We start from the raw sequence: 54,260 nt of genomic DNA, 5'->3' as shown, positions 1-54,260 counted from the left end.
GTTGGCGTCGTCTTTGGGCCGTTCGGGGGCTTGCTGTTGGGCGGCCTCGTGCTCGGCTTCGCTGCGGCCTGAAAACATGGTCCACCACACGATCAAGACCAAGATGCATCCGGCGCCCAAGGCTTCGAGCAAAATCAACAGCATGAAACAACTCCTGTGGCGTGTGGCATCGGCACTGATTGTAGGAAGCCTGGCCGCCTGTGGCTCTGGCCCGCGTGTGCGTGCCTTGCCCGATGACGTCGCGCGCCCTGCCGTCGTCGCACCGGCGCCTGTGGTGCGCCCGCCTGAGGCGCCGCGGGCCAGCGGCGCCTTGGCCGGATTGCCTGGCACCCCCAGCCCCCAGCAGTCCTACCGCAGCCGTTGGGTGGCGGTGTCGTGGGACGACTTGCCGGGATGGCAAGACGACAGCTTGCAAGACGCATGGAATGCCTGGTTGCAAAACTGCGAACGCCCCGGCCCCTTGTTTGGCCCCTTGTGCCCAGGCGTGCGCCAATTGCTGTTGGCCAGCGATGACGAGCGCCGTGTCTGGATGATGGCCCATTTGCAGCCCTACCGGGTGGAGTCGCTCGATGGCGCCATCGAGGGTTTGCTCACCAGTTACTACGAACCTGTGTTCGAGGCGTCATCGCAGCGCCGCCCGGGGTTTGAGGTGCCGTTGTACGCGCCGCCCGATGGCTTGTCCGATCTGCGGCGCAGTGGGCGCATGTGGTTCACACGCCAAGAGATCGACACCCAGCCTCAAGTTCAAGAGGCCTTGCGTGGACGCGAAGTGGCGTGGTTGGCCGACCCGATCGATGCCTTGGTGTTGCACATCCAAGGCTCGGGCCGTGTGCGCATCACCGAGGCGGATGGCCAAGTGCGCGTGGTGCGCTTGGCGTTTGCGGCTTCCAACGAACAGCCCTACCAAAGTGTGGGCCGTTGGTTGCTTGATCGGGGTTTGGTGCGTGATGCCTCGTGGCCTGGCATCAAAGCATGGATCCGCACCACCCAACAAAGCAACCCACGGCTGGTGCAAGACATGCTGTGGAGCAATCCACGCTATGTGTTTTTCAGCCCAGAACAGCGCAGCGGCGTCGACGCTGAAGCCGGCCCGCGTGGCGCGCAGGGTGTGCCGCTCACGCCCGGACGCTCGATTGCCGTGGACAAAGACTCGGTGCCCTACGCGACGCCCCTGTGGATGTTCTCCAGTGGCAGCGGTGCGAATTTGCAGCGGGTGGTGTTCGCGCAAGACACGGGCAGCGCCATCGTGGGTGCGGTTCGCGCAGACTACTTTGCCGGCACGGGCCCACAAGCCGGTGAGCTGGCGGGGCGTATGAAACAAAATTTGCGCCTGTGGGTGCTTTGGCCGAGGTGAAGATGGGTATCAAGCAATTCAATGGTGAGTGGGTGGCGCAAGAAGACCGTGTCATGTTTCGCTTCAACACCCACGAGAACGAAGAATTCAGCCTGTGGCTGACGCGTCGCATGGTGCAAGGTGTGCTGCAAGGCACGCAGCATTTGGCGGTGAAAAATTTGGAAAAACACCATCCGCCCCAGGTGGCGCAAGCGGTGCAAGCTTTTCAGCAGCAAGCGGTGGCCCAGCAGGTGAAATTCGAAGACAGTTACCAATCTGCCGCGCAAAAACCGTTGGGGGAGGCGCCCATCTTGGTCATCGGTTTGGTGATGAACCAAATGGAAGACCAGACGGCCATTGAGTTTCAAATGAACAACGGGCAAAGCGTCAACTTGAAACTGCCCTTGCCGGTGCTTCAACTGATGGTGACCTTGCTCAACAAATTACAAGACACCGCCGGTTGGGGCGTTGGCTTGAGCGAGGCAGACCCCGGCGCGCCATCGCTGGTCACGCCCCCGCCGCACCACGTGCATTGAACACGTCCCTCCAGCGCAGGCGACGTGGCGCACATGCGCTGGGCGGCTTGCAGGTCTACACTTTGTGTTGGTCCTCAGAACTTTAGGAGCATGCGATGAACGCCCCCCTGCCCGAGCACATTCGCCGTGCCCTCGCCGATGTCACCCTGGACGACAAGTACAGCCTCGATGTGGGACGCGCCTTCATGAGTGGCGTGCAAGCCTTGGTGAAGTTGCCCATGCTGCAACGCCAGCGCGATGCCCTGCAAGGCAAAAACACGGCGGGCTTCATCAGCGGCTACCGTGGTTCGCCCTTGGGCGGCTATGACCAAGCTTTGTGGAAGGCCAAGGCGTATTTGCAGGCGCAGCAGATCGTCTTTCAACCTGGGGTGAACGAAGAGTTGGCCGCCACCGCCTTGTGGGGCACCCAACAGCTGGGCTTTGCGCCTGCGGGCAGCAACAAGTTCGACGGCGTGTTTGGCATTTGGTATGGCAAAGGCCCTGGTGTGGACCGTTGTTCCGATGTGTTCAAGCACGCCAACATGGCGGGCACCACCCCCTGGGGCGGCGTGCTGGCCGTGGCGGGTGACGACCATGTGTCCAAAAGCTCGACCGCTGCGCACCAGAGCGACCATATTTTCAAAGCCTGCGGCACGCCGGTGTTCTTCCCGTCCAGCGTGCAAGAGATCTTGGATTTGGGGCTGCACGCCATTGCCATGAGCCGTTTCTCGGGTCTGTGGGCGGGCATGAAGACGATTCAAGAAATTGTCGAGTCCAGCGCCTCTGCTGTGATCGACCCCGCGCGGGTCAACATTGTGTTGCCTGAGTTTGAGATGCCGCGCGGCGGTTTGCACATCCGCTGGCCCGACGACGCGCTGAGCCAAGAAGCCCGCTTGTTTGACTACAAGTGGTACGCCGCCCTGGCCTATGTGCGCGCCAACCGTTTGAACCACAACGTGATCCAGGGTCCGAACGACCGCTTTGGTTTGATCGCCAGTGGCAAGGCCTACAACGACACCCGTCAGGCCTTGCTCGACTTGGGGCTGGACGACGCCACCTGCCAGCGCGTGGGCATTCGCTTGCACAAGGTCAGCGTGGTGTGGCCGCTGGACGCACAGCTCACGCGCGAGTTCGCCACCGGCTTGCAAGAAATTTTGGTGGTGGAAGAAAAACGCCAAGTCATCGAATACCAACTCAAAGAAGAGCTTTACAACTGGCGTGCCGATGTGCGGCCCAACGTCTTGGGCAAGTTCAACGAGGTGGCGGGCGATTTTTCGGGCGGCGAATGGTCGCAGCCCAACCCCAGCGCCAACACCTTGTTGCGCGCCAATGCCGATCTCAATCCCGCACTGATTGCCAAGGCCATTGCCCAGCGCCTGAAAAAACTCGGGCTCGATGCCGACACCCAAGCACGGGTGGACGCTCAGTTGGCCATCATCACCGCCAAAGAACGCGCCATGCAGGTGGTGGAACTCAAGGCTGACCGCCAGCCCTGGTTTTGCTCGGGCTGTCCGCACAACACCTCCACCCGCGTGCCCGAGGGTTCACGCGCCATGGCTGGCATTGGTTGCCACTTCATGGTGTTGTGGATGGACCGCAGCACCAGCGGCTTCACCCAAATGGGCGGCGAAGGCACGCCCTGGGTGGGGCAGCAACCGTTCGTCAACGACACCCACATCTTTGCCAACATGGGGGACGGCACTTACTTTCACAGCGGCATCTTGGCCATTCGCCAAAGCATTGCCGCAGGCGTGAACATCACCTACAAAATTTTGTACAACGACGCCGTGGCCATGACCGGTGGTCAGCCGGTGGGTGAACGACCCGAGGGTCACAGCGTGCTGCAAATTGCGCACAGCATGAAGGCCGAAGGCGCACAGCGCATCGTGGTGGTGACCGACGAGCCGGACAAATACGAAGGCGTTGATTTGGCTCAGGGTGTGGCGGTGTTCCACCGCGACGAACTTGACCGCGTCCAGCGCGAGATGCGCGAGATCACAGGCTGCACCGTCATCATCTACGACCAAACCTGCGCCACCGAAAAACGCCGCCGCCGCAAACGCGGCACGATGGTGGACCCTGCCGTGCGCGTGGTGATCAACGACTTGGTGTGCGAGGGTTGTGGCGACTGCGGTGTGCAAAGCAACTGCCTGAGCGTGGAGCCCTTAGAGACCGAGTGGGGCCGCAAGCGCACCGTCAACCAAAGCACCTGCAACAAAGACACCAGCTGCTTGAAAGGCTTTTGCCCCAGCTTTGTGACAGTGGAAGGCGGCCAGCTGAAAAAGAAGGCCAAGGGCGTGGCCGCCTTGGCCTACCCCACCCCCGACTTGCCTGAGCCCACCCTGCCGTCTCTCGACCAGGGCTGGGGCTTGGTGGTGGCGGGTGTGGGTGGCACCGGCGTGATCACCATTGGCCAGTTGCTGGGCATGGCGGCGCACCTGGAGGGCAAAGGCATCGTCACCCAAGACGCGGCAGGTTTGGCGCAAAAAGGCGGCGCCACCTGGAGCCATGTGCTGATGGCCCATGACCAAGACGCGATCCGCACCACGCGTGTGAGCTTGGCTTCGGCCGACTTGATTTTGGGCTGCGACCCGATCGTCACCGCAGGCAAAGAAACCTTGCAACGCATGCGCGCCGGGCGCACCCATGTGGCGCTCAATGCCCACAGCGCGCCCACGGCGGCGTTTGTCAAAAACACCGACTGGCAAAACCCAGCCGATCAGTGCGTCGCAGAAATTGCGCAAGCCGTTGGGGCGGATGGCTTGGGGCTGTTTGACGCCAACCGCGTGGCCGTGCAGACCTTGGGCGACAGCATCTTTGTCAACCCCATGATCTTGGGCTACGCCTGGCAAAAAGGTTGGGTGCCGCTGGGCTACGAGGCCTTGATGCGGGCCATGGAACTCAACGATGTGGCGGTGGCTCAGAACCAAGCGGCGTTTGAGTGGGGCCGTCAATGTGCGCACGACTGGGCGGCGGTGCAAGCGGCGTTGGCACCTTCCCAAACCGTGCACTTTCACAAGCCCGTGGGTGTGGAGGACGTGATTGCGCGGCGTGTGGCGTTTTTGACCGACTACCAAAACGCCGCCTATGCCGCGAGCTACCTCAGCACGGTAGAGCGTGTGCGCGCGGCCGAGGCCGCGCTGCGCACAACCTCGCTCACCGAAGCTGTGGCGCGCAACCTCTTCAAGCTGATGGCGTACAAAGACGAGTACGAGGTGGCGCGTCTGCACACAGACAAAACGTTCTTGCAAAGCATTGAGAAAACGTTCGAGGGTGACTACACACTGAACTACCACTTGGCACCGCCCCTGATCGCCAAGACCAACGCCAAAGGCGAGTTGCAAAAGCAAAAGTTTGGCCCGGCCATGTTGACAGGGTTCAAGCTGCTTCAGCACCTCAAGGGCTTGCGGGGCACGCCCTTGGACATCTTTGGTTACAGCGAGGAGCGTCGCACCGAGCGGGCCTTGATCGGCGAGTACCGCGCCACGCTGGACGCGGTGCTGGCCAAGCTCACGGCGGACAACCACGCACTGGCGCTTGAGCTGGCCCGTTTGCCCGAGCAGATCAAGGGCTTTGGCCATGTGAAGGCGCGCAACTTGGCGGCGGCGCGCGGCAAGTGGGAAAGGTTGCTGGCGCAGTGGCACGCACAGGCCCTGGTGTAACCAGGGTCGCCAAAGGGCGGAGCCCCCGCCGCATACAATCCCCGGCTGGCCTACTGGGGTGCGTTTTGCGCCTTGGTGGGAGCCCTTCTATTTGGAGTTCCACCGTGTTCATTTCTTCTGCTTTTGCCCAAACCGCACCCGCTGCCGCTGCAGGTGGCGACATCATGTCTTCGCTCACCGGCATGTTGCCCTTGGTGTTGATGTTCGTGGTCTTGTACTTCGTGATGATTCGTCCCCAGATGAAACGTCAAAAAGAGCACAAGGCCATGATTGACGCGCTCGCCAAAGGCGACGAAGTGGCCACCGCTGGCGGCCTGTTGGGCAAAGTCAGCAAGATCGGCGACACCACGTTGGGTCTGGAGATTGCCACCGGCGTCGAAGTGCAACTGCAGCGCAGTGCGGTGGTGCAAGTGTTGCCCAAAGGCACGGTCAAGTAACCTCACTTCAAAGCGATCATGAACCGTTACCCGTTCTGGAAATACGCGATCATTTGCATCGCTTTGTTGGTGGGCTGTGTCTACACACTGCCCAACTTTTTTGGTGAAGCACCGGCGGTGCAGGTCTCGTCCGGCAAGGCCAGTGTCAAGGTCGATCAGGCGGTGCAAGAGCGTGTGCAAGAGGCGCTCAAGGCCGCAAGCATCACACCCGATGTGTTGACGCTGGAGAACGGTTCGCTCAAGGTGCGCTTTGACAACACCGACACACAGCTCAAGGCCAAAGACGCCATCCAGCATGCGTTGGTGCCCGACGCCAATGACCCCACCTATGTGGTGGCGCTCAACCTGTTGTCGCGTTCACCTGCCTGGTTGTCTGCTTTGAATGCAGCGCCCATGTACTTGGGGCTTGATTTGCGCGGGGGCGTTCACTTCATGCTGCAAGTGGACATGCCTGCTGCGCTGACCAAAAAAACCGAATCGCTGGCGGGCGACATCCGCACCACCTTGCGTGAAAAAAATGTGCGCCACAGCGGCATCGGCCGCAACGGCCAGACCATTGAGGTGCGCTTTCGTGAGATGGCCACCCTGGAGTCTGCCCAGCGCGTGATCCAAGACCAGTTTGCCGATTTGCAAACCAGCAGCGCCCCAGACGGTGCCGACTTCAAACTCAGCGCCACCATCAACCCGGTGGCGGCACGCCGCGTGCAAGAGCAGGCGATCAAACAAAACATCACCACCTTGCACAACCGCATCAACGAACTCGGTGTGGCCGAGCCGGTGATTCAGCAGCAAGGCACCGACCGCATCGTGGTGCAACTGCCTGGCGTGCAAGACACGGCCAAGGCCAAAGACATTTTGGGCCGTACCGCCACGCTGGAAATCCGCATGGTGGATGAAAGCGCCGAAGCCCGTGCGGCCGAGCTGAGCAATTCGCCCGTGCCCTTTGGCACCGAGCGTTTCTTGGAGCGCAACGGCCAAGCGGTGATCGTGAAGAAGCAGGTCATCCTGACGGGCGAGAACTTGACCGACGCGCAGCCTGGCTTTGACAGCCAGAGCCAAGAGGCGGCGGTGCACCTCACGCTCGACGCCAAGGGCGCGCGCATCTTCAAAGATGTGACCCGCGAGAGCGTGGGCAAGCGCATGGCCATCTTGCTGTTTGAAAAAGGCAAGGGCGAGGTCGTGACAGCCCCCGTGATCCGCAGCGAAATTGGCGGCGGTCGGGTGCAAATTTCGGGTCGCATGAGCACGGTCGAAGCCAACGACACCGCGCTGCTGTTGCGCGCGGGCTCGCTGGCCGCACCCATGGAGATCATCGAAGAACGCACCATTGGCCCGAGCTTGGGTGCAGAAAACATCGCCAAGGGCTTTGATTCGGTGACCTGGGGCTTTGTGGCCGTGACCGCGTTCATGTGCGTGTATTACATGTTGTTTGGCGTGATCTCCAGTGTGTCGCTGGCGGTCAACCTGTTGCTGCTGGTGGCGGTGTTGTCCATGTTGCAAGCCACCCTGACACTGCCGGGCATGGCCGCCATGGCCTTGGTGCTGGGCATGGCGATTGACGCCAACGTGCTGATCAACGAACGCGTGCGCGAAGAACTGCGCAACGGGGCGGCGCCCCAGTCGGCCATTCACGCGGGCTATGACCGCGCTTGGGCCACCATCTTGGACTCCAACGTCACCACCTTGATCGCAGGCCTGGCCTTGTTGGCTTTTGGCTCTGGCCCGGTGCGTGGGTTCGCGGTGGTGCATTGCTTGGGCATTTTGACCAGCATGTTCTCGGCGGTTTTTTTCTCACGCGGTTTGGTCAACCTTTGGTATGGCCGCCAAAAGAAATTGCAAACCGTGTCCATTGGCACGGTGTGGCGCGCATAAAAAGGAATTCAGGTGGAATTTTTCAAGATTCGCAAAGACATCCCGTTCATGAAGAACGCGATTGCGTTCAACGCGATCTCCTTCATCACCTTCCTCGCGGCGGTGTTCTTTTTGTTCAGCCGTGGCTTGCACTTGTCGGTCGAGTTCACCGGCGGCACGCTGATGGAGGTGAGCTACAGCCAAGCCGCTGACCTGAATGTGGTGCGCGACCAAATTGCCAAGCTCGGCTTGAACGATGTGCAAGTGCAAAACTTTGGCACCGCACGCGATGTGATGATCCGCATGCCCGCGGTGAAAGGCCAAAGCTCAGCCCAACAAAGCGAGCAGGTCTTGACCGCTTTGAAGGCGAGCGACGCCAATATTCAGCTGCGCCGCACCGAGTTTGTCGGTCCCCAAGTGGGCGACGAGTTGGCCATCGACGGCTTGAAAGCCCTGGCCTTCGTGGTGGTGGGCATCATGATTTATTTGGCCATGCGCTTTGAGTGGAAGTTTGCGGTGGCCGCCATCGTGGCCAACTTGCATGACGTGGTCATCATCTTGGGCTTTTTCGCCTTCTTCCAGTGGGAGTTTTCACTCCCCGTGTTGGCGGCGGTGTTGGCCGTGCTCGGTTACTCGGTCAACGAGTCGGTGGTGATTTTTGACCGGATCCGCGAGAACTTTCGCCGCTACCGCAAGATGGACACCGTGGGGGTCATTGACAACGCCATCACCTCCACCATCAGCCGCACCATCATCACCCACGGCTGCACCCAGCTGATGGTGTTGTCGATGCTGCTGTTTGGGGGCGCCACACTGCACTACTTTGCGCTGGCGCTCACGATCGGCATTTTGTTTGGCATTTACTCGTCGGTGTTTGTGGCCGCGGCCATTGCCATGTGGCTGGGCATTCGCCGTGAGGATTTGATCAAGCCCACGGGCACCAAATCGCCAGGGGACCCCGACGACGAAAACGCAGGCGCGGTGGTTTAACGCCAGCGCTCAGTGCGCCACCCGGTCGTGGTCGTCGCACAGCTCATCGAGCACCAAGGCATCGGGCTCTAGCCCGACGCTCCAATACACCATCAGCACGATGATCTTGAGGTCATCCAAAGACACAGGTTGTCCGGGCACCGCCATGGCGCGGTCCATCACGATCTCGCGCATGTGGGCCGAGAGCACGCCCGCAGACTCTAAAAAGTTGACGAACCCCAAGCACTCAGCGCCCAGGTGGTCTTGTTCGGCCACGGAATAGATGCGCAGGCTGTGGGCCGATTCGGTGTGGGCTTCGGGTGCGCTTTGGCTGATGTCGATCAGCTCGGTGTTGTGCGATGCGAGGTTCAACCCGGCCAGCCAATGCAGGGCTTGTTGGATGTCGTCTGACTCAAACCCAACGGCGCTCAGTTTGCGGCCCAGTTGTTGCAACTCAGGGCACGCATCGCCTCGCCAGTAGTTTTCATAGACGAATACGAGCACTTCAAACATGGCTTCAATATACATGGTTTTAGGGACTCGGCCATGTCAAAAGGGGGGGTGTTTGTCCGTGTCAACCGCTGGCCAGTTGCTGGAACAAGCCACCCGGCAAACGTGCCACGCGCCCTTGCAGCTCCAGGGTCAGCAGCTGCGCTTGCAGGCTGGCGGTGTCTAAGCCGCAACGTGCCTGCAGGGCGTCCAGACCGACAGGTGCAAAGCCCAGGTGTGCCAGCAAGGGTGACGCCTGTGTGTCGGCGGGTGGGGCGAGCACCCCCGACGATGGATCGTCTGCTGCACCAAGCCCCAGGCTGAGTTGGGGTGATGACAGTTGCAACTCTTCGATCACGTCTTGCGCGGTTTCCACCAGCTTGGCGCCTTGCCGAATCAAAGCATGGCAGCCGTGTGACTGCGGGGAATGGATGGAGCCCGGAATGGCCAGCACATCACGTCCTAAGTCCAAGGCCATGCGCGCGGTGATCAAGGAGCCCGACTGCAACGCCGCTTCCACCACCAAGGTGCCCAAGCCCAGGGCGGCAATGAGTCGGTTGCGTTTGGGAAAGTTGGCCGCCAAAGGGGGTGTGCCCAGCGGGTATTCGCTCAGCAAGATGCCCTGTTGGGCGATGTTGGCCGCCAGTCCTTGGTGCTGGCGCGGGTAGACCCGGTCCAGGCCTGTGCCCACCACCGCCACGGTGCGCCAGTGCGCTGGACAGCTTGTGGCTGCGCCCCGCAATGCGCCTCGGTGCGCGGCACCGTCCACCCCCAAGGCCAAACCCGACACCACGCCCAAGCCAGCCTCGCTCAGGGCCTGGCCAAATTGCTCGGCCGTTTGAGCGCCTTGCGGTGTGGGGTTGCGACTGCCCACCACCGCCACTGCGTTGCCCAGCGACGCTTCGAGTTGTCCTTGCGCGTACAGCATCAAAGGAGGGTCGGCCAGTTGCAGCAAAGCCTCTGGGTAGTGGCGGTCTCCCAAGGCCCACACGGCGTGGCCGACGCCCGGCGCGGCATGGGCCAGCCACTGCTGCGTGCGCACGCATTGCAAGGCCACGTCATGGGGCTCTTGCAACAGGGCCTGGGCTTGCTTGGGCGTGACCACGTTCGCCAGGGCCGCTGGTGGTTGCGCAAAGATGGCGTGTGGGCTGCCAAAGCAGGCCAGCAAACGCCGGGCTGCGTCGTTGCCCACGCCGTCGGTCAAGCTCAAACGCAGCCAAGCGCGCAGTTCGTGGTGGTCCATGGGTGTCTTCCAAAGTGATGGCGGCCATTCTGTGGATGTCACGCGCGGGGGTGTGTGGCTGCGGGTAGATATTTTCAAAACCGGGGACAATAGCGGCATGGCAAAACTCGACATTCTTCGATTCCCCGACCCCAAACTCCACACCGTGGCCAAGCCGGTGCAGGCGGTGGATGCACGCATCCGTACGCTGATCGCCGACATGCTCGAAACCATGTACGACGCCAATGGCATCGGCCTGGCTGCCACCCAAGTCAACGTGCATGAGCGCTTGGTGGTGATGGACGTGTCGGAAGACCGCAACCAACCGATGGTGCTGATCAACCCGCGCATCACCTGGGCCAGCGACGAACGCGTCAAAGGCGAAGAAGGCTGCTTGTCGGTGCCCGGCATTTACGACGGCGTGGAGCGTTCGACCTCGGTGAAAGTGGTGGCCCAGGACGCCGAAGGCCAGGAGCGTGAGATTGCCGCCGAAGGCTTGTTGGCCGTGTGCATCCAACACGAGATGGACCACCTGATGGGCAAGGTGTTTGTGGAATACCTCTCGCCTTTGAAGCGCAACCGCATCAAAACCAAGTTGCTCAAAGCCCTGCGCGACGACGACTGAAGGGCTCCCCATGCGCGTTATTTTTGCGGGCACGCCCGAATTTGCGGCAGTGGCATTGGCCCGCATTCAGGCGGCTGGCCACACCGTGACCTTGGTGCTGACCCAGCCCGACCGCCCGGCTGGGCGCGGCATGAAGTTGCAAGCCTCGGCGGTCAAGCAACTGGCCTTGCAACACGGTATCGCCGTGGCACAGCCACGCAGCTTGCGCTTGGATGGCAAATACCCTGACGATTCCTTGGCAGCCCAACAGGCCATTCACAGCGCCCAGGCCGACGTGATGGTGGTCGTTGCCTATGGTTTGATCTTGCCGCAGTGGGTGTTGGATGCGCCACGTCTGGGCTGCCTCAACATCCATGCTTCGCTGTTGCCGCGTTGGCGTGGCGCGGCACCGATTCACCGTGCCATTGAAGCAGGGGACACCCAGACGGGGGTGACCATCATGCAAATGGACGCGGGCTTGGACACGGGGGCGATGTTGCACATTGGCACGCTGCCCATTGCACCCGACGACACCACCGCCAGCTTGCACGACCGCTTGGCTGACCTGGGGGGCGGGCTGATTTTGCAAGTCTTGGTGCAAGCCCAAGCTGGACTACTCACGCCTTTGGCGCAACCTGAGGTGGGCGTGACCTACGCCCACAAGATCGACAAGGCCGAGGCCGCCGTGGATTGGTCGCAAGCCGCTGAGGTGGTGGCGCGGCGCGTGCGTGCGTTCAACCCGTTTCCCGGAGCCACGGGCAGCCTGGCCGGTGAAGTGGTCAAGCTGTGGCAGGCCCATGTGCAGACCCAAGTCCATGACGCCCAACCCGGCACGGTGTTGAGTGCCGATGCGCAGGGTGTGCGCATTGCCTGTGGTCAACATGTGTTGTGTGTCACCCAGCTCCAGCGTGCCGGGGGTAAGCGCTTGGACGCAGCGGATTTTTTACGTGGCTTTCCCCTCAAGCCCGGTCAATGTTTGGATGCGGTGGTGACCTGATGTTTTGGCGCAAGACGGTGCGAGAGCACCCCGAATTCAAAATTGGCATGGCCGACTTTGGGCCACAGGCTTTGGGCATCGTGGCCTGGGGCTTGATGATTGGGGTGGCCATGGTCAACTCCGGCATGGGCACTTTGCCCGCTGTGGCGATGGCGTTGCTGGTGTTTGCAGGCAGCTCGCAGCTGGCTGCTATTCCCCTCATCGTGGCGGGCGCCCCGGCTTGGGTGATTTTTGCAACGGCGTTTTGCGTCAACCTGCGCTTTGTGGTGTTCAGCTTGCACATGCGTTCGCATGTGATTCACTTGCCACGTTGGACCCGTTTGGCGGTGGGCTACTTCATCACCGACAACGGCTATGTGCTGTTCACCAAACGCTACCATGCGCCCGGTCGCAACGACGAAGAACGCTTGGCCCAGGTGGCTTATTTGGCGGGCGCCAATTCCTTGAACTGGGCCAGCTGGATGCTTTCAAGTCTGGCGGGCATTGCGCTCGCGCACAGCATTCCACCGGCGTGGGGCCTGGGTTTTGCAGGCATTTTGTGTTTGCTGGGGGTTCTGTGCTCGTTGGCCAGTTCGCGCCTGCGCATGCTCGCTGCGTTGGTGGCAGGCGTTACCGCGGTGTGTGTGTACCACTTGCCGCTGCGCCTGAACATCGTCACCGCCATCGCGGTGGCGGTGCTGGTGTGCATGACCGCCGAGCGGTTCAAACCCTTGCCAACGACAGGAGCTCAGGCATGAGTGGCGCAGACATGTGGACCTTGGCTGTGATCGTCGGCTTGGCCGTGGTGACCGTGGTGGCGCGCAGTTTTTTCTTCATTTCTGACACCGCTTGGCAGTTGCCGCGCTGGGCCCAGCGCGGCTTGCAGTTCGCGCCCATCGCCGCCCTGTCTGCCGTGGTGGTGCCAGAGGTGGTGATGAGCCATGGCGCCTTGATCACCACCTGGCAAGACGCCCGTTTGTTTGCCGCCGCAGCGGGCGTGGCGGTCTATGTTGCCAAGCGCAATGTGCTGTTGACCATCGTGCTGGGCATGGCGGTGTACCTGCCCATGCACCTGGGATTGGGCTGGTAAAGACCTGCTGCACACGGGCGTGCAGCGCTTTCTCAGTGGGCCTTCAAGCCTTTGAGCGCCTCTGCGGCGTTGGGGCCGGTTTGTGCATCGGCAATGTATTGCCGAATGATGTCTTCAAAGTTCTTCTCTGCCACCAGTCCCAGGGCGTTGGCGCGTTTGGCCGTGGTGGCTTTGGCCCAGCGCGAGACGATGCCGATGATGGCCTCGTCGGGCTGAAAACGCACCCGCGCGCGCACCTCGGGGCCGGCCACCGCTTCCAGGGCGTCGAGCATTTGCTGCACGCTCACATTCAGGCCGGGCAGGTTCAGGGCGGTGCGGCCGCCATAGGCCTCGCGGCTGCACTCAAACACTGCGATCAAACCTTCGACCGTGGCGCGGGGCGACGAGACCGAATGTGTGAGGGTGGGCGGTACCGGGCAGATGGCCTCAAGGCCCGCCAGCGGTTCGCGGATGATGCCGCTGAAAAACGACGAGGCGGCCCCATTGGGTTTGCCCGGTCGCGTGGTGACGGTCATCAGGCGTGCGCTGCGGCCATCGATGAAGCCTTTGCGGGTGTAGTCGGCCACCAGGTGTTCGCAGATGTGTTTGTGGATGCCATAGGAGGTTTGTGGTGTGCACAAGGTGTCGTCGTGCACCACGTCGGGCAGCGGCACAGCGTCGTCGGGCCCAAACACGGCGATGGAGCTAGAGAACACCAAGCGGGTGGGTGCTGCGCCGGCTTGTTGCACCCGTGCGCGCAAGGCGTCGAGCAGGGCGCGGGTGCTGTCGAGGTTGGAGCGCAGGCCGAGGTCAAAGTCGGTTTCGCATTCGCCCGAGACGGCTGAGGCGAGGTGAAAAACACCGTCGACCGGCTCATGGTGCAGCGCTTGGCAATGGTCGAGCAAGGGGCCTGTTTTCACCCGCACGCGGGGGTCGGCCACCAAGTCGGCCGGGGGGACAACTTGGTCGGCCAACACCAGTTCAGTGATGGGCTGAAGGGCCAGTTGACCGCGAGCCAGCAAGGTGCGGGCAAGTCGGGCGCCCAAGAATCCGGCGCCGCCGGTGATGAGTAAACGCATGGGGTGTCTCCAGAAATTCGGGTGTTGTCGATCAGCCGCGCACAAACAGCGTGACCAGTTCATCGGCGCCGACCTGGCGGCTCCAGTGGCCATGCACGGCAGGGTCAAAGGTGGCGCCTGCGGGCAGCACATCGGCCGAATAAAAGTGCTGGCCTGGGCCAAAAAGGCGCGAGCTGCCGTCTTGCAAGCCGATCTCCATTTGGCCTTCCAATACAAACAACCACTGGGGGTTTTCGGTGCAGTGAAATTCACTGCGAAAGCCCACCGGACTGCGGCGCAGTTGATAGCCGCCGCTGGTCATCAACGGTGACAAGCGGGCCTGGGGCTTGCCTTCGCTCAGGCTGAGGGTTTCGGTGCGAAAGCGGGCGCGGCCGTCGCTGTCGGTGAAAAGAATGGTTTTTTCAAAAGTGCTCATGACGCCACTTTAGCGTGAGTGACAGCTGGGCCTGGGCGCTCGCGAGACAATGGCGTTTTTCACACAAGGAAGAACACACCATGCGCAAAGTTGCCGTCGTCACAGGAGCGAGTTCTGGCATTGGAAAGGCCTGTGCCTTGGCCTTGCTGAGCGAAGGTTGGGATGTGGTGCTGGTGGGCCGTCGCGCTGACGCCTTGCAGGCCACCGTGCAAGAAGCAGGCGCCAACGCTGCGCGTGCACATGCCGTGCCAGCCGATGTCGGACAAGAAGACTCGGTGGCCGCCTTGTTTGACACCGTGCGTGAGCGCTTTGGCCGCATCGATTTGCTGTTCAACAACGCGGGCATCTTTTTGCCCAGCACCTTGCCAGGGGACATCTCGGCATCCGATTGGCGCCGTGCGGTGGACATCAACTTCAACGGTGCGTTCTTTTGCTTGTCACAGGCGTTCAAGCTCATGCAAACCCAAACCCCACAGGGTGGGCGCATCATCAACAACGGCTCGATTTCGTCGCACGCGCCGCGTCCGGGCTCGATCCCCTACACCGCCACCAAGCACGCCATCACCGGCTTGACCAAAGCGGCTGCGCTGGATGGCCGTGCCTTTGACATTGCCGTGGGCCAAATTGACATTGGCAACGTGGCCACCGACATGACCGAGCGCATGGCCAGCGGCGTGCTGCAAGCCGACGGCAGTGTGCGACCCGAAGCGCGCATGGACATGTCGGCCGTGGTCGACACCTTCATGGCCATGGCGCGTTTGCCACTCACCGCCAATGTGCTGTTCATGACGGTGATGGCCACCAAGATGCCGTTTGTGGGTCGCGGGTGAAACCTGGCTGCAAGCCTGCACTTTTAAAATGGATTGTTACCTTCAACCTATTGCTTTCCCATGAACGTCATTCGCTTTTCTGATTTGTGCGCCAGCGGCCAAGCCCGTGGCCAACGTGTCTTCATCCGCGCCGACCTCAACGTGCCGCAAGACGCGCACGGTGCCATCACCGAAGACACCCGCATCCGCGCGTCGGTGCCGTGCATTCAGATGGCCCTGGACGCTGGCGCCGCCGTGATGGTGACCAGCCATTTGGGCCGACCCACCGAGGGCGAGTTCAAACCCGCCGATTCGCTGGCCCCTGTGGCCCAGCGTCTGGGTGAGTTGATGGGTCGCGAGGTGCCCCTGGTCTCCAACTGGGTCGATGGCGTGTCCGTGGCCCCGGGCCAGTTGGTGATGCTGGAGAACTGCCGCGTCAACACAGGCGAGAAAAAGAACGCCCCTGAGTTGGCCCACAAACTCGCTGCCTTGTGCGACATTTTTGTGCACGACGCGTTTGGCACCGCCCACCGCGCCGAAGGCTCCACCTACGGCATTGCCCAGTTTGCACCCATCGCCTGTGCGGGGCCCTTGTTGGCGGCAGAGATGGACGCCATCAGCCAAGCCTTGGCCAACCCCAAGCGTCCTTTGGCGGCCATCGTGGCGGGTAGCAAGGTGTCTACCAAACTCACCATTTTGAAGAGCCTCGCCAACAACGTGGACCAACTCATTGTGGGTGGCGGTATTGCCAACACCTTCATGTTGGCGGCGGGTTTGAAGATTGGCAAAAGCTTGGCAGAGCCCGATTTGTTGGCCGAGGCCCAAGCCGTGATCGAGATCATGAAAGCCCGTGGCGCCGAAGTGCCCATCCCCACCGACGTGGTGTGCGCCAAAACCTTTGCCGCCGACGCGGTGGCCACCGTGAAGAAAGCCACCGAGGTGGCCGATGACGATTTGATTTTGGACATCGGCCCCGAGACGGCAGCCAAATTGGCCACGCAGCTCAAGGCCGCTGGCACCATCGTCTGGAACGGCCCGGTGGGCGTGTTTGAGTTTGCCGCGTTTGAGAACGGCACCAAGGTGATTGCCCAGGCCATTGCCGAGTCCAGCGCCTTCAGCATTGCGGGCGGTGGCGACACCTTGGCCGCCATTGCCAAATACGGCATCGAAAAACAAGTGGGCTACATCTCCACCGGGGGCGGCGCTTTCTTGGAAGTGCTCGAAGGCAAGACCTTGCCTGCGTTTGAAATATTGACCCGTCGCGCGGCGGGGTGAGTCCTTTTCACCAAGCGCAAGCAAACCCAAACAACTGCCGACTCATCTTGTCTTGGCTGACCGACATCCAGCCAGCGGCCGTGGGCAGTGACTTGATGGCAGGGCCATTGCCCATTTTGTTGGGATGGCTGGTGGCGCTGAGGGTTTTGTATTTGCCCTCGGCGCAGTCGTACTCGATGTAAGACTTGACCGATTGCTGCCCGGTGGTGTCGGGACTTTTCAAGTCGTAGACCACCCAGATGCGGCGGTTTTGGTTGATGCGGGCAATGGACGACGAGTCCACATACACCGTGGCCACTTCGTTTTGTGTGACGGTGACCCACATGGCGTGCGAGGCTGCACAGGCCAGCACACTTAAAAACACAACAAGACGTTTCATGGGGGTCAAGCGAACAAGAAAAAGCCCCGCAAATTCTGGTGAGCTTGCGGGGCTGTTGGTGTTGGGTGCTTAAGCTGCCTTCATGGCGCGAGGGCTGGTGGCTTTGCCGGCGTAGTCGGTCCAGCTGTCTTGCTTGAAGTCATACAGCTTGCAGTCGCGCGCGGTTTGGAAGTACCAACCCCACGAGAAGGGCTGAACGATGATGCGCTCGGGCAGCAACTCTTCCAGCTTGCTCTGTGCTTGTTTGAGCTTGTACAGAGGAATGCTCATGTCCAAGTGGTGGGCTGTGTGCTCCATGATGTGGTGCATCAAGGCGCCAATGTTCAATGGGAAGGTCAAGTGCACGGTGGTGGACACAAAGGGTGACGCCTTGGACCAACCCGTGCGCTCTTCGTGCCAAGACACGTCCACATGGGTGTGATGGACGTACACCACAAAGCCGATCATGCTGACCCAGAAGAAGAAGGGGACGACAACGCCCATCAGCAAAATGAAGCCGACCGACTGGTCGGTCGCCAGTGCGGCACCCACCATGGCCGCCACCCAAGCCAAGCCAAACGCGGTGATCAGCAGGCAGTCTTTCATGAAAATGGGGCGACGCGTGGGCATGTTCTTTTCGTTGGGGAACACCATCTTGTTCCACCAAATCTCGATCATGTAGTACAGGCCGGGTGCCCAACCGCTGCGATACACCCGGTCTTTGAGCTGTTCCCACTTGCTCAGGGCCGCGAATTCTTCAGGGGTGCAAGGCGCCCACACGAAGTCGAAGTTCTTGAGGTTGGTGTAGCCGTGGTGCACCACGTTGTGGCCGATGTCCCACAGGCTGTAAGCGGTCAACGAGGGCAAGAAAGCCATACGCCCCAGCCATTTGTTGAGGCTGCGGTGCGGTGTCAGGCTTTGGTGGCAAGCGTCATGCCCAATGATGAACAGGCGGCCAATCACAAACCCGGCTGCGCATCCGCTCAGAAGTTTGGCCCACCAAGACGCCAGCAGCACCGTGCCGGCCAGCAGGGCGCCCCACAGCGCATAGTCGACCACCAACAGCACGATCGCCAGCAAGGTGGTGCGCTCGGCCAAAGGAATGAGCCACTCGCGCATGACTTTGCGGTGTGGCATGGGCTCGTGGGGAAGAATGGGTTTTTGCGTCAGGTTCATGGTCAACAGTCAAACGAGGCGACCCACAATGGGCGGCTCATGAAAGATCTTAGGTTGGCAGAGCGATCAAGCACTGATGTGTATCAAATCGCGGTCAATTATCCCTTTTTGCGACCCGAAGTTTGTAATGGCTGTTTTAGCCTCAGTTGCCACAGGGAGAACAGCCGCGCCTGGCCACCAGTTCGACTACTTTGGGGGGCTTTCAAGATGCCATTCGCAGGGTCAACAGAAAGGGTGTGGCGCATTCAATACATGTGAGAATTGCCGAAATATTCTTCAGGAGACTTTGCATGATGACCCGCGCCACCAAAATCGTCGCCACCCTAGGCCCGGCCTCCAGCGACCCTGATTTGTTGGAGCGAATGATCCGCGCCGGTGTCGACGTGGTCCGCTTGAACTTCAGCCACGGCAAAGCCCAAGACCACATCGAGCGTGCGCGGCTGGTGCGTGAAGCGGCGCACCGCGCCGGCCGTGAAGTGGCGATCATGGCGGATTTGCAAGGTCCCAAAATCCGCGTTGGCAAGTTTGCCGAGGGCAAAGTGATGCTGGAAAACGGCACCAAGTTCGTCCTCGACGCGTCACGCACCGAGCCGGGTGACCTGCAAGGCGTGGGTTTGGACTACAAAGAACTGCCGCGCGATGTCAAACCAGGCGACCTGCTCTTGCTCAACGACGGCTTGATCGTCTTGACCGTAGATGCCGTCAAAGGAGAACAAGTACACACCACCGTCAAGTTGGGTGGTGAGCTGTCCAACAACAAAGGCATCAACAAACAAGGCGGCGGCTTGACCGCACCCGCCTTGACCGCCAAGGACATGGACGACATCAAGACCGCCATGAGCTTTCAGGCCGACTACATCGCGGTCAGTTTCCCGAAAAACGCCACCGACATGGAAATGGCCCGTCAACTGGCCAACGTGGCAGGTGCTGAATACAAACACAAGCCCGGCTTGATTGCCAAGATTGAGCGTGCCGAAGCGATTCCACATTTGGAAGAAATTTTGCGTGCCAGTGACGGCATCATGGTGGCCCGTGGCGATTTGGCCGTGGAAGTGGGCAACGCCATCGTCCCAGCCCTGCAAAAACGCATGATTAAGTTGGCTCGCGAACATGACAAGGTGGTGATCACGGCCACCCAGATGATGGAGAGCATGATCACCAACCCCGTGCCCACGCGCGCCGAGGTGAGCGATGTGGCCAACGCGGTGCTCGACGGCACCGATGCGGTGATGCTCAGCGCCGAGACCGCTGCTGGCAAATTCCCCCTTGAGACCGTGCAGGAGATGGCCAAAATTTGCAGTGCGGCCGAAGGGGCCGAAGAGGTTGAGCTTGACGCCGACTTCACCGGGCAGACTTTCACCCGCATCGACTACAGCATCGCCATGGGTGCCATGTTCACGGCGCATCACATGGGCGCCAAGGCCATCGTGGCCTTGACCGAGTCTGGCTCCACCGCGCTGTGGATGAGCCGCCACCGCATCCACATTCCCATCTATGCGCTCACCACCAAAGTGGCCGCGCAACGCAAGATGGCCTTGTTTCGCAACGTCAGCGCCTTGTTGATGGACACCAGCGCCGACCGCGACACCGCCCTGCTGCAAGCCGAGGCTCACCTCAAGTCGCGTGGCGACGTGGCCACGGGCGATGTATACGCCATCACCTGCGGCGAACCGATGGGCACACCGGGCGGCACCAACATGCTCAAAATTTGCAAAGTCAGCTGACCCCCGTTGTCAGGCTGGCGCCAAACCGGGGCCTCTAAAATTCGCCCCAGCGATACAGATTTAACTTCAAGGACTTTTTGATATGGCACTCGTTTCGATGCGCGAACTTTTGGACCACGCTGCAGAGCAGGGTTATGGCATTCCAGCTTTCAACGTCAACAACTTGGAACAAGTCCAAGCCGTGATGGAGGCCGCCCAAGAAACCGGCTCGCCCGTGATCTTGCAGGCCAGTGCGGGTGCGCGCAAATACGCGGGTGAGTCGTTCATCAAGCATTTGATCCAAGCCGCCACCGAAGCCTACCCCCACATTCCTTTGGTCATGCACCAAGACCACGGCACCTCGCCCAAGATTTGCCAAGGCGCGCTCGACCTGGGCTTTGGTTCGGTCATGATGGACGGCTCTTTGCGCGAAGACGGCAAAACCCCGGCTGACTTTGATTACAACGTGTCGGTGACCCAGCAGGTGGTGGCCATGGCCCACAAGATTGGCGCCACGGTGGAGGGCGAACTCGGCTGCTTGGGCTCGCTCGAAACCGGCGAAGCGGGCGAAGAAGACGGTGTGGGCGCGGTGGGCAAACTGGACCACAGCCAAATGCTGACCGACCCTGAAGAAGCGGCGCAATTTGTCAAAGCCACGCAACTGGACGCCTTGGCCATCGCCATTGGCACCAGCCACGGCGCTTACAAATTCACCCGCCCACCCACAGGCGATGTGTTGGCCATCAGCCGCGTCAAAGCCATCCATGCCCGCATTCCCAACACCCACTTGGTGATGCATGGCTCAAGCAGCGTGCCGCAAGACCTGCTGGCGTTGATCAACCAGTTCGGCGGCAAGATGAAAGAAACCTACGGTGTGCCGGTGGCAGAAATTCAAGAAGCCATCAAGCACGGCGTGCGCAAAATCAACATCGACACCGACATCCGTTTGGCCATGACCGGTGCTGTGCGCAAGTTCCAAGCTGAAAACCCCGACAAATTCGACATGCGCGAGTGGATGAAGCCTGCCCGCGAAGCTGCCAAGGCGATTTGCAAGCAGCGCTACATCGAGTTCGGTTGCGAAGGCCAAGGCAGCAAAATCAAGGGCATCACACTGGCCATCATGGCTGCCAAGTACACCCAAGGCGAGTTGGCGCAACTGGTCAAATGAGTATCGCGCTCCACACCACTGCCTTGACCTCACTGCCCTTGCTGGCGCGCGGCAAGGTGCGCGACAACTACGCTGTGGGCGATGACCGCATTTTGATGGTGGCGTCCGACCGCATCAGCGCTTTTGACGTCATCATGGGCGAGCCCATTCCGGGCAAAGGCGTGTTGTTGACCCAAATGGCCTTGTTCTGGTTTGGCAAGCTGGGCCACATTTGCCCCAACCACCTGACCGGCGAAGCCCCTGAAAGCGTCGTGACCCCTGACGAGGTGGACCAAGTGCAAGGCCGCTCCATGCTGGTCAAGCGCTTGAGGCCTATCCCTGTGGAAGCCGTGGTGCGCGGTTACTTGGCGGGCAGCGGCTGGCAAGAGTACCAACAGAGCCAGTCGGTGTGCGGCGTGCCCCTGCCCAAGGGCCTGAAGAACGCCAGCCAACTGCCCGAGCCGATCTTCACCCCAGCCGCCAAAGCGGCGGTGGGCGAGCACGACGAGAACATCACGTTTGACCAAGTGGTCGACATCGTGGGCAGTGCGTTGGCCGAAAAAATCCGCACCGTGAGCATCGCCTTGTACGAGACCGCACGCGATGTGGCGGCGGCCAAGGGCATCATCATTGCCGACACCAAGTTTGAATTTGGCTTGGACGCCAATGGCAACTTGGTGCTCATGGACGAGGTGCTCACGCCCGACTCGTCACGCTACTGGCCGGCGGACAGCTACCAAGCAGGCATCAACCCCCCGAGCTACGACAAGCAGTTTTTGCGCGACTGGCTGGAGACTGCCCAAGTGCAGGGCAAGCCTTGGAGCAAGTCCCCCCCGGCACCGCACTTGCCGCAAGAGGTGATTGCCCAAACCGCCGCCAAATACCAAGAGGCTTGGGAGCGGTTGAAAGACTGACCCTGGCTCCCTAAGGAGCCAAGGGTTTCAGTTCAACGCCATGCTGAGCTTGCGGCGGTAACGCGACACCAACTCGGCCTGCGGGTCTTCTTGCACCGCGCCTTTGCCCGTGAGCTCAATGCCGCCTGCGGTTTTGCCGAAAGCCGCGTCGTCTGCTTTGGCTTTGGGCGGCGTCATCAGCTCCAAAATGGCCACATAGGTCTTGCGTGCCACATCCTCGTTCCAGGTTTTGTCGCGCATGATGATCTCGAGCAACTCTTCCATCGCCGCTTCCATCTGGCCCGCAGCCACCAGCACGCGGGCTTTGGCCAAACGGGTGTCGAAGTCCCGTTTGTTTTGCGCAATCTGGGCATCGAACTGTTCTAAGGTCCAGCCACCGCGCGCGTCGGTGCTGACAAACTGCAAGGCTTTCAACCAGTAATTCAGGGCGTCAAAGCGCAGTTGCAGCGGGATCTGCACCAGCATGGGTGCCAGCGCGGCTTGCGCCTCCTCCAAATCGCCCACAGCGATCAGCAGCTTGGCAAAGTTGTAGCGCGCTTCGTCGTCAGCCGGGTTGAGCGCCAAGGCTTCTTGCAGTTTGGCCAGCGCCGCGTCGGTATCACCGGCTTGCATCAGTTCTTCGGCAGCTTGGGTGTCGGCCTCTGCCGCTAAGGCGCCTTCCGAGGGCAGGTGCTTGTCCAGAAATTCGCGCACCTTGCCCTCGGGCAACGCGCCCATGAAGCCGTCCACAGGCCTGCCGCCCATCAGCAAAATGCAGGTCGGTAGGCTCTTGACGCCAAAAGCGCCAGCGAGTTGCTGCTCGGTGTCGGCATTGACCTTGACCAGCTTGAAACGCCCGTTGTAGGCGGTTTCTAGCTTTTCCAGCACGGGGCCGAGGGACTTGCAGGGGCCGCACCAGTCGGCCCAAAAATCCACCAACACCGGCGTGGTCTGTGAAGCCGCAATCACATCGGCTTCGAAATTCTCTATGGTCACATCGATCATGGGGGTCCCGTCTTAAAATTCGTCTTTCGCTCACACCAAGCCACATCATGACCCAGTGCCAAGTTGGCGTCGTCATGGGTTCCAATTCCGATTGGGACACCATGCAACACGCAGCCCAGATTCTCCAAGAATTTGGCATCCCCTTTGAAACCCGCGTGGTTTCGGCGCATCGCATGCCCGACGACATGTTTGCCTATGCCGAAAGCGCCCAGGGCCGAGGCTTGCGCGCCATCATCGCGGGGGCCGGTGGTGCTGCCCATTTACCGGGCATGCTGGCGGCCAAAACCATCGTGCCCGTGTTGGGTGTGCCGGTGGCGAGCAAACATTTGCAAGGCGTGGATTCGTTGCACAGCATCGTGCAAATGCCCAAGGGCATTCCGGTGGCCACCTTTGCCATTGGCAACGCGGGTGCGGCCAACGCGGCTTTGTTTGCCGTGGCCTTGCTGGCGTCGGGCGACGCGGCCTTGACAGCCAAGTTGCAGGCTTTTCGCGTGGCGCAGACCGAAGTTGCCCGCCACATGACCTTGCCTTCCCACGTATGAGCACACGGCTCAAGCCTTTGTTGCCCGGTGCCACGCTGGGGGTGTTGGGCGGTGGCCAGCTCGGGCGGATGTTTGTCCATGTGGCCCAACGCATGGGCTACCACACGGCCGTGCTGGACCCCGATGCCCAAAGCCCCGCGGGTTGTGTGAGCCACCACCACATCTGCACCGACTACCTCGACCCCCAGGGCCTGGCGCAACTGGCGAGCCTGTGTCAGGCGGTGACCACCGAGTTTGAAAACGTCCCCGCCGATGCGCTGGCGCAACTCGCGGTCACGTTGCCCGTGTCACCCAGCGCGCACGCCGTGGCCATTGCGCAAGACCGGGCGCGTGAGAAAGCCCACTTTGTGCAATGCGGCGTGCCAGTGGCCCCGTATGCGGTGATCGACAACGCAGCGCAATTGGCGGCGGTGCCCGACAGTTTGTTGCCCGGCATTTTGAAAACCTCCCGCATGGGCTACGACGGCAAAGGCCAACTGCGCGTGACCACCCGCGACGAGTTGAATGCGGGCTGGGCCAGTTTGGGCCATGTGCCCTGCGTGCTGGAAAAAATGTTGCCCCTCGCTGCCGAGTGCTCGGTCATCGTGGCGCGTGGCCGTGATGGTTCTTGTGTCCACTTGCCGATCCAGCGCAACCTGCACCGCGGCGGCATTTTGGCCGTCACCGAGGTGTGGGCGGGCAACGTCTCTGAAGCACTGGCGCAACAGACCGTGGCCGCTGCGCAGGCTGTGGCCCAAGAGCTCAATTACGTGGGCGTGTTGTGTGTTGAGTTTTTTGTGCTGGCCGACGGCGCCTTGGTGGTCAACGAAATTGCGCCGCGCCCCCACAACAGCGGGCATTACAGCCAAGACGCGTGTGATGTGTCGCAGTTTGAATTGCAAGTGCGTTGCATGGCCGACTTGCCCCTGACCCAGCCGCGCCAACACAGCCCGGCCATCATGCTCAACCTCTTGGGGGACCTGTGGTTCCCTCAACAATTGGGTTCTGACCCCCATTGTTCTGACGCAACCGAGCCACCCTGGGCTGACGTGCTGGCCTTGCCGGGCACGCACCTGCATTTGTATGGCAAGCGCGAGGCCCGCATGGGCCGCAAGATGGGCCACCTCAACATCACGGCTGCCACGCCACAGGCCGCACGTGCGGTGGCTTTGCAAGCGGCTGCCATGTTGGGCATTGCCGCCTTTTAAGCGCTGACCGTCGACGGATTGTTCTTCACACCTTATTTCCCATGATTCTTGACGGTCAGTCCCCTCAGTCCATCGCTGCCGCGGCCCAAGCCTTGCAGCGCGGCGAATTGTTGGGTTTGCCCACCGAGACGGTGTACGGCTTGGCTGCCGATGCCTGCCATGAGGCGGCCGTGGCCAAAATCTTTGCCGCCAAGGGACGCCCCAGCGACCATCCGCTCATCGTGCATGTGGCCAGTGCCGAGGGCGTGGCCCACTTTGCCCGCGAGCTGCCTGACTTTGCGGCCCGCTTGATCCAAGCCTTCTGGCCTGGGCCTTTGACCTTGATCTTGCCGCGCCGCTCAGGGGTGGCAGCGGCGGCGGCCGGCGGACAAGATTCGGTGGGCCTGCGCTGCCCTTCTCATCCTGTGGCGCAGGCGGTGCTGCGCCAAGCCGAACGCTTGGGCGTGTACGGCGTTGCAGCACCCAGCGCCAATGTGTTTGGCCGCGTCAGCCCCACCACAGCGGCGCATGTGGCCAGTGAATTCGGTGCTGATGTGTTGGTTTTGGATGGCGGCGCGTGTGAGGTGGGCATTGAGTCGACCATCGTCGACTGCACCCGTGGTGAGCCCGTGGTGCTGCGCCCTGGCATTTTGACGCCACAACAGCTGGGCCTGGCTTGCGGGCGCAGCGTGCAAACCACGGCCGACTTGCTTGGGGCCAAGGATTCTCAGGCCCCACGGGCTTCGGGCACCATGGCCTCGCACTACGCCCCACGTGCGCACGTTCGGCTCATCGATGCGCTCAACTTTGCAGCCGAACTCCATGGCTGGGCGCAACTCAGCCCGGCCAAGGCCACCTTGGCGCTGTGGATCGGCCAGCCGATGGCGCTGCCCGAGTCCTGCAGGCACCGCGTACAGCAGCAGGTGATGCCGCAGGATGCAGCGGCTTGTGCCCACGACTTGTTTGCCCAGCTGCGTGTGTTTGATGCGCAGGCCGTGTCCGAAATTTGGATCCAAAACCCACCCGCCGATCCTGCATGGGACGGTGTGCGTGACCGGCTGACGCGCGCTGCCACGCCGGTTCGTTAAACTCGCAAAATACTCAACGAGAGCCTTTGATGATTCACTTTTCTGTCCAACGTCTGATCGGCGTCTGTGCCCTGGCCCTGGCGGGTCTGCTGGCGGGTTGCGGCGGTGCCAGCAGCACGGTCAATCCTTTGCAGGCCTCGCGTGTGGTGGCCTTTGGTGATGCGCTCAGTGACGTGGGCAATGGCAGTTTGACCAGCTTGAATGGGCGCTACACCATCAATGGGGGCGTCAGCGGCGATGTCAGCAGCTTGGTGACGCCCACCACCGTGGCAGAATCCTTGGCCAGTGTGTATGGCTTGTGGTCCACGGCCCCCGTGAAGGCGCTCATCACTGGCGCCAACCAAAACATTCCCAGCTCCGGCAAATTGGTGAGTTATGCCGTGGGCAACTCCATGATCAATCCCAGTGCCAGTGTGCTGTCGGGTGACGCAGCGGGCACCTACCGGGATGGCTTGGGCGGAACCGACGCCACCTTGAGCCAACAAGTTCAGCAGTTCATCACCTATGACGGAGGCCCCAAAGAAAACGACTTGATCGTCGTCACCGCAGGCACCCGTGATTTGTTGTCATTGGCGGTGCGGTATTTGGGCAGCACGGGAACCACCAAATTGGCCGACGAAACCACGTCTTGGACGCCCACCACCAACTTGGTCGCGAAATTGGGCGGCGCCTTGACCAAAGAGCAGGTTTTTACCCGATTGGACGCCACCACCGCCGAGTTGGTGGCGCAAGTGGACAAACTCATTGCAGCGGGCGCCAAGCATGTGGTGGTGCTCGAACCCATGAACTTGTCTCGCACGCCCTGGGGCTTGTCTTTAGACACCGCGTCCGTGTCTTTTTTGCGCTCACTGAGCTACGACACAGACACCAGTTGCATCAAAGGTAACAACCAGAACTCCCTGCATTGCAAGCTCACCATTGCGCTGAGCAGCAAATACCCGCCGACGGTCTATGGCCAGAAAATTTTGGCGGTTGACTTGTCGCAATTCATCAACCTGATCTCTGGCACGACACTCACTGGCAATGCCAACACCTACGTGTCGTATTTCAGCCAATGGCCGGCGAACCCCGCGTGCTTGGTGGTGCCACCCATCGCGACGCCTTTGACCACCCGCACTTGGGACGTCTCCAGCTTGGCCTCCTCCTACACCAGCGGCTGTGACGCCACCACCAACGGATGGGTTGATACCAGCTTCACCGGCTTCATGTTTGCCGACAACCTGAACCTCAGCCCCCAAGGCAATTTGCTGCTGGGCAGCTACATCTACAACAGCAACATGTACCGCGCGGCCTGGCGCTGACGCGTTCCGGTGCTTGGGGCTAAGGGCCAAACCGCCAGCGCATCCACAAAATGCTCGCGGCCAAGCCCAAGGTGATGGCGTTGGCCATCACCACGGGCCAAGCCTGAATCAACACGCCGTACACAAGCCACAGCGCCACGCCCAGCGTGAACGTGCTGTACATCCCCAAAGAAATGCCGCTGACATCGCGCGTTTTAAAAGTCAACCAAGCTTGCGGCACAAAACTCGCGGTGGTCAAAAAAGCGGCCACATAGCCCATCCAATCTATCCAAGTCATGGCAGGTCCTCAAGGGGTTTGTGCCGCCCACTCGACCAAGGCGTCTAAGGCCGGTCGAGCCGCATGGGCATTGGGGTGGTTGAGGATGGCCACCAGCACCCAGCGTTTGCCACTGGCGGTGTCCACATAACCTGCCATGCCGGCCACATCGCGCAGGCTACCGGTTTTCAAATGCGCCACCGCTTGCGCTTTGCTGCGTTTCAAGGTGCCGTCCAAGCCGGTGATGGGCAATGAGCTCATGAGCTCAGACATGCCAGGCGAGGCCCAGGCCACTTGCAGCAAGCGCCCCAAGCTGTGCGCCGTGATGCGCTCTTCGCGGCTCAGGCCCGAGCCGTTGTCCAGCACCGGCGCTTCGCCGCCCACACGGTCGCGCCACCAGCTTTGCACCACATCACGCGAGGCGTCCAAGCTGCCCACACCACGCTGCTGCTGACTCAAGGTCAGAAACAGCTGCTGGGCCATCACGTTGTTGCTGAACTTGTTGATGTCGCGGATGGTTTCCGACAGGGCCGCCGACTCCACGCTGAAAGCGGGCTGCAGCTTGGCCGGCACCACACCGTCACGCACTGTGCCCATGAGCTGTCCGCCCAGGTGCTGCCACATGCCCAACACCGCGCGGGCGGCAAATTGCGTCGGCGCGCTGTAGGCCACAGGCCATATTTTTTCGCCGCAGGCCGCTGGGAAATTGCCCCCAAATTGGATGCGCGAAGGGTCGGACCAATCGGCTTTGAGGCTGGCACGGTAATCGGTGCAGGCCTCGCCAGACAATGGCACGCTGGCGGGCAGTTGCACCCCGGCCAGCGGCGGCTCCATGTGGACACGCGCCACCTGGGCCGCGCGGTCTGGCACAAACTGAATCAGCAGGGATTTGAAGTTGAGCAGCAGCGCGTCCGGTGCCGCGTTGTAGGGTCGCAGTGGTTCGCCATCAAAGCCGCCGGCGTCGCGCGGTGCAAGGTCAAACGCGCTGTGGTCAAGCACGATGTCGCCCTGAATTCTTTGAATCCCCAAGCTTTGCACCCGGCGCAGCAACAACCACAAACGCTCCACCACCAAGCGGGGGTCGCCGCTGCCGCGCAAGTACACATGGCCTTGCAAGGTGCCATCGCGCACCACGCCGTCCACATACACCGGCGTGCGCCAGACAAACGCTGGGCTCAGCAAGTCCAGCGCCGCGGTGGTGGTGACCAGTTTCATCAGCGAGGCTGGGTTGACCTGGGTGTGGGCCGACCAACTCAAGCGTGCAGGCGAACCCAAGGCGGTGTCGAGCACCACCACATGCAAGGCTTCCCGGGGCACCTTGGCGCGCAACAAGGCCGCCAGCACGTCGGGTGGCAATTGGCCCACGTCTGCTGAAGGCGATTCAGGCTTGGCGGCCGTTGGTGCGGGGGGGTGTTTGGATGCTTTTTTCGCGGCTTGGGGCTGTGCCCACGCCACACCCCAAGGCGCGGCCAAGCACGTGGCCAACACCACAGCCAGCACAGAGTCGCGTGAACAGGTCATGGGCAAATTATGTCTGCCCGGATAATCACCCCCATGCCTCGCCAACCACCACCTACGCACAACTGGCTCGCCATAGAGACCAGCACCGACAGCCTGTCGCTGGCATTGGCATGCGGCGCCCCGCTGTGGTCGCACACCAGTGCAGGAGGAGCCCAAGCCTCGGTGCAAGCCTTGCCCCAAATTCAAGCTTTGATGGCGCAAGCCGGCCTGCACTATGCCGATCTGGATGCGGTGGTTTTTGGCCGTGGTCCGGGCGCTTTCACGGGCTTGCGTACCGCCTGTTCGGTGGCGCAAGGCCTGGCTTTTGGTGCCGATGTGCCCGTGTTGCCCATCGACACCTTGCTGGCGCTGGCGGAAGAGGCGCGCCACACGGTGTCGTTGGCAGACACCTCAGATGTGCCAACTACCCACGAGGGCGTGCGCGTGTTGTCGGTGCTGGATGCGCGCATGGACCAGGTGTACGTGGCGGCTTACGAGCACGCGCAAGGCGCATGGCGTTGCGTGCAGGAAGCCGCCTTGCAAAGCCCCGAAGGCTTGGCATGGCCCTCACATTGGTGCGAGGGTGTGCCCTTCATCGCGGCCGGCAACGCGTGGGCCACGTATGCCGGGCGTTGGCCCACTGCGTTAAGGGCCCTGCAGGTGCAGGCCGTGCCCACGGCCTTGGCTTTGTTGCGCTTGGCTCCGCTGGCCTGGGCTGCGGGTTTGGCGGTGCCTGCTGAGCAAGCCTTGCCGCTGTACATCCGAGACAAAGTGGCGCAAACCACCCAAGAGCGCGAACAGGCCAAGCAGCTGGCGCTGGCCACCGACGTTCCCTTGGCGCGCGCGCCGTGATCGACAATGCATTCCTCCTCACCGACCCCTTGACCATGAGCGCCGTGCTGCAACCCCAAGCCCGACTCGAGCCGCTGACCGAAGCGCTGCTCGATGCCGTGCTGCGCGTCGAGCAGTCCGCTTACAGCCACCCCTGGACGCGGGGCAATTTTTTGGACTCGATCCAAACCGGCTACCAACTCCAGGCACTGATGGGCGAAGACACCTTGCTGGGCTACTTTGTGGCCATGGAAGGGGTGCAAGAGGCTCACCTGCTCAACATCACGGTGGCACCCGAGTACCAAGGCCAAGGCTGGGCCCGTGTGATGCTGGATGCTCTGTCGCTGTGGGCGCGTGGCCGAGGCGCTCACTGGCTGTGGTTGGAAGTGCGCGTGAGCAACGCTCGTGCCATGCAGGTGTACCAAGCTTATGGCTTTCGCCGCGTGGGTGAGCGCAAAAACTATTACCCCGCAGACCACCTCCGGCGGGAAGACGCGATCGTCATGTCGTTCAAGTTGTGAGCACCCACGCATGGCACTGAACCTCGACACCCGCCAACGCGCCATGCTGGCCGAGATGCATGTGCGCGTGTGGTCACCCGTGATGGCGCCAGAGCCCGCGCCGGTGCTTGAGACGGCTGCCCTGGCCCACGAACCAACCCCTGTTCACGCGCCAGTCGCCTCACCTGCACCACACGTGCTGGTTCCTGTGGTTCCTGCCGCTCCCACGGCCCACGCGGCGGCGCTGGCTGCGGCCCCGGTGCGCCACGAGACTCAGCGGCCTGAGGGGCTGGATCAGATGGACTGGGCCGGCTTGCAAGCCACGGTGGCCAGCTGCCAAGCCTGCACCTTGTGCAGCACCCGCCACCACACCGTGTTTGGTGTGGGCGCTCCTGCGCCACAAGGCCAAGTGCCGCAGGTCGATTGGCTGCTCGTGGGCGAAGCACCGGGCGAAAATGAAGACTTACAAGGCCAGCCCTTCGTGGGGCAAGCGGGTCAGTTGCTCGACAACATGTTGCGTGCCTGTGGCCTGTCGCGCGCGGCTGAGGCTGGCCCTGAAGGCGGCGGCATTTACATCACCAATGTGCTCAAGTGCCGCCCGCCTGGCAACCGCAACCCCAAGCCCGAAGAGCTGGCCCAGTGCGAGCCTTATTTGCAGCGTCAAGTGGCCCTCTTGAAACCCAAAATCATTGTGGCCATGGGGCGCTTTGCGGTGCAGTCGCTGTTGCAGCACAGCGTGCCCGGCGTCGACAACACGCCCTTGGGCAAGTTGCGCGGCCAGGTGCACAGCTACCAAGGCGTGCCGGTGGTGGTGACCTACCACCCGGCGTATGTGCTGCGCAACCTGCCCGAGAAAGCCAAAGTCTGGGCGGACCTGTGTCTGGCCATGGCGCAGCTGCAAGGTCGCGGTTGAGGACGGCTGCGAGGCAGCGTCACTGCCCTTCTAAAATCGCCCCATGAAATTTCTTGACATGCTCCAGCGCGCCGAGCGCCAAAACGCCTCGAAGCTGTGCGTGGGCTTGGACCCAGAGCCCACCAAATTCCCAGACCACATCAAGGGCGACGCCAACAAAATTTACGATTTTTGTGCCGCCATCGTCGACGCCACGGCCGACTTGGCCGTGGCCTTCAAGCCCCAAATCGCCTACTTTTCGGCACACCGTGCCGAGGGGCAGTTGGAGCGCTTGATGGAGCACATGCGCCGCGTGGCGCCCCAAGTGCCCATCATCTTGGACGCCAAGCGCGGCGACATCGGCTCGACCGCCGAGCAATACGCCATCGAGGCCTTTGAGCGTTATGGCGCCGATGCGGTCACCTTGTCGCCCTTCATGGGTTTTGACTCGGTGCAACCGTACTTGAAGCACCACGACAAGGGTGCTTTTTTGCTGTGTCGCACCTCCAACCCCGGCGGGGACGATCTGCAAAACCAGCGCTTGGCTTCGGTCGAAGGCCAGCCGCTGTTGTACGAACATGTGGCGCGCTTGGCCCAAGGCCCTTGGAATTTGAACGGTCAATTGGGGTTGGTGGTGGGCGCCACTTACCCTAAAGAAATTGAACGTGTGCGCGCTTTGGCACCCAGCTTGCCCTTGTTGATTCCGGGCGTTGGCGCGCAAGGCGGTGACGCGCAGGCCACGGTGCGGGCCGGCATGTCGGGGCCTCATGGCGATGTGCCGGGCACCACCATCGTCAACTCCTCCCGGGCCATTTTGTACGCCTCGTCCGGTGCCGATTTCGCCCAAGCTGCGCGCCGCGTGGCTTTGCAAACCCGTGATGTGTTGAACGCCGCCGCCCGCAGCTGACCCCCTGACTTGGCCGCCTGGGCGGTCAAGCCCTCAATCACCTGGGGGACTGAGCCGCCGCTGACCCCGGTGGCTTTTCTTTTAGCATGGACCGTGTTGACCTGATAAATTTTGAAAAGGGTAGGCATGTTGGAACAGCCAAAAGCGCAAGTGATGATTGCCGGTGCGGGCCCCGTGGGCTTGTTGACGGCCTTGGTGCTGGCGCAGCGCGGTGTGTCGTGTGTGGTGTTGGAGTCCGAGCCGGGGCTGACCAAAGACCTGCGCGCTGGCACGTTTCACCCGCCCACGCTGGAGATGCTCCAACAAGTGGGCGTGGCCGACGCCATGCTGGCCTTGGGGATCCAGGTGCCGCGTTGGCAGTCGTGTGACTTGGCCCACGGCCTGGTGGCCGAGTGGGACTTGGGCCTGCTCGCCCACGACACCCCCTACCCCTTTCGCTTGCACTTAGAGCAACACCGTTTGACGCCCATCTTGATGGACAAGCTCAAAGCCTTTGCGCACGTGCAGGTGTTGTTCAACCACCGCTTCGAGTCGCTCACACAAAACGCCGACGACGTGACCGTGCGTGTGGCCACCCCAGAAGGCGAGGTCACGTGGCAGACCTCTTGGTTGGTGGCCGCAGACGGCGGTCGCAGCCAAGTGCGCAAATCGGCAGAGATTGAATTTGCCGGCTACACCTGGCCCGAGCGTTACAGCGTGATCAGCACCACCTTTGACTTTGGTACCTTGGGCTACACCGAGAACGCCTACATCAGCGACCCCGAGCAATGGGTGGCGGTGTTCAAGATGCCCGATGTCGGCCCGCCCGGTTTGTGGCGCATGACCCTGCCGGTGGCCCAAGACGTGCCCGACGACGTGGCCATGGCCGGCCCCTATGCGCAGCATGCCATCCGTCGGCTCACGGGTGCAGGGCCTGAGGTGATGTACCCCTTGGTGCACCAAAGCATCTACAGCGTGCACCAGCGCGTGGCGGTGAGTTTGCGCAAGCACCGTGTGTTGTTGGCGGGTGACGCGGCCCACGTCAACAACCCCCTAGGTGGTTTTGGCTTGAACAGCGGTATCCACGACGCCATCAGTTTGGGTGGGATGTTGGCCCAGGTGGTCTTGGGCGAGGCCGACGACAGCTTGCTCGACCGCTACCACCGCCAACGCCACACCGTGAACATGGAGTACGTGCAACAGCTCTCGGTGAAAAACAAAAAAAACTTGGAAGAAAAAGACCCGGAGCAACGGGCGCAACGCATCCGCGAGTTGGAGGAGACCTGTGCCGATCCGGTCAAGGCTCGGGCTTTCTTGTTGAACTCTTCCATGGTCAACAGCATCGCCCGCGCCAACGCCATTCTTTAACCTTTGATGCAAGGACCACGAATGCGACGTTTTAAATTGTTAACACCACTCTTGGCCACCGTGTTGTGCGCAGGCCTGGGCTTTGTGCAGGCACAACCGGCTTGGCCCCAAAAACCGATCCGCATCGTGGTGCCGTTTGCGCCGGGGGGCAACACCGATTCGATCGCCCGCGTGATGGCCGAACGCTTCACGCACAGCCTGGGGCAAGCGGTGGTGGTGGACAACAAGGTGGGCGCAGGCGGCGCCATTGCCGCCGAGTTTGTGGCCAAGGCGCCCGCCGATGGCTACACCTTGATGATGGCCGCCATGCCGGTGATGGCGGTGCTGCCCGTCATCAGCAAAACCAACTTCGATCCTTTGCGAGACTTTGTGCCCATCAGCAACGTGGGCAGCAACCCGTTTGTGCTGGGTGTGCACAAGTCGGTCCCCGCGAACACCGTGTCTGAGTTTGTCGCCTTCATGCGCAGGAACCCCGGCAAGTACAACTACGCCTCGGGCGGCTCGGGCAGTGTGTCGCATTTGTCGGCCGCCCTGTTCGTCAAACGTGCCGATTTGGACATGACCCACATCAGCTACAAAGGCGGCGCACCTGCGGTGACCGACTTGTTGGGTGGCAATGTGCAGATGTACTTCGGCAACTTCTCCGAGCTGTACCCGCATGTGAGTGGCGGCAACATCCGCATCATTGGCGTGTCCAGCGACAAGCGTGCCGCTCAACTGCCCCAGGTCGCCACCATTGCCGAGTCTGGATTTGCAGGTTTCAAAACCGTCACCTGGAATGGCTTGATGGCCCCAGCCGGCACACCACCGGCGGTGGTGGCGCGCCTGGCCGAAGCGGTCAAAGAAGCCCTGGCCTCTGAGGGCACACACACCAAGTTCCAGCAAATGGGGGTCGACCCGATTGGCAGCAGCCCCAAAGAATTTACCGACACCTTGCGTGCCGACATTGCGATTTGGTCTGAGGCTGCCAAAGCCGCCAATTTGAAAATGGAGTAACACCACATGAACGCAGGCCCTATGAACTCACGCACCCTCAGTCTGGATGCCTTGGCCACCCGCGCCAAGATCGCCGTCATCGTGCCCGCCACCAACACCATCGTGCAACCCGAAATGGAAGCCATGCGTCCGGCGGGCGTGACCAACCACGTGAGCCGCATGTTGTTGCCGGTGCGCCCGTATGACGACATGCAGGCCTACCGCCAGGCGCTTGAGACCGAGAAAGGCAACTTGGAAGAGGCCTTGAGCTTGGTCTTGCCCTGCGAGCCCCATGCCGTCGCGCACGGGCACTCCATCCATTCATTCCGTGGAGACCGCGCACGCGCACTGGCCGAACAAGACCGCCTCGAAGCGCTGGCAGGTATTCCGTTCATCACGCCCTCAATGGCGGTGTTGGAAGGCCTCAAAGCCATTGGCGACCCCAAGCGCATCGCCGTGTTGACGCCCTATTGGCCGCCCGCCGACGCGCTGATCCAAGAGTTTTTTGTGTCGTGTGGTTACGACGTGGTTGCGCAACATGGCCTCAAGGCCAAGGGCCCCATTTCGGTGGCGCAATTCACGCCAGATGAGATCATGGCGGGCTTCAAAGCCTTGGATGGGGCGGGCGTGGAAGCCTTTGTGCACGTGGGCACCAACCTGCCGGTGAGCGCGCTCACCCCGCAGATTGAAGCGGAGTTCGGCAAGCCCTTGATCGGTGTCAACGTGGCCACCTATTGGTTGGCCTTGCGCCGGCTGGGCATTCAAGACCCACTGCCGGGCTTTGGCGTGCTGGCCGAAAAACACTGAGCACGTCTCGCGCTGACAGCGCATGGGGGTGGGCAAGCCCAGCGCCTGTGCAAGGTCATCGCGTCCGAGCGTGTCAGCCCGCCAACAAATCGCGTGGCAAGCTCATGATGAAGTCGTTGAGCGTCTTGGAGTCTCGCCCTGGGCGCATGTGGTCGGCCATGTAAGCGCAAGCACTGGCTGTGTCGCGTTTTTCCAAGGCGCTGATGATTTTTTCGTGCTGGTCGTAAGACGACTTGATGCGACCCAAAGCACCAAACGCGTGGCGACGGTAGACCCCGGTGCGTGAGCGAATGCGCAACACCTCTTGACGCAAAAACGTGTTGCGCGCACCCTCGTAAATCAATTCGTGGAACTTGAGGTTGGCATCCTGCCACCCATCCATGTCTTCTTTGTCCGCCAGTTTTTTGCTGCTGCGGTGCAGCTTGACCAAGGCTTTGATTTCATCTGGACTCATGCGTTCGCAAGCCAGCCGGACCGCGATGCCTTCGAGTTCTGCCAGCAGCTCCCACAGCGACAGCAACTGCTGCAAATTCATCTTGGCGACCACCGAGCCGCCGCGCGGCGTGCTGATCAAAATGCCTTGTGCTTGCAGCTGCAGCAGCGCTTCACGCACGGGGGTGCGTGAGACCTTGTATTGGCCTGCGAGCGCCACATCGTCAATCGCATCACCCGGCAGCAACTCACCCGAAGCAATGGCAGATTCAATGCGCAGTCTGATTTGGTCGCTGACTTTCATGATGTCTCACAGAACAAAACAATATTTTAAGTGACAGGTAAAAATACCCAAACTCGGTTATAAATATACACAAATCAACCCAGCTTCACCCCCTCTTTGCATCATGCGCCACGCCACAGAGCACCAGCAGGACTTCACCGAATTGGCACGCCACGCGTTTGCCGACCGGGGTTACGTGCCGACCGATGCATGGCTGCACGCTGCGGCCAAAGGACTGGCGCGTTTGGCCGATGGGGCGCCAGCGCCCGTTGTGCCTGCGCAAGATCTGAGCTTTGACGACATGCTCAAAAGGTGCGCGAATGTTTGAATTGCCGCCACGCATGACGCAACTCCAAGCGCTCATCCGTGGCGGGCAAGTGTCCGCCCAAGAGGCGGTGCGGGCGCAAGTCCAACGTGGGCAAAGCTTGATGGCGCACAGCGCTTGTGTGGTGGACGAGCTGCCCATCGACGCGTCTGGTACGGGGCCTTTGGCAGGCATTGCCTTGGCCCACAAAGATATTTTTCAAACCCACGGTCGTGTCCCTGGATGTGGTGTGGGCCCAGGGCACACGCAAGCCGATCTGCCCATGGCCGCTGCGTTGGCCGCCTTGCAGCAGGCCGGTGCCAGCCAGTGGGCGAGCTTGGTGATGGCGCCTCACGCCTGTGGCGCCACCGCGCAAAACGCGCACTTTGCACGCTGCGTCAACCCGCTGGATGCGTCTGCGGCCGTGGGTGGTTCATCCAGTGGCTCTGCGGTGGCTGTGGCGGCGGGCATGAGCTACGCCGCCCTGGGCACCGACACCGCCGGTTCGGTGCGCATTCCGGCGGCCACCTGCGGCCTGATCGGTCTGAAAACCACCCATGGGGCGATCAGCACCCAAGGCTGTGCGCCTCTGGCGCCCTCGCTCGACAGTGTGGGCATCTTGAGCCGTTATGCGCAAGACGCGCGCGAAATTTGGTCGGCCTTGTGCCCGCAACTGCCGCGCTCCGAACAACCCACGATCACGCGTTGCCACCTGTGGTTGCCCGAAGACGGCGTGGCGCCTGAGGTGGCTCAGGCCATTCGCGCATCGGCTGCGCAGCTGGACGCGCAGATCACCCCCGCAGACTTGGCCGTCGAGTTTGACCGAATCAACCGTCACGCACAACGTGTGCTGCTGTGGGAGACCGCAAGCACGCACCAGGCGAGTTTGTGTGACGGCACCGCAGAACCCAGCGTGCAAGCCATTGGCCTGATGGGCTTGGGGCTGCCGCAGGCGTGGTACCAAGCGTCCATGCGATCGCGTGCGGCGCTGTTGCAAGACTTTGTGGCGCGTCATTTCAGCGATGCCGAATTTTTGATATTGCCTTCGTTGGCAGACCACGTGCCCGATTGGCAAACGGTGGAGGTAGGCCATGCCGCATTCGACCGCGCGTCACTGTTTGCCATGCACCGTTACATGGGCTTTGTGAACTACCTGGGTTTGCCTTCGTTGAACTTGCCGATCGCACGCGACTCAGGGGGTCGCCCAGTCTGCGTGCAAGTGCTGGCGCGCCCTTTTGCCGAACACCGCTTGCTCGACTTGGCCGAGCAGGTGCCCCCTATTTTTTGGACCCATTGACCATGCCGAAAATTCAAGCCTCCAGCGCACTGGCGCGCTTCAAAGTGATCGACCTCTCGCGCGTGCGCGCGGGTCCCAACTGCGTGCGCATCCTCACCGACTTTGGTGCCGATGTGATTCGTGTCGAACCCCCGCCGGGTGTCGATCCCAACGAAGCCATGTTCGCGGCCAACCGCAAGGGCGGCGACTTTCAAAACATCAACCGCAACAAGCGCTCGATGACGCTCAACCTCAAAAAGCCGGGTGCCATGGAGGTGCTGATGCGTTTGGTCGCCGAGGCCGATGTGGTGGTGGAGAACTGGCGACCCGACGTCAAAAACAAATTGGGCTTGGACTACGAGTCTTTGGCCAAAGTGAACCCACGCATCATCTTGGCCAGCATCTCGGGCTTTGGGCAAGACGGTCCGTATGCCTGGCGTCCGGGCTTTGACCAAATCATCCAAGGCATGGGTGGCTTGATGAGCGTGACCGGTGAGGCCGAGCATGGGCCTGTTCGCGCCGGCTTGGCGGTGGCCGATTTGAGTGCCGGCCTCTATTGCGCACTGGGCATTTTGGTGGCCTTGCTGGAGCGCGAAGTGTCGGGCAAGGGCCAGTGGGTGCACAGCTCGCTGTTGCATTCGCAAATCGCCATGATGGATTTCCAGATGGCGCGCTACCTCAACGACAACGATGTGCCGGTGCAGGTGGGCAACAACCACCCCACCAGCTCGCCCATGGGCTTGTTCGACGCCAACGATGGCTGCTTCAACCTCGGTGCGTCGGGCGAAGGCAATTGGAAGCGCTTTTGCGACGCACTCGACCAACCCGGTTGGTACGCCGACCCCGAGTTTCAGACCGAGCCCTTGCGTGTGCAACACCGCGAACGCTTGAATGCACAAATTGCGGTCGAGTTCAAAAAGAACACCGTCAAGCATTGGGTCGATTTGCTCAACCAAGTGGGCGTGCCCGCTGGCCCGGTGTACACCGTGCCGCAGGTGTTTGAAGACGAACAAGTCAAACACCTCAAGGTCACTGAAACCTTGATGACCAACTTTGGCAAAGAGATGGCCTACATCACCCAGCCCGTGGTGCTGGAGCGCACGCCCTCTCAGGTTGTGGCGCCCGCCCCTGGATGGGGCGAGCACACCGACGAGGTTTTGCGCGAAGCCGGTTACTCGGACGCAGAGATTCAACAATTTCACACACAAGAGGTGGTGTAAGCATGGGTGCGATACATGTCACACACGACGCGCACGTGAGCGTCGTCACCATCGACGACGCCGAGCGTTACAACGCCATGAGCTTGTCGATGTGGATCGACCTCAAGCAAGCGTTTGACGCCATTGAAGCCAACCCCGATGTACGTGCTGTAATTTTGCGCGGCGCGGGCGAGAAGGCCTTTGTCTCGGGCGCCAACATCAGCGAGTTTGAAACCCAGCGCAACTCGGAAGCCTCGGTGGCCCACTACAACCACAGTGTGGCGCAAGCGCAAGAAGCGATCACGCGCTGCCGCGTGCCGGTGATAGCCGCCATCAGCGGCATTTGCTATGGCGGTGGTTTGGGCCTGGCCTTGAGTTGTGATTTGCGCTATGCCAGTCCGGCCTCCAAGTTCCGCATGCCTGCCGCACGTTTGGGCCTGGGCTATGGCTACCGTGGCATGAAAAGCATTGTGCAAAACCTCGGACCCACGGCAGCCGCCGAAGCCTTCTACACCGCCAAGGTGTATGGGGCCGCTGAAGCCGCACACATCGGCATCGTCAACACGGTGCATGACGATGTGTTTGCACATTGCGCCGACGTGGCCTTGCAAATTGCACAAAACGCGCCCCTCACCGTGCAAGCGGCCAAGCAAGCCATGTTGTGCATTGCCGACGGCGACGAATCGCAGATTGCACGCATCGACCAGGCCGTGGATGTGTGTTTCAAAAGCCAAGACTACGCCGAAGGTCGACGCGCTTTTGCAGAAAAACGGCTGCCTCAGTTCAAGGGCTGCTGAAAAGTCAGACCTTGTTTCATCGACACCCACCACACACGACACACACCATGACCTCAGCTTTGCAAGGCAAAACAGTTTTGATCACCGGCGCATCAGCGGGCATTGGCCGCGCCACCGCCATGACCTTGGCGCAGCATGGCGCACACCTCATTGCCTTGGGGCGTCGAGAGGATGCGCTCCAGCAGTTGCAAGACGCGTTGCCTGCGGGCAGGGTGCGCATCTTGGCGGGCGACCTCAACGATGACGCTTACCTCAAGCAGGTAGAAGCGGTGGCAAGTGAGGTGGATATTTTTGTCAACAACGCGGGCGTGTTGCGCTACGCCCCCTTGTTGGACTTGTCCCCAGAAGACTGCGAATGGATGTTCCAAACCAATGTGTTGGCCTCGTTGAAGGTGACCCAAATTTTGGGCCGCGCCATGGTGGCACGCAAGGCGGGCCACATGGTGTTCATGACCTCGATTGCCGCGCGTGAGGTGTATCGCTTGGCCTCGGTGTACTGCGCCACCAAGCATGCCCTGTCGGCTTTGGCGCGTTCTTTCAGATTGGAGCTGCAAGGCTTTGGTATCAAGGTGACAGAGGTCGCGCCGGGCATGGTGGACACTGAGATCCGGGCTGGCAGTGACCACCCCGATGTGTTGGCCGCTGTGGCCACGCGCAAATTCAAAGCCTTGACCGCGCAAGAAGTGGCCGACGCTGTGGCCTATGCCGTGCTGGCCAATCCCAATTGCTGCCCCGACTTGATCGAGTTGCGCCCACAGGGCTCAGCCTGAGCGTGGCAGGTCATTTTTTAAAAAAATAGGAGCACCCCACATGGCGACTGCAAAAAAAGCAAGCCCCACACCAGCCCGCAAAACGGCGCCTGCCGTCAAGACGGCAAAAGCCGTTGTGAAGAAAGCCGCCCTCGCTCAAAAGGCCAAGGTTCTGGCGACGGCGAAACCAGCCAAACCTGCCAAAGCACCGGCCTCCGTGAAAAAGGCGAAAGCGGCCAAAGTGCCTAAAGTGTCTAAAGCCAGCAAAGCAGCCCAGACCAGCAAAGCGACCCCAAAGCCAGTCAAGCCCGGTAAGCCACCGGTGATCAAGTGGGGCCCACAAAAGTTTGTGGCCAACCATTTGAAAGACGCTGTGTTCAAGACCGGCTTGCGTGATTACGCGCAGTACCGCGATTTGGGCATGACCGAAGCGACGGGCGGCGCGGCCCAAGCCCATGTGATCCGGCTGCTGGGCAAATGCGACCCCAAGGTGGTGTCCATCCCCCACTACCACGGTGTGCAGTTTCAGATGCTGTATTTCCTCAAGGGCTGGATGATCGGTGAGTACGAGGGCCAAGGACGCGTCAAGATGACGGCAGGTTCTTGCTGGCTGCAACCGCCGGGCATTCGCCACACCGTCATCGATTACTCACCCGACTGCGAGATGGTGGAAATTATTCTGCCAGCGAACTTTGAGACGGTCGAGTTTGAATAAGCATGGCAGCATGCGATGTGCGCTTAATTTTTACCAAAGGGGTTGCGTGTGAAACACCGTAGCGTTTTGAGTGTGGTGGTGCCGTTGGCGCTGCTGATCGTGTGGCAAATTGTGGGCAGCAAGCCCGGCATGCAAGCCATGTTGCCCAGCCCATGGCTGGTGGTGACGGCTTGGCATGAATGGATATTCGGCGAGGCCACAGGCATGGGCCTCAACCCTTATTTAGGGACTTGGTGGGCCAACGTTGAATATTCGGGGACCCGTGTGGTCGCTGGCTTTGCACTGTCGATGGTGGTGGCCATTCCACTGGGTTTGATGATTGGTTGGAGTCGACGTTTGTCGGTGCTGATCGATCCCATGATCCAAATGTTTCGTCCCATCCCCATCACCGCATGGTTGCCGTTTTCCATTGCCGCGTTTGGCATCACCAACATGGGGTCGATCTCTTTGATCTTCCTCGGCGGTTTCTTTGCCATCGTCGTCAACGCCACCCAAGGTGCGCGTGATGTGGACAAGAACTTGGTGCGTGCGGCCAAGATGATGGGCGCTTCGCCCTGGGTGTTGCTCAAGCGTGTGGTTTTCCCTGCTGCGTTGCCCAACATCTTCACGGGCATGCGCATTGGTTTGGGCATTGCTTGGACCGCAGTGGTGGCTGCCGAAATGGTGGCGGTGAAATCCGGGCTGGGCTACGTGTTGTGGGATGCGTACTACGTGGGGCGCATGGACATCGTGTTTGCCGACATGGCGTCGATTGGCCTGATGGGGTTCTTGAGTGACCGCTTGATCATTTGGATCGAGCGCCGCGTTCTCAAGTGGCGTCTGCTGCAAAACCATTGATTCCTTGAGGACATACCATGTCGCACATTCACATTGATCAGCTGTTCAAAATCTACCCGGGCTCACCGCCCGTTCACGCGCTTGACAACATCCACCTGGACATCGCACCGGGTGAGTTTGTGGCCTTGCTGGGGCCTTCGGGCTGCGGCAAATCCACCTTGCTCAACATCATCGCCAGCTTTGAGCAGCCCACCTCGGGCTCTTTGACGGTGGGCGGACAAACCATTCAAACCCCAGGGCCAGACCGTGGCGTGGTGTTTCAAGAAGCGGCCCTGTTCCCTTGGCTCACCGTGTGGGAAAACATTGTGTTTGGCCCCAAGGCCCAAGGCCTGCCGGCCTCGGCCTACGAGAGCCGCGCCGAAGAAATGCTGGGCATCATGGGCTTGAAAGACTTTCGCAACCATCTGCCCATCCAGCTATCGGGCGGCATGCGCCAGCGTGTGGGCATTGCGCGCGTGTTGACATTGGGCTCGCGAGTTTTGTTGATGGATGAGCCCTTTGGCGCGCTGGATGCACAAACCCGCTTGACCATGCAAGAGTTGTTGCTGTCGGTGTGGGACAAGCTCAAACCCACCATCATTTTTGTGACCCACGACATTGACGAGGCGCTGTTCTTGGCCGACAAGATCTACGTCATGTCCGCACGCCCTGGGCGCATGGAGACGGTGATCGACACCCACTTGGCACGTCCTCGCAACATTGAAATGACGGCCACGCCAGAGTTCAACGACATGAAGTTGCGAATTCTCAAGACCATTCGCTCGCATTGAGCGCAGCCTTTGGCGCATGAAAAAACCGGCTCAGCGAGCCGGTTTTTTTGTGCAGAAAGGTGAACTCACCTTTCTCTGCGAATGAGCTTAACGGCCACGAATTTCTTTGGCCAGGCTGTCGTCGTACAACTCCATCGCTTCTTTGGTGACGTCAGTTTTGATCACGCCTTGTTTGAAAGACGCTTCCGCCAGTCGACCCACTTGGGCGCGATCGAGCACACCACCGAGTTTGATCAGCTTGTGTGATTCACGGGTCACGTCCAAAGGCAAGCCGGTGAACTGTGAGTAAGCGTTGACGAAGGCATTGCTGTCAGCCGCCAATTTGGCTTCTGCATTCAAGTAAGCCCACATGAAACGCTTGATCACTTCGCGGCGCTTGCTGTAAGACTCGCCTGAGGCAGCCAACAAACCCAGCTCTGGGCCCACGGCCTTGGACTTGCTGTAGTCCACCAAGTTGGTGGCAAAGTAGGCCGCGCCTTCTGCGACGACTTGGGACTCAAACGGTTCCCAGCTCAACATGGCGTCGATGTCGCCGCGCTTGAGTGCTTGCACAAAGGCCGTCCCCCCACCTTGGATGTTCACCGCGGTGAAGGTGTTGTAAGGGATGTTGTTCTCGACCAAGCTCATGGCCCAAGCAAACCAAACGGCTGATCCAGGTGCCACGGCAATCTTCTTGCCTTTGAGGTCGTCCCAGGTGTTGATGGTCACGCCCTTGCGCACCACCAAGTACTTGGGGGACGAGGCCACGCCACTCAGGCCAATGATGTTCTTGGTGCCTTGGCTCGCTGCAATGGCCAAGTCGGCAGGACCCACCACCGACACGTCGACCGAGTTGGAGATCAAAGAGGTGCGTGCATCGGCATAGCGCACAAACTCAGCGCGCTTGACTTCGATGTTCATCTTCTTGAGTTCTTCTTCCACCAAATGCAGTGGCGAAACTTGGCCCACCTTCACATACCCAACTGTGATGACCTCTTTGTTGGGCATGGGGCTGGGCATAGGGGTGATGGCCTGGGCCGTTTGCAACAACACGGCGCATGCCATGAGGGCTGTTGATAAGAGTCGAAAAATGCGCATGAAAAGTTCTCCATTTAAAAATGCCATAAACACATGAACGATTGCAATTTTTACGCCCGAAAAAAGCCATCGATCCAACCCTGAGAGTCTCACAGCACAAGGGCATGAAACGACGTCACGCCCGAGACAGAAAAGACGCGGAATACCCCTAGTTCCCGGGCGCTTGGCCTGTGTTGTTGGGGCATTGCGATAACAATCGCTCTATCATCGAAAACGTCTTTTTTAGCACTGGATTGTTCTATGGCCAACCCGCGTATTCCGTACTTGTTTTCTGACGAGGGGCCTCAACTCAAAGCACCCAAAGAAGGGGCCATCATGGTGCACTTGGTGGTCAATGTGGAGCATTGGCAGTTCGACGCCAGCATGCCACGCACCATCATCACGCCACCGCATGGCAAAGAGACCGTGCCCGACGTGCCCAACTTCAGCTGGGCCGACTACGGCATGCGTGCGGGCTTGCCGCGCATCATCCAAGCCATCCATTCACGCGGACTGCCCGCCTCCACCAGTTTCAATGCGGGTGTGATTCACGCTTACCCCCGTGCGGCTGAAGCCATGCACCAAGCAGGTTGGGAATTCATTGGCCACGGCGTGCACCAAAAAGCCTTGAACCACGCCGAAGGCGAAGAGGCGCTGATTGCCACCAGCCTGGAGATGATCGAGTCGTTCACGGGCAAGCGCCCCAAGGGATGGCTCAGCCCAGGTTTGCGCGAGTCGCATGACACGCCTGAAATTTTGAAGCGCCAGGGCATTGACTACGTGTTCGACTGGGTGGTCGACGATGTGCCCCGTTGGATGACCACGAAAGAAGGCCCGCTGTTGTCACTGCCTTACAACTTGGAAGTCAACGACTCCATCATCTATGCGGTGGAGCGCCACAGCTCGAACGAGATGTACCAGCGTTTGGAAAACACCTTGCGTTTGTTTGAGCGCGAAGCCCAAACGCAACCCCGTGTGTTGGCGATTGGTTTACACCCCCATTTGATTGGTGTGCCACACCGCTTCGAGAGTTTGGAGCGCATGTTGGACTTGCTCATGAAGACGCCGAATGTGTGCTTCATGACGGGTGAGTCGATGGCCGCTTGGTACACCCAGCAAGTGCCCGCACCCCAACTTTAATTTTTTGACCACAAAGGTAACGATCCCCATGGATTTGCAACTCAAAGACAAGCGCGTGTTGATCACGGGCAGCTCGCGGGGCATTGGCTTGACCATTGCCCTGGCCTACGCGCACGAAGGCGCGCAGCCGATTTTGGTGGCGCGTGAGCCCGCCAACTTGGCCTTAGCTGAACAAGCGTTTGCGCAGGCGGGTTTGGCCAAACCCTCTTCTGTGCTGATGGATTTGTCGGTGTCGGGCTCCGCAGAACAACTGTTTGCGCAAGCGCCCGATGTGGACATCCTGGTCAACAACGCGGGCGCAATTCCTGGCGGTACGGTGGTGGATGTGGACGAGCAACGCTGGCGTCAAGCCTGGGAGCTCAAGGTGTTTGGTTACATCAACATGACCCGCATGTATTTGCCCATGATGGAAGCGCGTGGCCATGGTGTGATTTGCAACATCATCGGCATGGCCGGTGCTGCACCACGTGCGGACTACATCTGCGGTGCCACGGGCAACGCGGCTTTGATGGCATTTACCCAAGGCGTGGGCGGCGAGAGTGTGAAAAAAGGCGTGCGTGTGTTTGGCATCAACCCCTCGCCCACCCGCAGCGACCGCATGCAAGGCATGTTGCAACAACAAGCCGACAAGAAGTTGGGCGACGCCAAGCGTTGGACCGAGTTGACCAGCGGTTTTCCGTTTGGTCGTTTGGCCGAGCCGAACGAAATGGCCAAGTTGGCCGTGTTCTGCACATCTCCTTTGTGCAGCTATCTGAGTGGCAGTGTCATCAACGTCGATGGCGGTCAGCTCTACACCACCCCGAGCAAATAAACCATGAGTGTCAACAACTTTCCTGAATTGCGCGAAGGCGTGCGCCAAGTGGTGTCTGCTTTTGACTCCCGTTACTGGCAAGAGGTGGACGAGGCCCGTGCCTTTCCCGAAAAATTTGTCACCGCCTTGACCGACGCCGGTTGGTTGTCGGCCTTGATTCCTGAGGAATACGGCGGCTCTAACCTGAGCCTGACCGAAGCCAGTGTGATCATGGAAGAGATCAACCGCGCCGGTGGCAACTCGGGCGCTTGCCACGGTCAGATGTATGTCATGGGCTGTGTGGTGCGTCACGGCACGAAGGAGCAGAAAGAAGCCTTGCTGCCCAAGATCGCCTCGGGCGAATTGCGCATGCAGTCGATGGCAGTGACCGAACCCAGCACGGGCTCGGACACCACCCAACTCAAAACCGTGGCGGTGCGCCAGGGCGACCACTACGTGGTGAATGGGCAAAAGGTGTGGACCTCGCGCTTGCAGCACTCTGACTTCATGTTGCTGCTGGCACGCACCACGCCACTGGCCGAGGTGAAAAAGAAGTCCGAAGGCTTGTCGGTGTTTTTGGTGGACTTGCGCGAAGAGGTGGGCAAGACCATCACCGTCAAACCCATCCGCAACATGGTCAACCACGAGACCAACGAAATCTTCATCGACAACCTGAGCATCCCGGTAGAGAACCGCATCGGCGAAGAAGGCAAGGGGCTCAAGTACATCATGGACGGCTTGAATGCCGAGCGCATTTTGATTGCCGCTGAGTGCATCGGTGACGGCTATTGGTTTGTCGACCGTGCCACCCAGTACGCCAAAGAGCGCGTGGTGTTTGGCCGTGCCATCGCGCACAACCAAGGCATTCAGTTCCCCATCGCCAAGGCCCACATCAACGTGGAAGCGGCCAGCTTGATGCGCTACGAAGCGGCGCGTTTGTTTGACGCTGGGCTGCCGTGCGGCGCACAAGCCAATATGTCGAAGTTGCTGGCGGCCGATGCGTCTTGGGAAGCGGCCAATGTGTGCCTGCAAACCCATGGTGGTTTTGGCTTTGCCGCCGAGTACGACATTGAGCGCAAGTTTCGCGAAACCCGCTTGTACCAAGTGGCCCCGATTTCCACCAACTTGATCTTGTCCTACGTGGGCGAGCATGTCTTGGGCATGCCCAAGTCTTACTGAGAACAACGTATGTCCACTTCTCCTTTGCCTGTTTACACCACCCTTGACTGCAGCCGCGTTTCAGACCATGTGTTGCAGGTCTGTTTGAACCGCCCTGAGGTGGGCAATGCATTGAACACGCAAATGGCGGTGGAACTCCTCAACCTCTGGACTCGGTTGACCGAGGTGCCGGGCAAGTTGCGTTGCGTGGTGTTCACAGGTGCTGGCTCCAAAATATTTTGCGGTGGCGGCGACCTGAAAGAGCGCAACGGCATGACGCCGCAAGCGTGGCAACACCAGCACGAAATTTTTGAGCGTTTGTATTGGGCCATGATTGATCTGCCTTTGCCGGTGGTGGGCGCCATCAATGGCCACGCCTATGGCGGCGGCTTGGAGATGGCCTTGTGCTGCGACTTTTTGTACGCCAGCCAAGCGGCCCGGTTTGCATTCCCTGAGGTCACCTTGGGCATCATGCCCGGCATGGGGGGGACGCAAAACTTGCCGCGTGCCTTGGGTGAGCGACGCGCCAAAGAATTGACGCTCACAGGCCGTGCGTTCAGCGCTGAAGAGGCCTTGGCCTGGGGCTTGGTCAACCAAGTGGTGGCGCCAGACCAAGTGTTGGCATTGGCCCTGGAGACGGCTCAACGCATTGCGGCCAACGCGCCCTTGGCGGTGCGGCAAATCAAAAAGTCGATCCGCTATGGGAGCCAGATGGAGCTGCGCACGGCCTTCCGTTTTGAGGTGGAGGCCTACAACCGTTTGGTCGACACCGACGACCGACGCGAAGGCGTGGCCGCTTTCAACGAGAAGCGCCCTGCGGTATTCAAGGGCTGCTGAGGTTTTCAGTTCGTCTCAGCCGTTGAGCGTGTGGGCCACAGCACCGACGCGATGGCGGCCATGATCAAGACCACAGCCACCCAGTCTTGCCAGTGCAGCACTTCGCCCAACCACCATGCGCCGCTGAACACACCCAAGACGGGGATGAGCATCACACTCAAGGTTGAGGCCAAAGGTGGCAGACTGCGCGCCAGCCACAGCCAAGCAGATTGGGCGAATACAAAAATCCCAACTGCGTTGTAAAAGATGGCGCCCCATGTGGCTGCGGGCGGAAAGGCCCAGCGGTCTGACTCAAACACAGTGGCTACCAAGAGCATCAACACCGTGGTCATGCCCGTCATCCAAAACACAATCGTCAGCGTGGGCACTGTCATTTTGGTGTGACGAATCTGCTGCGTGCCCAACCCCCAAGCGGCGGCTGCGGTCAAGGCCATCAACACCCCCAGGGGTTTGCCGGTCAAGCTGACCAACTCATGCCACAGCAGCAAAAAAGCCCCCAAGGCGGCCAAGGCAACCCCTAGCCATGCACGTGCCAACAAGGGCGACTTGAAAAAAAACATGCCGATCACCGCAGAAAAAATCGGCATCGAATAACCCAGAATGGCAGCACGTCCGCTGGACAAATCTTGCACCGCCAAAATCATCAGCACATGCCAGACAAACATGTTGCTGCAAGCCAAGATGAAAAGCTCTCGCCACTCCTTGCGCGGCACCCTGAATGACACCTTCATCTTGAACATTACCAAGCTCAGAAGCAGCCAACCCAGCAAGATGGAAATGCTGCGAAACGTGATGGCCGGGTAGTGGGTGATGCCCATCTTCAAGATGGGCCAGTTGATGCCCCAGACCAAGGTGAGGATGACAAGCGTGGCCCACTGCTTGCGGGTGAGCTGGTGTGCGTGGGGCATCAGACGTCCAAGTGGATCAGCGGTAAATTTCGCGTCGATTGCCGATTCTTAAAACACGCACGACGATGCGTTGGTCCTGAATTTCGCAGATGATGCGCCAGTCCCCGACACGGTATTTCCAATAGCTGCCTAGGCGTTGACCCGACAGTGCCTCTCCGAGATCACGTGGATTTTTCAGCACACTGATGCGCGTGCGCAAGAAGCCGACCAATCTGATTTGAATGGGTCGATCAAGTTTGCGTAGATCTTTCAGTGCTTCAGGGTCGAACTCAATTTGCCAAACCAAGTTCGCGCTCCACGTCTTCTAGCGAAATGGTTTTACGATTTTTTCTGGCGCGTGCTTGTGCCAAATACAGGTCTTCTAAATCGTCGATGTGTTCCAAGATGGCTTCTCGCGCCAAGGCTGTCTTGGTCAAGCCAGTTTCTTGGGCCAGTGCGCCAAGTCGCGCTTCAAGGGCTTCAGGTAAGCGAATAGCGAGCATGATGCCTCCAGAGTTGCTATACAAGTATAGCGATGCTCCTGCATGTGCGCAGACGAACAGACCACCAGCTGCATCGGGCCTAGATTCAACAGCCTCGCCGAAGGGTGCTGTGGGAAGAAGGTCGATATGTTGATGAACGTTGTGTTGGTGATTCTGTTTTTGATGTTGCTGGGTGCCATACCCACTTGGCCGCACAGCAGAACTTGGGGCTATTACCCCAGCAGCGGTCTTGGACTGGTCGTGCTGGTGTTGTTGTTTCTGATATTGACGGGTCGCGCTTGAAGCGCCACACACACAAGGAGCACACGATGAAGATCACACACCACACCACGCGATACCTCTTGGCTGCTTTGCTGCTGCTGGGCTTGTCGGCTTGCCACAAACCCGGGCCCGCACAAGAGGCCGGGCGCAAACTGGATGAAGCCGCTGAGAAAGCCACTGAAGCGGTGAAGAAAAGCGTGGATGACGCAGACGATGCAGCAGAGCGTCAAAAAGAGAAGGCCAGCACGGCCATGGAAGACACCGAAATCACAGCCAAGGTGAAAACCGCTTTGATGCAGCGCGAAGGCATGAAGTCGGTCACCATCAGCGTCAAAACACGCCGTGGCTTGGTCACGCTGACCGGCTCTGTCGCCTCACAGGCGCAGGCCGATGTGGCCCAACAACTCGCACAAGCGGTCAAAGGCGTGCACGAGGTGGACAACCTGTTGGTGGTGGTCAGCCCAGCAAACGCTTCAGGCAACGCCCGGTAAAACGGGGGCGGGTGGCAGCAGCCTTTTCTGGGAGATGTCTGTGCGGGTGAGCTGGTGTGCGTGGGGCATAGGGGTGAAGCTTAGCGTAGCGAGCGCTTGAAGCCTGCGAAAGGCAAGGCTTCATGAAGCACCCTCTCGGAGGTCATAGACAATGGTGTTTTTCATTCAAAGTCCAGCCATGCAGATCACCCAAGACACGGCCGTCACCCTCAAATACCAAATCACCACACCCGCAGGCAAGCCCTTGGACTCGGGGCATTTGTCGTATTTGCACGGTGGCTATGACAACATTTTTCCAAAGGTCGAAGCGGCACTCCATGGCCAAGCTGTGGGCTTTGCCGTCAAGCTGGATTTGAGCGCCGACGATGCATTTGGCGAACGCGACGAATCGTTGGTGCGTGTGATTCCTAAATCATCGTTTCCACCGGGCGTGAAAGTCGGCGGCCAGTTGCAAGGCGCGGACGAAGACGGTCAGCCGTGCGTGTTCAACGTGATGAAGATCAAAGGCCCCGAAGTGCACCTAGACGGCAACCATGCGTTGGCGGGTCAAGCGCTGCGTTTCAGCGGTACCGTGACAGATGTGCGCGCAGCCACGGCGGAAGAAATGGCCCACCGCCATGTGCATGGCGCGCACGGTCATCAGCATTGAAATCAACTGGGTAGCAAACGCTTCAAATACCGCCCGGTAAAACTGGCCGGGTTGGCAGCCAATTGCTCGGGCGTGCCCACACCCACCACTTGGCCACCGCCACTGCCGCCTTCAGGCCCCATGTCGATGAGCCAGTCGGCGGTTTTGATGACGTCCAAGTTGTGCTCGATGATGACGATGGTGTTGCCCGCGTCACGCAGGTGTTGCAACACTTTCAGCAGCAAATCAATGTCGGCAAAGTGCAGGCCGGTGGTGGGCTCGTCCAAGATGTAGAGCGTGCGCCCGGTGTCGCGCTTGCTCAACTCCAGGGCCAGTTTCACGCGCTGTGCTTCACCGCCCGAGAGGGTGGTGGCGGCTTGGCCGAGTTGCAGGTAGGACAGGCCCACATCCATCAGGGTTTGCAGCTTGCGGGCGATGTTGGGCACGGCGCTGAAGAAGCTCAGGGCTGCTTCGACGGTGAGCTCCAAGATCTGCGCAATGTTCTTACCCTTGTACATGACCTCCAGCGTTTCGCGGTTGTAGCGCAGGCCGTGGCACACGTCGCAGGGCACGTACACATCGGGCAAAAAGTGCATCTCCACCTTGACCATGCCGTCGCCCTGGCAGGCTTCGCAGCGCCCGCCTCCTGAGCCAGCGGCCACGTTGAAGCTGAAGCGCCCGGGGCCATAGCCACGCTCGCGTGCCGAGGGCACTTCGGCCATCAGCTCGCGAATGGGGGTGAACAAGCCGGTGTAGGTGGCGGGGTTGCTGCGCGGGGTGCGGCCAATGGGGGATTGGTCGACGTTGATGACTTTGTCGAAGTAGTCGAGCCCGGTGATCTCGTCGTGGGCCGCGGGCTCTTCGTGCGCGCGGTGGATGGTGTGGGCGGCTGCGGTGTACAGCGTGTCGTTGACCAGCGTGGATTTGCCCGAGCCCGACACGCCCGTGACGCAGGTGAGCAAGCCCACTGGCACATCCACGTTGACGTGTTGGAGGTTGTTGCCGCGCGCGCCAGTGATGCGAATGACTTGGTCTTTGCAGGCTTGCTTGTCGAGCAGGCGTTGTGCGGCCAGTTGATCCGCGGGCACAGGCAAAAAGGCGTGACGCTGGGTGGGCACCTCGATGCGCAGGGCTTGTGCCAGGTAGCGCCCGGTGAGTGAGGCAGGGTTGGCCTCGATCTCGGCGGGCGTGCCTTGCGCCATCACCGCGCCGCCATGCACGCCAGCGCCGGGGCCCATGTCCACACAGTAGTCGGCGGCACGGATCATGTCTTCGTCGTGCTCCACCACCAACACGCTGTTGCCAATGTCGCGCAGGTGTTTGAGGGTGTCGATCAGGCGGTCGTTGTCGCGCTGGTGCAAGCCAATGCTGGGCTCGTCCAACACATACATCACACCTGTCAGACCCGAGCCAATTTGCGAGGCCAGGCGAATGCGTTGCGCTTCGCCACCCGACAAGGTGTCGGCGCTGCGGTCCAAGCTCAAGTAGGTCAGGCCCACATCGTTCAAGAACTTCAGGCGTGAGGCGATTTCGCGCACCACCTTGTCGGCAATTTCAGCCTTGGCGCCCTGGAGTTGGAGGGTGTTGAAGTAGCCAAAGCATTCGCCCAAGGTGCTGTGGCTGATGTCGAAGATGCCGCGCATTTGCGCGCCTTCGCCAATGCGCACGTTGCGCGCTTCGCGCCGCAAGCGGGTGCCGCCACAACTGGTGCAGGCGCGGCTGCCACGGTAACGCGCCAGGTCTTCGCGCACCACCACCGAGTCGGTCTCGCGGTAGCGGCGTTCCATGTTGACCAAGATGCCTTCGAACGGGTGTTTTTTGCTGAGCTTTTTGCCGCCCGAGGCACCGCTGTCCAAGCTGTAGTTGAACTTGATGTCTTCGTCGCCCGAGCCGTAGAGCAACACCTGTTGGATCTCGGTGCTGAGGTTTTCAAATGCGGCATCGAGGTCAAACTTGTAGTGCTTGGCCAAGCTCTCCAGCAGCGAGAAGTAGTGCGCGTTGCGGCGGTCCCAGCCTTTGATGGCACCACTGCCCAAGCTGAGCGAGGGGAAGGCCACCACACGGGCGGGGTCGAAAAAGTCTTGGTGACCCAAGCCGTCACACGCCGGGCACGCGCCCACGGGTGAGTTGAACGAGAAAAGGCGGGGCTCTAACTCGCTGATGGAGTAGCTGCACTGCGGGCAAGCGAACTTGGCATTGAAGCTGTGCTCCACCCCGGTGTCCATCTCCAGCGCAATGGCGCGGCCTTCGGCCAAGCGCAGCGCGGCTTCAAAGCTCTCGGCCAGGCGCTGGCGCAAACCGGGCGGTGGGGCGGTCACCGCCACGGCACCGATGCTGGGTGCGGTGGCGACTTGCGGCGCTGCCGGTGCTTCGTGGCGCACCTTGATGCGGTCAATCACCACGTCGATGTCGTGCTTCTCGGTTTTCTTGAGTTGCGGCAAGTCGTCGTACTCAAACACCTGCCCACCCACGCGAAAGCGCACATAGCCTTGGGCTTGCAAGTTGGCAAACACGTCGGTGTATTCGCCTTTGCGGTCACGTGCCAGCGGGGCCAGCAGCATGAGCTTGGTGTCTTCGGGCAGGGCCATCACCGCGTCCACCATTTGCGACACGCTTTGCGCTTGCAGGGCCAGGTTGTGGTCGGGGCAGTACGGCGTGCCGGCGCGGGCAAACAGCAGGCGCAGGTAGTCGTGAATTTCGGTCACCGTGCCCACGGTGGAACGTGGGTTGTGGCTGGTGGCTTTTTGCTCAATGCTGATGGCGGGTGACAGGCCTTCGATCAGGTCGACATCGGGCTTGTCCAAACGGCCCAAGAACTGACGGGCGTAAGCCGAGAGGCTTTCCACATAGCGGCGTTGGCCCTCGGCGTACAAGGTGTCAAACGCCAAACTCGATTTGCCCGAACCCGACAAGCCGGTGATCACCACCAACTGGTTGCGCGGAATGTCGAGGTCGATGTTTTTGAGGTTGTGCGTGCGCGCGCCGCGAATGCTGATGTTTCGCATGGCGGAGGGGCTGTTCATGGCCTGGCCCAAGTAGGTGCCGTCGGTGGGTGCGTTCACAGGTGAGTCAATCAAAGGGCAACCCGCCATGATAGTGGCGGGTTGCGGATTTGTCGTCTTTGCGGCTAATGTGTTGCGTGTGTGATGCCTAAGTGCTTCTCAACACCCTAGAGAGATTCAAGAAAACGAAGATTTAATGATTCATTTTGGGGCGAGATGGCGGCATTGCGTACTTCGTTGAGTTTGGAGCCCCCATGATCACCCTCCACACCTTCGGCCCTGCCTTTGGCCAAGCAGACTCCAGTCCTTTCGTGATGAAGGCCATGGCCTTGTTGACGTTGTCGGGCCAACCTTTCGCCACCAATGTGTATGCGGGTGGCCCCAAGCTTGGTCCCAAAGGCAAGCGCCCCTACATCGTGGACGATGGCGTGACGGTGGCCGATTCCACCTTGATTCGTTTTCACCTAGAGCAAACCTACGGACTTGATTTAGACGCGCACCTCACCCCGCAGCAAAAGGGCGTGACGTGGGCGGTGGAAAAAATGTGCGAAGAGCATCTGTATTTCGCGGTGGTGTATTTCCGCTGGATGGTGGATGAAAACTTCAACAAAGGCCCGGCCACTTTTTTCAACAAAGCCCCTGCGTTGATTCGTCCGTTCGTTCGTGCAGCCATGCGAAACAAGTCACGCAACATGCTGCACGCCCAAGGGCTAGGGCGACACACCGAGACAGAAATTACGCTGCTGGCCTGTCGGGACATCGATGCGCTGGCGCAGGTGTTGGGTGACGCCGATTGGTTGGGGGGTTCAACACCTTGCGCGGCAGATGCAAGTGCGGGCGCGTTTGTGTTGGCGTGCTTGTGCGAGCACTTTGATACGCCGTTGTTGGCAAGGGCCAAGACGCACACAAATTTGGTGGCGTATGCACAGCGGGTGCAAAGTCGTTTTTTTGTGTGAGGTGTTAAGCCTAGGGCTGGTCTTGCGCCTAACGACAGTTGGCAATGCAGGACAATTCCTGCTGTGACGACCGACTCAACTCCCTCCCCC

General features: G+C 60.4%; 58 protein-coding genes (1 of these 58 running past the window's edge). 42 read left to right on the top strand and 16 right to left on the bottom strand.

All coding sequences use genetic code 11. The features are described from left to right. Nucleotides 1–144, bottom strand: partial view of a hypothetical protein gene (locus tag ACKWJN_RS03330; protein WP_408594495.1) — the 5' portion only. It extends 9 nt beyond the left edge of the window; the window shows 144 of its 153 coding nt (coding positions 1–144); its start codon is at nt 142–144; the stop codon falls past the left edge of the window. On the opposite strand from ACKWJN_RS03330, the gene ACKWJN_RS03325 reads away from it, so the two are divergent. The 6 genes from ACKWJN_RS03325 (at nt 77) to secF (ending at nt 8,788) form a co-directional block, all read left to right on the top strand. Continuing rightward, a complete protein-coding gene (locus tag ACKWJN_RS03325) occupies nt 77–1,354 on the top strand; it encodes a murein transglycosylase A (RefSeq protein WP_408594493.1) in 1,278 nt (425 codons plus the stop codon). The genes ACKWJN_RS03330 and ACKWJN_RS03325 overlap by 68 nt on opposite strands. 2 nt (nt 1,355–1,356) lie before the next feature. Beyond that, complete coding sequence (locus ACKWJN_RS03320; protein ID WP_408594491.1) at nt 1,357–1,869, top strand: hypothetical protein; 513 nt, start codon at nt 1,357–1,359, stop codon at nt 1,867–1,869. 95 nt (nt 1,870–1,964) lie between these two features. Continuing rightward, on the top strand, nt 1,965–5,510 hold the full coding sequence (locus ACKWJN_RS03315; RefSeq protein ID WP_408594489.1) for an indolepyruvate ferredoxin oxidoreductase family protein: 3,546 nt from the start codon (nt 1,965–1,967) through the stop codon (nt 5,508–5,510). 104 nt (nt 5,511–5,614) lie between these two features. After that, a complete protein-coding gene (gene yajC / locus ACKWJN_RS03310; RefSeq protein WP_408594487.1) occupies nt 5,615–5,947 on the top strand; it encodes a preprotein translocase subunit YajC in 333 nt (110 codons plus the stop codon). A gap of 18 nt (nt 5,948–5,965) precedes the next feature. Further along, entirely contained in the window at nt 5,966–7,819 is a 1,854-nt protein-coding gene (gene secD, locus ACKWJN_RS03305; RefSeq protein WP_408594485.1) for a protein translocase subunit SecD, read from the top strand. A gap of 12 nt (nt 7,820–7,831) precedes the next feature. Next, on the top strand, nt 7,832–8,788 hold the full coding sequence (gene secF, locus ACKWJN_RS03300; protein ID WP_408594483.1) for a protein translocase subunit SecF: 957 nt from the start codon (nt 7,832–7,834) through the stop codon (nt 8,786–8,788). 9 nt (nt 8,789–8,797) lie between these two features. Here secF and ACKWJN_RS03295 read toward each other — a convergent pair whose 3' ends face one another. Next, a complete protein-coding gene (locus ACKWJN_RS03295; protein ID WP_408594481.1) occupies nt 8,798–9,280 on the bottom strand; it encodes a DUF494 family protein in 483 nt (160 codons plus the stop codon). Nucleotides 9,281–9,341: 61 nt separating this feature from the next. Continuing rightward, nucleotides 9,342–10,499 carry a DNA-processing protein DprA gene (dprA, locus tag ACKWJN_RS03290; RefSeq protein ID WP_408594479.1) on the bottom strand — a complete coding sequence of 386 codons (1,158 nt, stop codon included), beginning with the start codon at nt 10,497–10,499 and terminating at the stop codon, nt 9,342–9,344. Between the two features lie 97 nt (nt 10,500–10,596). Between dprA and def the strand changes: the two genes are divergently transcribed. Genes def through ACKWJN_RS03270 form a run of 4 tightly spaced genes read left to right on the top strand, consistent with a single transcriptional unit; the run spans nt 10,597 to nt 13,148 of the window. Next, nucleotides 10,597–11,103: a peptide deformylase gene (def, locus tag ACKWJN_RS03285; RefSeq protein WP_408594477.1), complete on the top strand. Its 507-nt coding sequence runs from the start codon at nt 10,597–10,599 to the stop codon at nt 11,101–11,103. Between the two features lie 10 nt (nt 11,104–11,113). Beyond that, the gene (gene fmt / locus ACKWJN_RS03280; protein ID WP_408594475.1) at nt 11,114–12,079 is read left to right on the top strand and encodes a methionyl-tRNA formyltransferase; all 966 of its coding nucleotides are present in this window, start codon (nt 11,114–11,116) and stop codon (nt 12,077–12,079) included. After that, nucleotides 12,079–12,816 carry an AzlC family ABC transporter permease gene (locus ACKWJN_RS03275; RefSeq protein WP_408594473.1) on the top strand — a complete coding sequence of 246 codons (738 nt, stop codon included), beginning with the start codon at nt 12,079–12,081 and terminating at the stop codon, nt 12,814–12,816. The genes fmt and ACKWJN_RS03275 overlap by 1 nt, the downstream gene beginning before the upstream one ends. Then, on the top strand, nt 12,813–13,148 hold the full coding sequence (locus ACKWJN_RS03270; protein WP_408594472.1) for an AzlD domain-containing protein: 336 nt from the start codon (nt 12,813–12,815) through the stop codon (nt 13,146–13,148). The genes ACKWJN_RS03275 and ACKWJN_RS03270 overlap by 4 nt, the downstream gene beginning before the upstream one ends. A gap of 32 nt (nt 13,149–13,180) precedes the next feature. Here ACKWJN_RS03270 and denD read toward each other — a convergent pair whose 3' ends face one another. Beyond that, entirely contained in the window at nt 13,181–14,206 is a 1,026-nt protein-coding gene (gene denD / locus ACKWJN_RS03265) for a D-erythronate dehydrogenase (RefSeq protein WP_408594470.1), read from the bottom strand. 31 nt (nt 14,207–14,237) lie between these two features. Next, complete coding sequence (locus ACKWJN_RS03260) at nt 14,238–14,621, bottom strand: hypothetical protein (RefSeq protein WP_408594468.1); 384 nt, start codon at nt 14,619–14,621, stop codon at nt 14,238–14,240. Nucleotides 14,622–14,701: 80 nt separating this feature from the next. Here ACKWJN_RS03260 and ACKWJN_RS03255 point away from each other — a divergent pair, with 80 nt between their 5' ends. Both ACKWJN_RS03255 and ACKWJN_RS03250 read left to right on the top strand, forming a co-directional pair. Further along, a complete protein-coding gene (locus tag ACKWJN_RS03255; protein WP_408594466.1) occupies nt 14,702–15,451 on the top strand; it encodes an SDR family oxidoreductase in 750 nt (249 codons plus the stop codon). Nucleotides 15,452–15,511: 60 nt separating this feature from the next. After that, a complete protein-coding gene (locus tag ACKWJN_RS03250) occupies nt 15,512–16,705 on the top strand; it encodes a phosphoglycerate kinase (RefSeq protein WP_408594464.1) in 1,194 nt (397 codons plus the stop codon). A 7-nt stretch (nt 16,706–16,712) separates the two neighbouring features. Here the strand turns inward: ACKWJN_RS03250 and ACKWJN_RS03245 are convergent, their stop codons facing one another. Both ACKWJN_RS03245 and ACKWJN_RS03240 read right to left on the bottom strand, forming a co-directional pair. Further along, nucleotides 16,713–17,084 (bottom strand): surface-adhesin E family protein, encoded by a 372-nt coding sequence (locus tag ACKWJN_RS03245; RefSeq protein ID WP_408594462.1) that lies wholly within the window; start codon nt 17,082–17,084, stop codon nt 16,713–16,715. 69 nt (nt 17,085–17,153) lie between these two features. Then, a complete protein-coding gene (locus tag ACKWJN_RS03240) occupies nt 17,154–18,239 on the bottom strand; it encodes a fatty acid desaturase (protein ID WP_408594460.1) in 1,086 nt (361 codons plus the stop codon). A gap of 290 nt (nt 18,240–18,529) precedes the next feature. Between ACKWJN_RS03240 and pyk the strand changes: the two genes are divergently transcribed. The 3 genes from pyk (at nt 18,530) to ACKWJN_RS03225 (ending at nt 22,003) form a co-directional block, all read left to right on the top strand. Continuing rightward, the gene (gene pyk / locus ACKWJN_RS03235; RefSeq protein WP_408594458.1) at nt 18,530–19,963 is read left to right on the top strand and encodes a pyruvate kinase; all 1,434 of its coding nucleotides are present in this window, start codon (nt 18,530–18,532) and stop codon (nt 19,961–19,963) included. 82 nt (nt 19,964–20,045) lie between these two features. After that, on the top strand, nt 20,046–21,110 hold the full coding sequence (fba, locus tag ACKWJN_RS03230; RefSeq protein ID WP_408594457.1) for a class II fructose-bisphosphate aldolase: 1,065 nt from the start codon (nt 20,046–20,048) through the stop codon (nt 21,108–21,110). Continuing rightward, the gene (locus ACKWJN_RS03225) at nt 21,107–22,003 is read left to right on the top strand and encodes a phosphoribosylaminoimidazolesuccinocarboxamide synthase (RefSeq protein ID WP_408594455.1); all 897 of its coding nucleotides are present in this window, start codon (nt 21,107–21,109) and stop codon (nt 22,001–22,003) included. The genes fba and ACKWJN_RS03225 overlap by 4 nt, the downstream gene beginning before the upstream one ends. Nucleotides 22,004–22,030: 27 nt before the next feature. Here ACKWJN_RS03225 and trxA read toward each other — a convergent pair whose 3' ends face one another. Continuing rightward, nucleotides 22,031–22,987: a thioredoxin gene (gene trxA, locus ACKWJN_RS03220; RefSeq protein WP_408594453.1), complete on the bottom strand. Its 957-nt coding sequence runs from the start codon at nt 22,985–22,987 to the stop codon at nt 22,031–22,033. Between the two features lie 47 nt (nt 22,988–23,034). Here trxA and purE point away from each other — a divergent pair, with 47 nt between their 5' ends. Genes purE through ACKWJN_RS03200 form a run of 4 tightly spaced genes read left to right on the top strand, consistent with a single transcriptional unit; the run spans nt 23,035 to nt 27,084 of the window. Next, nucleotides 23,035–23,529 carry a 5-(carboxyamino)imidazole ribonucleotide mutase gene (purE, locus tag ACKWJN_RS03215; RefSeq protein ID WP_408594451.1) on the top strand — a complete coding sequence of 165 codons (495 nt, stop codon included), beginning with the start codon at nt 23,035–23,037 and terminating at the stop codon, nt 23,527–23,529. Continuing rightward, nucleotides 23,526–24,716 carry a 5-(carboxyamino)imidazole ribonucleotide synthase gene (locus ACKWJN_RS03210; protein WP_408594449.1) on the top strand — a complete coding sequence of 397 codons (1,191 nt, stop codon included), beginning with the start codon at nt 23,526–23,528 and terminating at the stop codon, nt 24,714–24,716. The genes purE and ACKWJN_RS03210 overlap by 4 nt, the downstream gene beginning before the upstream one ends. A 41-nt stretch (nt 24,717–24,757) precedes the next feature. Then, nucleotides 24,758–25,783 (top strand): L-threonylcarbamoyladenylate synthase, encoded by a 1,026-nt coding sequence (locus ACKWJN_RS03205; RefSeq protein ID WP_408594447.1) that lies wholly within the window; start codon nt 24,758–24,760, stop codon nt 25,781–25,783. Between the two features lie 29 nt (nt 25,784–25,812). Continuing rightward, nucleotides 25,813–27,084 (top strand): hypothetical protein, encoded by a 1,272-nt coding sequence (locus tag ACKWJN_RS03200; RefSeq protein ID WP_408594445.1) that lies wholly within the window; start codon nt 25,813–25,815, stop codon nt 27,082–27,084. A 19-nt stretch (nt 27,085–27,103) separates the two neighbouring features. Here the strand turns inward: ACKWJN_RS03200 and ACKWJN_RS03195 are convergent, their stop codons facing one another. Together ACKWJN_RS03195 and dacB are read right to left on the bottom strand one after the other, a co-directional pair. Continuing rightward, nucleotides 27,104–27,361: a SemiSWEET transporter gene (locus ACKWJN_RS03195; protein ID WP_408594443.1), complete on the bottom strand. Its 258-nt coding sequence runs from the start codon at nt 27,359–27,361 to the stop codon at nt 27,104–27,106. A gap of 9 nt (nt 27,362–27,370) precedes the next feature. Next, nucleotides 27,371–28,861, bottom strand: coding sequence for a D-alanyl-D-alanine carboxypeptidase/D-alanyl-D-alanine-endopeptidase (dacB, locus tag ACKWJN_RS03190; protein WP_408594441.1), 1,491 nt, complete (start codon nt 28,859–28,861; stop codon nt 27,371–27,373). Nucleotides 28,862–28,894: 33 nt separating this feature from the next. Between dacB and tsaB the strand changes: the two genes are divergently transcribed. From tsaB to ACKWJN_RS03155, 7 genes are all read left to right on the top strand, one after another. Continuing rightward, nucleotides 28,895–29,692, top strand: a complete 798-nt coding sequence (gene tsaB / locus ACKWJN_RS03185; RefSeq protein ID WP_408594439.1) for a tRNA (adenosine(37)-N6)-threonylcarbamoyltransferase complex dimerization subunit type 1 TsaB — start codon at nt 28,895–28,897, stop codon at nt 29,690–29,692. A gap of 35 nt (nt 29,693–29,727) precedes the next feature. Next, nucleotides 29,728–30,192 (top strand): ribosomal protein S18-alanine N-acetyltransferase, encoded by a 465-nt coding sequence (gene rimI / locus ACKWJN_RS03180; protein ID WP_408594604.1) that lies wholly within the window; start codon nt 29,728–29,730, stop codon nt 30,190–30,192. A 10-nt stretch (nt 30,193–30,202) separates the two neighbouring features. Continuing rightward, nucleotides 30,203–31,084: a uracil-DNA glycosylase family protein gene (locus ACKWJN_RS03175; RefSeq protein WP_408594437.1), complete on the top strand. Its 882-nt coding sequence runs from the start codon at nt 30,203–30,205 to the stop codon at nt 31,082–31,084. Between the two features lie 43 nt (nt 31,085–31,127). Further along, entirely contained in the window at nt 31,128–31,970 is an 843-nt protein-coding gene (pyrF, locus tag ACKWJN_RS03170) for an orotidine-5'-phosphate decarboxylase (RefSeq protein ID WP_408594436.1), read from the top strand. Between the two features lie 126 nt (nt 31,971–32,096). Next, nucleotides 32,097–33,317: an FAD-dependent oxidoreductase gene (locus ACKWJN_RS03165; protein ID WP_408594434.1), complete on the top strand. Its 1,221-nt coding sequence runs from the start codon at nt 32,097–32,099 to the stop codon at nt 33,315–33,317. 21 nt (nt 33,318–33,338) lie between these two features. Further along, nucleotides 33,339–34,313, top strand: a complete 975-nt coding sequence (locus ACKWJN_RS03160) for a Bug family tripartite tricarboxylate transporter substrate binding protein (protein WP_408594432.1) — start codon at nt 33,339–33,341, stop codon at nt 34,311–34,313. A gap of 6 nt (nt 34,314–34,319) precedes the next feature. After that, nucleotides 34,320–35,099: a hypothetical protein gene (locus ACKWJN_RS03155; RefSeq protein WP_408594431.1), complete on the top strand. Its 780-nt coding sequence runs from the start codon at nt 34,320–34,322 to the stop codon at nt 35,097–35,099. Between the two features lie 73 nt (nt 35,100–35,172). On the opposite strand, the gene ACKWJN_RS03150 is transcribed toward ACKWJN_RS03155, so the two are convergent. Next, complete coding sequence (locus ACKWJN_RS03150) at nt 35,173–35,835, bottom strand: GntR family transcriptional regulator (protein ID WP_408594429.1); 663 nt, start codon at nt 35,833–35,835, stop codon at nt 35,173–35,175. Between the two features lie 103 nt (nt 35,836–35,938). Here ACKWJN_RS03150 and ACKWJN_RS03145 point away from each other — a divergent pair, with 103 nt between their 5' ends. Genes ACKWJN_RS03145 through ACKWJN_RS03110 form a run of 8 tightly spaced genes read left to right on the top strand, consistent with a single transcriptional unit; the run spans nt 35,939 to nt 42,461 of the window. Then, nucleotides 35,939–36,142, top strand: a complete 204-nt coding sequence (locus ACKWJN_RS03145) for a hypothetical protein (RefSeq protein ID WP_408594428.1) — start codon at nt 35,939–35,941, stop codon at nt 36,140–36,142. Continuing rightward, nucleotides 36,135–37,415, top strand: a complete 1,281-nt coding sequence (locus ACKWJN_RS03140) for an amidase (protein ID WP_408594426.1) — start codon at nt 36,135–36,137, stop codon at nt 37,413–37,415. Before ACKWJN_RS03145 ends, ACKWJN_RS03140 begins: the two co-directional genes overlap by 8 nt. Before the next feature lie 2 nt (nt 37,416–37,417). After that, nucleotides 37,418–38,614, top strand: a complete 1,197-nt coding sequence (locus tag ACKWJN_RS03135) for a CaiB/BaiF CoA transferase family protein (protein WP_408594424.1) — start codon at nt 37,418–37,420, stop codon at nt 38,612–38,614. 2 nt (nt 38,615–38,616) lie between these two features. Continuing rightward, complete coding sequence (locus ACKWJN_RS03130) at nt 38,617–39,390, top strand: enoyl-CoA hydratase (protein WP_408594422.1); 774 nt, start codon at nt 38,617–38,619, stop codon at nt 39,388–39,390. Nucleotides 39,391–39,437: 47 nt separating this feature from the next. Continuing rightward, entirely contained in the window at nt 39,438–40,160 is a 723-nt protein-coding gene (locus ACKWJN_RS03125; RefSeq protein ID WP_408594421.1) for an SDR family oxidoreductase, read from the top strand. 40 nt (nt 40,161–40,200) lie between these two features. Beyond that, the gene (locus ACKWJN_RS03120; RefSeq protein WP_408594419.1) at nt 40,201–40,854 is read left to right on the top strand and encodes a cupin domain-containing protein; all 654 of its coding nucleotides are present in this window, start codon (nt 40,201–40,203) and stop codon (nt 40,852–40,854) included. 48 nt (nt 40,855–40,902) lie between these two features. Continuing rightward, complete coding sequence (locus ACKWJN_RS03115) at nt 40,903–41,691, top strand: ABC transporter permease (RefSeq protein ID WP_408594417.1); 789 nt, start codon at nt 40,903–40,905, stop codon at nt 41,689–41,691. A 17-nt stretch (nt 41,692–41,708) separates the two neighbouring features. Next, a complete protein-coding gene (locus ACKWJN_RS03110) occupies nt 41,709–42,461 on the top strand; it encodes an ABC transporter ATP-binding protein (protein WP_408594415.1) in 753 nt (250 codons plus the stop codon). 87 nt (nt 42,462–42,548) lie between these two features. Here ACKWJN_RS03110 and ACKWJN_RS03105 read toward each other — a convergent pair whose 3' ends face one another. Continuing rightward, complete coding sequence (locus ACKWJN_RS03105) at nt 42,549–43,538, bottom strand: ABC transporter substrate-binding protein (RefSeq protein ID WP_408594413.1); 990 nt, start codon at nt 43,536–43,538, stop codon at nt 42,549–42,551. 240 nt (nt 43,539–43,778) lie between these two features. Between ACKWJN_RS03105 and ACKWJN_RS03100 the strand changes: the two genes are divergently transcribed. From ACKWJN_RS03100 to ACKWJN_RS03085, 4 genes are read left to right on the top strand one after another with little or no spacing between them, the layout of a single operon-like run. Next, a complete protein-coding gene (locus ACKWJN_RS03100) occupies nt 43,779–44,657 on the top strand; it encodes a polysaccharide deacetylase family protein (RefSeq protein WP_408594412.1) in 879 nt (292 codons plus the stop codon). Between the two features lie 28 nt (nt 44,658–44,685). Next, a complete protein-coding gene (locus tag ACKWJN_RS03095) occupies nt 44,686–45,468 on the top strand; it encodes a short-chain dehydrogenase/reductase (RefSeq protein ID WP_408594410.1) in 783 nt (260 codons plus the stop codon). Nucleotides 45,469–45,471: 3 nt separating this feature from the next. Then, nucleotides 45,472–46,626 carry an acyl-CoA dehydrogenase family protein gene (locus ACKWJN_RS03090; protein ID WP_408594408.1) on the top strand — a complete coding sequence of 385 codons (1,155 nt, stop codon included), beginning with the start codon at nt 45,472–45,474 and terminating at the stop codon, nt 46,624–46,626. Between the two features lie 9 nt (nt 46,627–46,635). Next, nucleotides 46,636–47,442 carry an enoyl-CoA hydratase/isomerase family protein gene (locus tag ACKWJN_RS03085; RefSeq protein ID WP_408594406.1) on the top strand — a complete coding sequence of 269 codons (807 nt, stop codon included), beginning with the start codon at nt 46,636–46,638 and terminating at the stop codon, nt 47,440–47,442. Between the two features lie 5 nt (nt 47,443–47,447). On the opposite strand, the gene ACKWJN_RS03080 is transcribed toward ACKWJN_RS03085, so the two are convergent. The 3 genes from ACKWJN_RS03080 to ACKWJN_RS03070 are packed head-to-tail and all read right to left on the bottom strand — an operon-like array spanning nt 47,448 to nt 48,832. Next, nucleotides 47,448–48,350 (bottom strand): DMT family transporter, encoded by a 903-nt coding sequence (locus ACKWJN_RS03080; RefSeq protein ID WP_408594404.1) that lies wholly within the window; start codon nt 48,348–48,350, stop codon nt 47,448–47,450. A 16-nt stretch (nt 48,351–48,366) separates the two neighbouring features. Beyond that, nucleotides 48,367–48,636, bottom strand: a complete 270-nt coding sequence (locus ACKWJN_RS03075; RefSeq protein ID WP_408594402.1) for a type II toxin-antitoxin system RelE family toxin — start codon at nt 48,634–48,636, stop codon at nt 48,367–48,369. Continuing rightward, the gene (locus ACKWJN_RS03070; protein ID WP_408594400.1) at nt 48,620–48,832 is read right to left on the bottom strand and encodes a DUF6290 family protein; all 213 of its coding nucleotides are present in this window, start codon (nt 48,830–48,832) and stop codon (nt 48,620–48,622) included. Before ACKWJN_RS03070 ends, ACKWJN_RS03075 begins: the two co-directional genes overlap by 17 nt. Nucleotides 48,833–48,958: 126 nt before the next feature. Here ACKWJN_RS03070 and ACKWJN_RS03065 point away from each other — a divergent pair, with 126 nt between their 5' ends. The 3 genes from ACKWJN_RS03065 (at nt 48,959) to ACKWJN_RS03055 (ending at nt 50,233) form a co-directional block, all read left to right on the top strand. After that, nucleotides 48,959–49,114 carry a DUF3309 domain-containing protein gene (locus ACKWJN_RS03065; RefSeq protein WP_408594398.1) on the top strand — a complete coding sequence of 52 codons (156 nt, stop codon included), beginning with the start codon at nt 48,959–48,961 and terminating at the stop codon, nt 49,112–49,114. 26 nt (nt 49,115–49,140) lie between these two features. After that, nucleotides 49,141–49,584, top strand: a complete 444-nt coding sequence (locus ACKWJN_RS03060) for a BON domain-containing protein (protein WP_408594396.1) — start codon at nt 49,141–49,143, stop codon at nt 49,582–49,584. Nucleotides 49,585–49,762: 178 nt separating this feature from the next. After that, complete coding sequence (locus ACKWJN_RS03055) at nt 49,763–50,233, top strand: peptidylprolyl isomerase (RefSeq protein ID WP_408594394.1); 471 nt, start codon at nt 49,763–49,765, stop codon at nt 50,231–50,233. 2 nt (nt 50,234–50,235) lie between these two features. Here the strand turns inward: ACKWJN_RS03055 and uvrA are convergent, their stop codons facing one another. Then, complete coding sequence (gene uvrA, locus ACKWJN_RS03050) at nt 50,236–53,235, bottom strand: excinuclease ABC subunit UvrA (RefSeq protein ID WP_408594602.1); 3,000 nt, start codon at nt 53,233–53,235, stop codon at nt 50,236–50,238. 233 nt (nt 53,236–53,468) lie between these two features. Between uvrA and ACKWJN_RS03045 the strand changes: the two genes are divergently transcribed. Next, complete coding sequence (locus tag ACKWJN_RS03045; protein WP_408594393.1) at nt 53,469–54,170, top strand: glutathione S-transferase family protein; 702 nt, start codon at nt 53,469–53,471, stop codon at nt 54,168–54,170. Nucleotides 54,171–54,260: the final 90 nt, after the last annotated feature.

Source organism: Limnohabitans sp., from assembly GCF_046052825.1.
Taxonomy (GTDB): Bacteria; Pseudomonadota; Gammaproteobacteria; order Burkholderiales; family Burkholderiaceae_C; genus Limnohabitans.
Note: the sequence above shows the minus strand (reverse complement) of the source record. Positions and strands in the feature narration are given on the sequence as shown.

Excerpts from the sequence above, each read along its gene's own strand:
- ACKWJN_RS03325 (WP_408594493.1), top strand. The coding sequence starts at position 77 with ATGGTCCACCACACGATCAAGACCAAGATGCATCCGGCGCCCAAGGCT.
- ACKWJN_RS03320 (WP_408594491.1), top strand. The coding sequence starts at position 1,357 with ATGGGTATCAAGCAATTCAATGGTGAGTGGGTGGCGCAAGAAGACCGT.
- ACKWJN_RS03315 (WP_408594489.1), top strand. The coding sequence starts at position 1,965 with ATGAACGCCCCCCTGCCCGAGCACATTCGCCGTGCCCTCGCCGATGTC.
- secD (WP_408594485.1), top strand. The coding sequence starts at position 5,966 with ATGAACCGTTACCCGTTCTGGAAATACGCGATCATTTGCATCGCTTTG.
- ACKWJN_RS03295 (WP_408594481.1), bottom strand. The coding sequence starts at position 9,280 with ATGTTTGAAGTGCTCGTATTCGTCTATGAAAACTACTGGCGAGGCGAT.
- dprA (WP_408594479.1), bottom strand. The coding sequence starts at position 10,499 with ATGGACCACCACGAACTGCGCGCTTGGCTGCGTTTGAGCTTGACCGAC.
- def (WP_408594477.1), top strand. The coding sequence starts at position 10,597 with ATGGCAAAACTCGACATTCTTCGATTCCCCGACCCCAAACTCCACACC.
- fmt (WP_408594475.1), top strand. The coding sequence starts at position 11,114 with ATGCGCGTTATTTTTGCGGGCACGCCCGAATTTGCGGCAGTGGCATTG.
- ACKWJN_RS03275 (WP_408594473.1), top strand. The coding sequence starts at position 12,079 with ATGTTTTGGCGCAAGACGGTGCGAGAGCACCCCGAATTCAAAATTGGC.
- ACKWJN_RS03270 (WP_408594472.1), top strand. The coding sequence starts at position 12,813 with ATGAGTGGCGCAGACATGTGGACCTTGGCTGTGATCGTCGGCTTGGCC.
- denD (WP_408594470.1), bottom strand. The coding sequence starts at position 14,206 with ATGCGTTTACTCATCACCGGCGGCGCCGGATTCTTGGGCGCCCGACTT.
- ACKWJN_RS03260 (WP_408594468.1), bottom strand. The coding sequence starts at position 14,621 with ATGAGCACTTTTGAAAAAACCATTCTTTTCACCGACAGCGACGGCCGC.
- ACKWJN_RS03255 (WP_408594466.1), top strand. The coding sequence starts at position 14,702 with ATGCGCAAAGTTGCCGTCGTCACAGGAGCGAGTTCTGGCATTGGAAAG.
- ACKWJN_RS03250 (WP_408594464.1), top strand. The coding sequence starts at position 15,512 with ATGAACGTCATTCGCTTTTCTGATTTGTGCGCCAGCGGCCAAGCCCGT.
- ACKWJN_RS03245 (WP_408594462.1), bottom strand. The coding sequence starts at position 17,084 with ATGAAACGTCTTGTTGTGTTTTTAAGTGTGCTGGCCTGTGCAGCCTCG.
- ACKWJN_RS03240 (WP_408594460.1), bottom strand. The coding sequence starts at position 18,239 with ATGAACCTGACGCAAAAACCCATTCTTCCCCACGAGCCCATGCCACAC.
- pyk (WP_408594458.1), top strand. The coding sequence starts at position 18,530 with ATGATGACCCGCGCCACCAAAATCGTCGCCACCCTAGGCCCGGCCTCC.
- fba (WP_408594457.1), top strand. The coding sequence starts at position 20,046 with ATGGCACTCGTTTCGATGCGCGAACTTTTGGACCACGCTGCAGAGCAG.
- ACKWJN_RS03225 (WP_408594455.1), top strand. The coding sequence starts at position 21,107 with ATGAGTATCGCGCTCCACACCACTGCCTTGACCTCACTGCCCTTGCTG.
- trxA (WP_408594453.1), bottom strand. The coding sequence starts at position 22,987 with ATGATCGATGTGACCATAGAGAATTTCGAAGCCGATGTGATTGCGGCT.
- purE (WP_408594451.1), top strand. The coding sequence starts at position 23,035 with ATGACCCAGTGCCAAGTTGGCGTCGTCATGGGTTCCAATTCCGATTGG.
- ACKWJN_RS03210 (WP_408594449.1), top strand. The coding sequence starts at position 23,526 with ATGAGCACACGGCTCAAGCCTTTGTTGCCCGGTGCCACGCTGGGGGTG.
- ACKWJN_RS03205 (WP_408594447.1), top strand. The coding sequence starts at position 24,758 with ATGATTCTTGACGGTCAGTCCCCTCAGTCCATCGCTGCCGCGGCCCAA.
- ACKWJN_RS03200 (WP_408594445.1), top strand. The coding sequence starts at position 25,813 with ATGATTCACTTTTCTGTCCAACGTCTGATCGGCGTCTGTGCCCTGGCC.
- ACKWJN_RS03195 (WP_408594443.1), bottom strand. The coding sequence starts at position 27,361 with ATGACTTGGATAGATTGGATGGGCTATGTGGCCGCTTTTTTGACCACC.
- dacB (WP_408594441.1), bottom strand. The coding sequence starts at position 28,861 with ATGACCTGTTCACGCGACTCTGTGCTGGCTGTGGTGTTGGCCACGTGC.
- tsaB (WP_408594439.1), top strand. The coding sequence starts at position 28,895 with ATGCCTCGCCAACCACCACCTACGCACAACTGGCTCGCCATAGAGACC.
- rimI (WP_408594604.1), top strand. The coding sequence starts at position 29,728 with ATGAGCGCCGTGCTGCAACCCCAAGCCCGACTCGAGCCGCTGACCGAA.
- ACKWJN_RS03175 (WP_408594437.1), top strand. The coding sequence starts at position 30,203 with ATGGCACTGAACCTCGACACCCGCCAACGCGCCATGCTGGCCGAGATG.
- pyrF (WP_408594436.1), top strand. The coding sequence starts at position 31,128 with ATGAAATTTCTTGACATGCTCCAGCGCGCCGAGCGCCAAAACGCCTCG.
- ACKWJN_RS03165 (WP_408594434.1), top strand. The coding sequence starts at position 32,097 with ATGTTGGAACAGCCAAAAGCGCAAGTGATGATTGCCGGTGCGGGCCCC.
- ACKWJN_RS03160 (WP_408594432.1), top strand. The coding sequence starts at position 33,339 with ATGCGACGTTTTAAATTGTTAACACCACTCTTGGCCACCGTGTTGTGC.
- ACKWJN_RS03155 (WP_408594431.1), top strand. The coding sequence starts at position 34,320 with ATGAACGCAGGCCCTATGAACTCACGCACCCTCAGTCTGGATGCCTTG.
- ACKWJN_RS03150 (WP_408594429.1), bottom strand. The coding sequence starts at position 35,835 with ATGAAAGTCAGCGACCAAATCAGACTGCGCATTGAATCTGCCATTGCT.
- ACKWJN_RS03145 (WP_408594428.1), top strand. The coding sequence starts at position 35,939 with ATGCGCCACGCCACAGAGCACCAGCAGGACTTCACCGAATTGGCACGC.
- ACKWJN_RS03140 (WP_408594426.1), top strand. The coding sequence starts at position 36,135 with ATGTTTGAATTGCCGCCACGCATGACGCAACTCCAAGCGCTCATCCGT.
- ACKWJN_RS03135 (WP_408594424.1), top strand. The coding sequence starts at position 37,418 with ATGCCGAAAATTCAAGCCTCCAGCGCACTGGCGCGCTTCAAAGTGATC.
- ACKWJN_RS03130 (WP_408594422.1), top strand. The coding sequence starts at position 38,617 with ATGGGTGCGATACATGTCACACACGACGCGCACGTGAGCGTCGTCACC.
- ACKWJN_RS03125 (WP_408594421.1), top strand. The coding sequence starts at position 39,438 with ATGACCTCAGCTTTGCAAGGCAAAACAGTTTTGATCACCGGCGCATCA.
- ACKWJN_RS03120 (WP_408594419.1), top strand. The coding sequence starts at position 40,201 with ATGGCGACTGCAAAAAAAGCAAGCCCCACACCAGCCCGCAAAACGGCG.
- ACKWJN_RS03110 (WP_408594415.1), top strand. The coding sequence starts at position 41,709 with ATGTCGCACATTCACATTGATCAGCTGTTCAAAATCTACCCGGGCTCA.
- ACKWJN_RS03105 (WP_408594413.1), bottom strand. The coding sequence starts at position 43,538 with ATGCGCATTTTTCGACTCTTATCAACAGCCCTCATGGCATGCGCCGTG.
- ACKWJN_RS03100 (WP_408594412.1), top strand. The coding sequence starts at position 43,779 with ATGGCCAACCCGCGTATTCCGTACTTGTTTTCTGACGAGGGGCCTCAA.
- ACKWJN_RS03095 (WP_408594410.1), top strand. The coding sequence starts at position 44,686 with ATGGATTTGCAACTCAAAGACAAGCGCGTGTTGATCACGGGCAGCTCG.
- ACKWJN_RS03090 (WP_408594408.1), top strand. The coding sequence starts at position 45,472 with ATGAGTGTCAACAACTTTCCTGAATTGCGCGAAGGCGTGCGCCAAGTG.
- ACKWJN_RS03085 (WP_408594406.1), top strand. The coding sequence starts at position 46,636 with ATGTCCACTTCTCCTTTGCCTGTTTACACCACCCTTGACTGCAGCCGC.
- ACKWJN_RS03080 (WP_408594404.1), bottom strand. The coding sequence starts at position 48,350 with ATGCCCCACGCACACCAGCTCACCCGCAAGCAGTGGGCCACGCTTGTC.
- ACKWJN_RS03070 (WP_408594400.1), bottom strand. The coding sequence starts at position 48,832 with ATGCTCGCTATTCGCTTACCTGAAGCCCTTGAAGCGCGACTTGGCGCA.
- ACKWJN_RS03065 (WP_408594398.1), top strand. The coding sequence starts at position 48,959 with ATGTTGATGAACGTTGTGTTGGTGATTCTGTTTTTGATGTTGCTGGGT.
- ACKWJN_RS03060 (WP_408594396.1), top strand. The coding sequence starts at position 49,141 with ATGAAGATCACACACCACACCACGCGATACCTCTTGGCTGCTTTGCTG.
- ACKWJN_RS03055 (WP_408594394.1), top strand. The coding sequence starts at position 49,763 with ATGCAGATCACCCAAGACACGGCCGTCACCCTCAAATACCAAATCACC.
- uvrA (WP_408594602.1), bottom strand. The coding sequence starts at position 53,235 with ATGAACAGCCCCTCCGCCATGCGAAACATCAGCATTCGCGGCGCGCGC.
- ACKWJN_RS03045 (WP_408594393.1), top strand. The coding sequence starts at position 53,469 with ATGATCACCCTCCACACCTTCGGCCCTGCCTTTGGCCAAGCAGACTCC.